40 protein-coding genes and 2 pseudogenes (2 of these 42 running past the window's edge) are annotated in these 57,671 nt (G+C 68.9%); 13 read left to right on the top strand and 29 right to left on the bottom strand.

Features of this window, described 5'->3' with window-relative positions; genetic code table 11:
- From NV348_RS32340 to eccB, 10 genes are all read right to left on the bottom strand, one after another.
- A protein-coding gene (locus NV348_RS32340) for a C2 family cysteine protease (RefSeq protein ID WP_447150273.1) crosses the window boundary here: on the bottom strand, positions 1-16,212 show its 5' portion. It extends 8,952 nt beyond the left edge of the window; 16,212 of the gene's 25,164 nt are visible here — the first part of the coding sequence; its start codon is at positions 16,210-16,212; the stop codon falls past the left edge of the window.
- Positions 16,213-17,415, bottom strand: a complete 1,203-nt coding sequence (locus NV348_RS32335) for a hypothetical protein (RefSeq protein ID WP_447150272.1) — start codon at positions 17,413-17,415, stop codon at positions 16,213-16,215.
- Positions 17,416-17,535: 120 nt separating this feature from the next.
- Positions 17,536-18,930 (bottom strand): sensor histidine kinase, encoded by a 1,395-nt coding sequence (locus tag NV348_RS32330; protein ID WP_447150271.1) that lies wholly within the window; start codon positions 18,928-18,930, stop codon positions 17,536-17,538.
- 9 nt (positions 18,931-18,939) lie between these two features.
- Complete coding sequence (locus NV348_RS32325) at positions 18,940-19,599, bottom strand: response regulator transcription factor (protein ID WP_447150270.1); 660 nt, start codon at positions 19,597-19,599, stop codon at positions 18,940-18,942.
- Between the two features lie 85 nt (positions 19,600-19,684).
- Positions 19,685-20,026 (bottom strand): hypothetical protein, encoded by a 342-nt coding sequence (locus tag NV348_RS32320; protein WP_447150269.1) that lies wholly within the window; start codon positions 20,024-20,026, stop codon positions 19,685-19,687.
- A gap of 160 nt (positions 20,027-20,186) precedes the next feature.
- The gene (locus NV348_RS32315; protein WP_447150268.1) at positions 20,187-21,716 is read right to left on the bottom strand and encodes an MFS transporter; all 1,530 of its coding nucleotides are present in this window, start codon (positions 21,714-21,716) and stop codon (positions 20,187-20,189) included.
- A 191-nt stretch (positions 21,717-21,907) separates the two neighbouring features.
- The gene (locus tag NV348_RS32310) at positions 21,908-22,264 is read right to left on the bottom strand and encodes a YbaB/EbfC family nucleoid-associated protein (protein WP_447150267.1); all 357 of its coding nucleotides are present in this window, start codon (positions 22,262-22,264) and stop codon (positions 21,908-21,910) included.
- A gap of 27 nt (positions 22,265-22,291) precedes the next feature.
- Positions 22,292-22,756, bottom strand: coding sequence for a YbaB/EbfC family DNA-binding protein (locus NV348_RS32305; protein WP_447150266.1), 465 nt, complete (start codon positions 22,754-22,756; stop codon positions 22,292-22,294).
- Complete coding sequence (locus NV348_RS32300; RefSeq protein ID WP_447150265.1) at positions 22,753-23,817, bottom strand: hypothetical protein; 1,065 nt, start codon at positions 23,815-23,817, stop codon at positions 22,753-22,755. The genes NV348_RS32305 and NV348_RS32300 overlap by 4 nt, the downstream gene beginning before the upstream one ends.
- A gap of 33 nt (positions 23,818-23,850) precedes the next feature.
- The gene (eccB, locus tag NV348_RS32295) at positions 23,851-25,254 is read right to left on the bottom strand and encodes a type VII secretion protein EccB (protein WP_447150264.1); all 1,404 of its coding nucleotides are present in this window, start codon (positions 25,252-25,254) and stop codon (positions 23,851-23,853) included.
- Positions 25,255-25,335: 81 nt separating this feature from the next.
- Here eccB and eccE point away from each other — a divergent pair, with 81 nt between their 5' ends.
- Entirely contained in the window at positions 25,336-27,072 is a 1,737-nt protein-coding gene (gene eccE, locus NV348_RS32290; protein WP_447150263.1) for a type VII secretion protein EccE, read from the top strand.
- 52 nt (positions 27,073-27,124) lie between these two features.
- On the opposite strand, the gene NV348_RS32285 is transcribed toward eccE, so the two are convergent.
- The 14 genes from NV348_RS32285 to NV348_RS32220 form a co-directional block, all read right to left on the bottom strand.
- Complete coding sequence (locus tag NV348_RS32285; protein ID WP_447150262.1) at positions 27,125-27,409, bottom strand: WXG100 family type VII secretion target; 285 nt, start codon at positions 27,407-27,409, stop codon at positions 27,125-27,127.
- Positions 27,410-27,433: 24 nt separating this feature from the next.
- Positions 27,434-27,751 carry a WXG100 family type VII secretion target gene (locus tag NV348_RS32280; protein WP_447150261.1) on the bottom strand — a complete coding sequence of 106 codons (318 nt, stop codon included), beginning with the start codon at positions 27,749-27,751 and terminating at the stop codon, positions 27,434-27,436.
- A gap of 71 nt (positions 27,752-27,822) precedes the next feature.
- The gene (locus NV348_RS32275) at positions 27,823-28,608 is read right to left on the bottom strand and encodes an ESX secretion-associated protein EspG (RefSeq protein WP_447150260.1); all 786 of its coding nucleotides are present in this window, start codon (positions 28,606-28,608) and stop codon (positions 27,823-27,825) included.
- Between the two features lie 43 nt (positions 28,609-28,651).
- Positions 28,652-29,668: a PPE domain-containing protein gene (locus NV348_RS32270; RefSeq protein WP_447150259.1), complete on the bottom strand. Its 1,017-nt coding sequence runs from the start codon at positions 29,666-29,668 to the stop codon at positions 28,652-28,654.
- A 4-nt stretch (positions 29,669-29,672) separates the two neighbouring features.
- A complete protein-coding gene (locus NV348_RS32265; RefSeq protein ID WP_447150258.1) occupies positions 29,673-29,978 on the bottom strand; it encodes a PE domain-containing protein in 306 nt (101 codons plus the stop codon).
- A 15-nt stretch (positions 29,979-29,993) separates the two neighbouring features.
- Positions 29,994-31,343, bottom strand: a complete 1,350-nt coding sequence (locus NV348_RS32260; protein ID WP_447150257.1) for a hypothetical protein — start codon at positions 31,341-31,343, stop codon at positions 29,994-29,996.
- The gene (locus tag NV348_RS32255; protein ID WP_447150256.1) at positions 31,340-31,660 is read right to left on the bottom strand and encodes a type VII secretion target; all 321 of its coding nucleotides are present in this window, start codon (positions 31,658-31,660) and stop codon (positions 31,340-31,342) included. Before NV348_RS32255 ends, NV348_RS32260 begins: the two co-directional genes overlap by 4 nt.
- Before the next feature lie 103 nt (positions 31,661-31,763).
- Positions 31,764-32,078, bottom strand: coding sequence for a YbaB/EbfC family nucleoid-associated protein (locus NV348_RS32250; RefSeq protein WP_447150255.1), 315 nt, complete (start codon positions 32,076-32,078; stop codon positions 31,764-31,766).
- Positions 32,075-32,530, bottom strand: coding sequence for a hypothetical protein (locus tag NV348_RS32245; protein ID WP_447150254.1), 456 nt, complete (start codon positions 32,528-32,530; stop codon positions 32,075-32,077). Before NV348_RS32245 ends, NV348_RS32250 begins: the two co-directional genes overlap by 4 nt.
- A complete protein-coding gene (locus NV348_RS32240) occupies positions 32,523-33,302 on the bottom strand; it encodes an ESX secretion-associated protein EspG (protein WP_447150253.1) in 780 nt (259 codons plus the stop codon). Before NV348_RS32240 ends, NV348_RS32245 begins: the two co-directional genes overlap by 8 nt.
- The gene (locus tag NV348_RS32235) at positions 33,299-34,975 is read right to left on the bottom strand and encodes a WXG100 family type VII secretion target (protein WP_447150252.1); all 1,677 of its coding nucleotides are present in this window, start codon (positions 34,973-34,975) and stop codon (positions 33,299-33,301) included. Before NV348_RS32235 ends, NV348_RS32240 begins: the two co-directional genes overlap by 4 nt.
- A 12-nt stretch (positions 34,976-34,987) precedes the next feature.
- A complete protein-coding gene (locus NV348_RS32230; RefSeq protein ID WP_447150251.1) occupies positions 34,988-35,728 on the bottom strand; it encodes a YbaB/EbfC family nucleoid-associated protein in 741 nt (246 codons plus the stop codon).
- Between the two features lie 7 nt (positions 35,729-35,735).
- Positions 35,736-36,557, bottom strand: coding sequence for an ESX secretion-associated protein EspG (locus tag NV348_RS32225; RefSeq protein WP_447150250.1), 822 nt, complete (start codon positions 36,555-36,557; stop codon positions 35,736-35,738).
- Complete coding sequence (locus NV348_RS32220; protein WP_447150249.1) at positions 36,557-38,401, bottom strand: hypothetical protein; 1,845 nt, start codon at positions 38,399-38,401, stop codon at positions 36,557-36,559. The genes NV348_RS32225 and NV348_RS32220 overlap by 1 nt, the downstream gene beginning before the upstream one ends.
- A 224-nt stretch (positions 38,402-38,625) precedes the next feature.
- Here NV348_RS32220 and NV348_RS32215 point away from each other — a divergent pair, with 224 nt between their 5' ends.
- Positions 38,626-39,072, top strand: coding sequence for a hypothetical protein (locus NV348_RS32215; protein ID WP_447150248.1), 447 nt, complete (start codon positions 38,626-38,628; stop codon positions 39,070-39,072).
- Here NV348_RS32215 and NV348_RS32210 read toward each other — a convergent pair.
- Entirely contained in the window at positions 39,042-40,229 is a 1,188-nt protein-coding gene (locus tag NV348_RS32210) for a DNA polymerase III subunit beta family protein (RefSeq protein WP_447151203.1), read from the bottom strand. The genes NV348_RS32215 and NV348_RS32210 overlap by 31 nt on opposite strands.
- Before the next feature lie 171 nt (positions 40,230-40,400).
- Between NV348_RS32210 and NV348_RS32205 the strand changes: the two genes are divergently transcribed.
- From NV348_RS32205 to NV348_RS32190, 4 genes and pseudogenes are all read left to right on the top strand, one after another.
- Positions 40,401-42,260 (top strand): hypothetical protein, encoded by a 1,860-nt coding sequence (locus NV348_RS32205; RefSeq protein ID WP_447150247.1) that lies wholly within the window; start codon positions 40,401-40,403, stop codon positions 42,258-42,260.
- Positions 42,261-42,290: 30 nt separating this feature from the next.
- A complete protein-coding gene (locus NV348_RS32200; RefSeq protein ID WP_447150246.1) occupies positions 42,291-43,367 on the top strand; it encodes a glycosyltransferase in 1,077 nt (358 codons plus the stop codon).
- A gap of 9 nt (positions 43,368-43,376) precedes the next feature.
- Positions 43,377-45,761 carry a DUF707 domain-containing protein gene (locus tag NV348_RS32195; protein ID WP_447150245.1) on the top strand — a complete coding sequence of 795 codons (2,385 nt, stop codon included), beginning with the start codon at positions 43,377-43,379 and terminating at the stop codon, positions 45,759-45,761.
- A gap of 77 nt (positions 45,762-45,838) precedes the next feature.
- Positions 45,839-45,961 (top strand): annotated as a pseudogene (locus tag NV348_RS32190) (hypothetical protein); the annotation flags it as partial.
- A gap of 15 nt (positions 45,962-45,976) precedes the next feature.
- On the opposite strand, the gene NV348_RS32185 reads toward NV348_RS32190, so the two are convergent.
- Positions 45,977-46,408 carry a DegT/DnrJ/EryC1/StrS family aminotransferase gene (locus NV348_RS32185; RefSeq protein WP_447150244.1) on the bottom strand — a complete coding sequence of 144 codons (432 nt, stop codon included), beginning with the start codon at positions 46,406-46,408 and terminating at the stop codon, positions 45,977-45,979.
- On the opposite strand from NV348_RS32185, the pseudogene NV348_RS32180 reads away from it, so the two are divergent.
- A pseudogene (locus tag NV348_RS32180) lies at positions 46,395-46,865 on the top strand (integrase core domain-containing protein); the annotation flags it as partial. The gene NV348_RS32185 and the pseudogene NV348_RS32180 overlap by 14 nt on opposite strands.
- Entirely contained in the window at positions 46,810-47,274 is a 465-nt protein-coding gene (locus tag NV348_RS32175; RefSeq protein ID WP_447150243.1) for an excisionase family DNA-binding protein, read from the top strand. The pseudogene NV348_RS32180 and the gene NV348_RS32175, both read left to right, overlap by 56 nt.
- A gap of 1,105 nt (positions 47,275-48,379) precedes the next feature.
- Here the strand turns inward: NV348_RS32175 and NV348_RS32170 are convergent.
- Positions 48,380-50,557, bottom strand: a complete 2,178-nt coding sequence (locus NV348_RS32170) for a malate synthase G (RefSeq protein ID WP_447150242.1) — start codon at positions 50,555-50,557, stop codon at positions 48,380-48,382.
- A gap of 245 nt (positions 50,558-50,802) precedes the next feature.
- Between NV348_RS32170 and NV348_RS32165 the strand changes: the two genes are divergently transcribed.
- Both NV348_RS32165 and NV348_RS32160 read left to right on the top strand, forming a co-directional pair.
- Positions 50,803-51,462 (top strand): TetR/AcrR family transcriptional regulator, encoded by a 660-nt coding sequence (locus NV348_RS32165; RefSeq protein ID WP_447150241.1) that lies wholly within the window; start codon positions 50,803-50,805, stop codon positions 51,460-51,462.
- A gap of 2 nt (positions 51,463-51,464) precedes the next feature.
- The gene (locus NV348_RS32160; RefSeq protein ID WP_447150240.1) at positions 51,465-52,754 is read left to right on the top strand and encodes an acyl-CoA dehydrogenase family protein; all 1,290 of its coding nucleotides are present in this window, start codon (positions 51,465-51,467) and stop codon (positions 52,752-52,754) included.
- Positions 52,755-52,783: 29 nt separating this feature from the next.
- Here NV348_RS32160 and NV348_RS32155 read toward each other — a convergent pair whose 3' ends face one another.
- The gene (locus tag NV348_RS32155) at positions 52,784-53,482 is read right to left on the bottom strand and encodes a DUF4232 domain-containing protein (RefSeq protein WP_447150239.1); all 699 of its coding nucleotides are present in this window, start codon (positions 53,480-53,482) and stop codon (positions 52,784-52,786) included.
- A 381-nt stretch (positions 53,483-53,863) separates the two neighbouring features.
- Here NV348_RS32155 and NV348_RS32150 point away from each other — a divergent pair, with 381 nt between their 5' ends.
- The 3 genes from NV348_RS32150 to NV348_RS32140 all read left to right on the top strand — a co-directional run bounded on the left by NV348_RS32150 (position 53,864) and on the right by NV348_RS32140 (position 56,437).
- Entirely contained in the window at positions 53,864-54,406 is a 543-nt protein-coding gene (locus NV348_RS32150; RefSeq protein WP_447150238.1) for an HNH endonuclease, read from the top strand.
- On the top strand, positions 54,403-54,657 hold the full coding sequence (locus NV348_RS32145) for a WhiB family transcriptional regulator (RefSeq protein ID WP_189034276.1): 255 nt from the start codon (positions 54,403-54,405) through the stop codon (positions 54,655-54,657). The genes NV348_RS32150 and NV348_RS32145 overlap by 4 nt, the downstream gene beginning before the upstream one ends.
- A 112-nt stretch (positions 54,658-54,769) precedes the next feature.
- On the top strand, positions 54,770-56,437 hold the full coding sequence (locus NV348_RS32140) for a VWA domain-containing protein (protein WP_447150237.1): 1,668 nt from the start codon (positions 54,770-54,772) through the stop codon (positions 56,435-56,437).
- 419 nt (positions 56,438-56,856) lie between these two features.
- Here the strand turns inward: NV348_RS32140 and NV348_RS32135 are convergent, their stop codons facing one another.
- Positions 56,857-57,671: the 3' portion of a Vgb family protein gene (locus NV348_RS32135; protein ID WP_447150236.1), read on the bottom strand. 34 nt of this gene lie beyond the right edge of the window; 815 of the gene's 849 nt are visible here — the last part of the coding sequence; the start codon falls outside the window, past its right edge; it ends in the stop codon at positions 56,857-56,859.

Genomic DNA, 57,671 nt, shown 5'->3' with positions numbered 1-57,671 from the left:
CGCGAAATCGGTCGTGGCGGTGTCGAATCCGAGGATTTCGGCGAATCGTGTTCTGTCGTAGGCCTTCTGAAGGAGATATGGCCACACCGGGCGCCCGTCCTCGACCACGGGCCGACCATCCGCATCCGGATGCAGCAGGCGGTCCACTTCCACCAGCACCGGACCGGCGCTGTCGGCGATCATGATGCGGTAGCGGCTCGCCGTGGCGCGGTCCTCGGCGTCGGCCATCACGAACATTTCGACGATCGCGCCCGGATCCCGCCGTGCCAGCTCGCGCAGCTGCTCGGTGAACTCCTTGTCGCCCAGCGACTCCGGGACATCCTCCGGGGCCGGACCTTCCGGCCCCCACAATTCGCCGTCGATCGGCTGCGCCGGGTACAGCCCGAACGTCGCGGCCTGGTCGGCCGACATCAGCCACGCGTCACCACCGCTGACGGGTTTGACCTCCACCAGCGCCGGATCACTGGACTGACGCACCGCATACCGCTGCCCGTCCTCCAGACCCCGGCCCTGATCGAGGAGCACCCCGTCCTCCGGCACCCGCACGCGCGGCGGTGTCGGCACGGCCACCAGGGTCTCGCGGTCGATCACCGCGTCCACCGGTGCGACGAACGCGGGCACGACCCACTCGTCGATCAACCCGGTGAACGACACCACCCGCCCGGTCACCTCGTGCTGCGAGGCCATCTCGATGCGGCCCACCAGGAATTCGGTCAGCTGGTGGTCGCTGATCAGCCCGCCGATGCCACGCTCGTCCAGCGCGACCGGCCTGCCCTGGAAATCCAGCGCCTCGATCCGGCCGGCCCGGCCGCGATGCAGCACGAACAGCTGCTGGGTCGGGGTGCCGAGCAGCAGGATGTCGGCCGGGTTCTCCGGCCGCCAGTCGGCGACCGGACCGGACGGCGCGGTCCACGCACCGTCGAACCACTGCTCCACCTCGACAGCCCATTCCGGCGCGGCCGGGGCGGGTTCGAGCACCTCACTCGTCGGCCGGGCCGCGGCGCTGACACTCTGATCGGGCAGTCCGCCGGAGGCGAACAGGGTGCCCGCACCGGTCGAACTCAGCGTGCGGAACAGGTTCAGTTCGTTGAGCGGAATCCGGAGGGCCACGCCGGGGCGGTGCGGATCGACCACGTCGACGTAGGTCTCCGCGCCGGACCGCTGGACGCCGCGCACCGAGTAGCCGTGGCCCGGAATGACCGGGGCTGTCGGGTGATAGGTGCGCGCGATGGTCGACCTGGTGCCGAGGGTGACCGTGTCACCCCGCGACAGCAGGAACTCGATGCGCGCGGCCAGCCACCGCGCCACGGTGGTGTCGGCGAGCTTGGTGTTCGCGAACCACGCGGACAGGTGCTGTTCGATGTTGCCGCTCGCGGACCGCCACTGCTTGCCGAGGCGTTTGACGAAGCCGGCCCGATTGTCGTCGTTGGTCCAGGCCTCCAGTGCCTCCAGCACCGCGTCGATCGTGCCGTTGTCGCCCAGCTGCGCGATCAGGTCCGCACGGGCGATCTCCGACAGCGGCACCGATGCCAGCTCGGGGCTGTCCAGCGCCGCGCGGACACGCTTCAGCTCAGCGTTCACTTCTTTCAGCGCCAGGGTCTTGAACGCGCCGCCGAGATCGTCCTGCGCGAGCCGCGCGGTGCGGAATTCGCGCTCCCAGTCCTGCATCATGCGCACGAATCCCGCACTGCCCGCGATGTCGATCATGGTGTCGTAGTCGACGAGGAACGGCAGCCGGGTCATGCTGAGCCGTTCACTCGCGGAGGGCTGGCTGCGGCCCGCGGTCCCCGGCAGCACCGGTGGACGCAGCGTCGCCATGGCGGCAGCCGAATTGCCACCGTGGATGCCCTGGTAGCCGGCCGCGCCGCCGCGCAGGATCGCGAAGGCCTTTTCGATCAGCGCGGGCCAGAACGGCTGATCCGGGTTCTGCACCGCGTAGATCATCGTGCCGTCGGTACCGCGATGGTAGAAGGTGTCGTCGACCCGGACCCACACCCAGGCGTGCGTCTGTTCGTCGTAGAAGCGCACGTCGTACATGCCGTCGAGGTGGTCGACCGGCTTGATCATGTCGGTGATCAGGCCGGGGTGGTCGGTGGCCATCCCGATCAGCGGCGCGATCAGATAGCAGTCACCGAGGCGGCCCTGCTTGGCGTCGCCCGGCTGGGGCAGCCCCGTCGGGCCGTACAGCGGCCCGCGCGCGCGTTCGGCCTTCACGTCGAGTCGCGCGGGTTCCACCGCGTACCAACCGAATTCGGAACCCGCGTGCAACGCCATCGAGTAGCGGGGCTCGCCGGAGTGCGGCCGTACCCGGAATGCCTTGCCGGGCAACTCGACAACGGCGCCCGCGGCATCGACGACCCAGCCCGGACTGTGCGGGGTCGGTGGGATGCGGGGCCTGAGCAGCTCCTGACCATCGGCCCGATTGAGCCTGCGGCCGGGCACGAACGCGGCGGCGACCATCTCGGGTGTCAGGACGGCGCTGCGGCCGTCCGGAAGCTGTACGCGCACATGGCCGTCCGCTTCCCGCGCGAGCACGGGCAGCGACCTGGCCGTCCGGATGGCGACCAGACGTTGCTTGTTGTCGCTGACCAGCAGCGTGCCCGGCTGGGCCGGAAGGTGTGCCGTGGTGACCGGCATCGGCCACTCCATGCCTGCGGGTGCGATGACCGCCGAGCCGTCCGGCATCGGGATCGCCGCCCGCTCGAACGCCGCGCTTTCCACCTCCGGGGTGTCGAACAGCGCGGCGAGTTCCCCCTCGTCCAGCAGATCGGCGACCGGATTCGGCGTGCTGTCCACCGCGACCGGACCACTCACGGGCAGCGCGGTGTCGAGCAGGAGCGTGCCGGCGCCAGGCAGATCCTCGACGTCGGCGATCGTCTCCGTAACGGGCGGTGCCAGTTCATCATCGAGCCCTGCGGCGACATCGTCCTCATCGGCGCGTTCGATGTCCTCGGCGAGCAGGCCGTGGTTGACCAGCGCCGCGGCCCGATTACCGAGCCGCTGCGAAACCATGAGGTCGTCGATCGCCGCCGCGTCATCGATGGTCCTGGCCGCCAGGTGCGCCGCGAGCAGGGCGTACGGCCAGATCGGGGTGGTGGCGAGGTCGGTCACCGCGGGATCTGCCGGGACGACGGTCGAGCGGTCCACCCGGACCCACCGCGGTTCACCGGCCACCAGCACGGCCACATCGACGTGGGTCAGGTTCCCGTCGCGGTCGCGGACAGGGCGCAGCATCGACGTGATCGCCGCCGGGTCGGCGACGAGCTCGTGCAGCTGCCGAACGGCAGCCCACTCCGGCAGTCCCGCAAGGTCTTCGGCAACCGGTCCGTGTGCACCGTAGAGGTCGCCGCCGAGCTGCTGTGGCAGGTGGATTCCGATCCGGTTCGCCTCGGCCGTCGCGAGCGAATACGTCCGATCGCCGACACGCACCGACAGGTGATCGGGCAGCCGCGGGTGCGGTTCGGCGACCACGGTCTGATGCTCGAACAGCACCACGTCGCCCGCGTCCAGCGTCTGGACGGTCACCGCGCGCGCATACCACCCGTTCGCCGCGTCCCAGCGATATCCCTTGGCGGCCAGTTCGGCCAGGGAGACGCGCAGGGTGCCGTTCGGTCCGGACAGCGAGACGAACCCGGTCCGCTCGTCCACGGTTCCGGCGACCAACAGGATCCCGCCCTCGAACGACGGCCACACCCGCTGACCAGCACCGGAAAAGTGGAACAGCGGTGGAAATTCGACGGCGAGCCGGGATCCGGGCGAGGTCAGTACCCGCCCCGCGGCCTGCGGACCGTTCGACGGCCGCGGCAGCGCCATCTCGATGTCCGCGGCGAACCGCGCCGGCGGGAACCGCGGCTCCTGCGCGGTCACCGGCGGGGCGGGATTCCCCAGCGCCGGTGCGTCATCGAACGGTGCGTGGAAGGCCTGCGTCAGCAGGGTGGGCGCCGCGCGCGGGGCGGTGTGGACCGGTACCCCGATCCCCGTTTCGTAGGCTCGCACCGCGCCGACCGCTTCCAGGAACAGCAACGGCCACGACGGCGTGGCGTCCGACATCATCGCCTGGATCACCGTGGCTCGGTCCACCCGCACATAGCGCGGTTGCCCGGCCACGGTCAGCAGCACATCGATGCCGATCACGTTGCTGTTGCTGACGATCACCCCGCCACCCCGGCTGAGCACGTTGCCGTGCTTGTCGACGTGGTTCGGGAAGAGCGCGGTGTGGACCGCGTCGACCGTCCTGATCGCGCCGCCGTCGACGACGACGTAGCGGACCATGTTCAGGATGTTCACCGGAGTCGCCGCGCGCGCACGCAACTCCTGGACCTCGGGCCAGTCCGGCAGACCAGCGAGGTCGGCGATCGTCGGCCCGCGTTCGCCGAAGATCGGCCGGTCCAGCCGTCGCGCCCGCCGCAGTCCGGCCGCCGCCGCCTGGTCCTCGGCGACCCACAGCGGCTCACCCTCGTTGAGCAGCCGGATCTGGCCCGGCCGGGTCTGCGGGGTCGGGTCGACCACGACCGGGAGCTGCGAGATCATCCCCTGCGCGCCGGACGGCAGTGTCAGCGCACCGGAGACCTGCGTGCCACGGGGCCGGATGAGCCCGAACCGCGCGGCCACCTGCTCGTCGATCCAGTGGCGCCGTTCGCCGACGTGCAGCAGCACATGGCCGGGGAACGGCCGCGGATCGACGACCACCCGCTGATGCTCGAACACCAACTCCCCGTTGGGTAGTGGGATCGATCTGGCCAGCCACTCGTGCACCGGATCCCAGTGGTAGCCGTGCGCGCCGAGCATCGCCATCGGCAGCTCGACGGTCCCGCTCAGACCGGTGACCCGTGCCATGTCGGTGCCGTCGGCGCTCAGGAACCGCGCCTGCAACGACAGGATGCCGCCGTCGAACGGTTCGACCACCGAGCCATCCGCCAGCAGCAGTGGCGCGTACCCGTACACGACCCTGGTCCCCAGCCCGATCGGGGCGAGCACCGGACCGGCCATCATGCCGTTGTGCGGACCGAACGGGTTCGACGCGGCAGCCGCCGCGTGCAGCACACCGAGTCCGGCCACCTCGTCGATGACGAAAGTGGGCGGCGTGATCTGCTCGTCCGCGATCGGGAAGGGCGCGAACAGTTCCTGGTCATCGTGCTCGATCACGTCGGTGTCCTCGTGATCGCTGTCGTCCCGCGTGGCCTCGTAGGCTTCGAGCACGAAGGCGGGCCAGGTCGGATGACCGGCCCAGGTCCCGTCCCGCGCGGGCCCCGGCAGCGCCGTCACCCCGGTGACCCGCACCCACTGCGGCGTGCCCTGCATCAGCAGGTGGACCGTGGCCGTCGTGCCGTCGCCGTCGACGCGGACCATGTCGCGCAGGCGGTTCGGGTCCTCGGCGGCCAGCTGCCGCAACTGGTGCACCGCAGGCGAATCCGGCAGGTGCGCCAGGTGATCGGCCAGCGGACCGACCGCGTCGGGCCATGGCGCACCACGGAGCTGGCTGAAGGCGGGCAGCCCGAGGTCGGCCAGCTCGTCGCGGTCGACAGTCACCAGGTCACCGTCGGCATCGAGGCGTTCCAGCTGGACGACACCGTTGCCGATCGGTGTCGGCAGGACCCGTTCATATCCGAACACGACATTCGAGCCGGTGACACCGGGTCGCCGGATGGGATAGCTGCGGACATACTCTACCGGGGCGTCCGATGTCCTCGTCCCCGCCGGGACCAGCGGAATCGGTCCGGCATCATCGGTTTCGACGGTTTCGGTGAAGTCGAAACGCATGACCGCCTGCCAGGAGGCGTCCTGGTTCTCGAGCACGCGGGCGGCGGCCAGCGCCTCGAGGAACATCGCACCCCAGACCGGCGCATCGGCGGGCCCCGTCCGCGGGAGCGCCGTGGAGCGCTGCACCCGGATCCAGGTCGGTGTCCCCGACACGGGCAGCAGCACATCCAATCCGGTGACGCGGGTATCGGATTCGGATCTCTCGACGACGGGGCGCAGCAGGCGCTCGAGCGCCGCCGGGTCGGCGGCCAGGTTCCGCAGCTGCCGTACCACCGGCCACTGCGGCAGGTGCCGCAGGTCATCGGCGAGCGGACGCCCGCCCGGACCGAACAGCGGACCGTCGAGGTCACGCGCGGCGAGCAGACCGAGCGGAGTCGCCGCTACCTCGGCGATCGGCGCCTGGTCGAGATCATCGAAGTCCCCGGCGGGCACGACGATCTGCGACCCGTACCGGTCGACGATGGCCGCCACCAATTCGTGCGGCACCGGGAAGCCGAATTCGTCGAGGTACTGGTCCAGCGGCGCGAGTTCCTGGTACTCCGGCGGAGCGAGGTCATCGGCCGGGTACTGCGGCGGCGCGGGGGCGGCCGCGCGCAGGGGCCGGTCGGCCTGGTCATCGACGGCGAACACCACGAACTGGTTGAAAAAGCGTGCGGGGACAGTAGTTTCGCGCCCGGCGTCGTCGGTCAGCAGTACCGCGGTGACCCGGTCGGTGTCGTCGACGAAGACGTTCGACACCTCATACCGGTAGTCGCCGAGCAGTCCGGTGCCGGTGGGGCCGGTGGCCCAGGTCGGCCGGGTGCGGACGAACAGCGCACCGCTGTGCTCGAACAGCCCGCGCAGTCGCGATCCGGCCGAGTCCAGCAGGGGGGACGCGCCGACCGGCGCATCCGATTCCCAGTCCGCGACAGCGTCGACGAGGCGCCGCCACGCCGCGTCGTACCCGGCCTGCTGCTCGGCGCCGACGAATTGCTCGTCCAGGAACGCGCGCAAACCCGTGGTGGTCGAGACATCGTTGGTACGAACCCAGTTCGCGAACTCCGCCTCGGTCATATTCGCCGTCAGCGCGTCGAACAGGGCAGGCCAGCGTTCCGACACCGCCGCACCGGCGGCGAGCAGGTGGGTGCGCAGCTCCCGCAGTGACCGTCGCAGCTGCGGCTGGTCTCCCGTCGATATGCGCAGCTCGGCTTCGAACCGATGGTCGTCGGCGATGACCTCACCCTGTTGCAGCCACGCGAGGACGACGTCGACCGTCTGCACCGGGGTGCGCGCGGCGGCCCGCGCGGCCCGCACGGCCTCCAGGACGGGCAGCGCCCGCGCCACCATCCGCCTGCTCGACCAGTCGTCGCGCAGGCCCGCGATCACGGCGGCCGCGCCGGCATCGCCGAGCACGGTCGCGAGCTCGGGCGCGCTGAAGGTCATCGGGTGCTCGTCGATCCGGTATTCGGTGCCCCTGCCCGCCGACGCCCATTCACCTGTAGGACGCAGCGCGGCAGCCACATCCACGGCCCCGGCACCGTAGGCACCCTCCAGGGTCTGCCACGCCTTCTCGATCACCAGCGGCCACAGCGGCCGATCCGGTCGGTGCGCGCCGTAGGCCATCGCGCCGTCGTAGGCGGGGAACAGGCGGTCGACGGCGACGCGGATCGCGCGGCCGTCCTGCCCGGTGAACCGCACCTCGTACGCGCCGTCGAGGCGCTCGCGGACCATGCGGCGCACCCAGCCGGGACGTTCGCGGGCCAGCTCACGCAGCAGGTCCGACAGGCGCTGGTCGCCGGCATGCCGACGATCGTTGTCCCGCAGCACATCCCGCTCGCCGGGAACACCGGTGAACAGGCGGCGCGTGACCGGCATCGAGACCAGTACGGGCACGGCGAGGCCGGGGTCCGCCGCCGGGAGCCCGTGCAGTGCGCGGTTGACCGGTTGGTCGATGCGGCGGGTTGGCCGGTCGTGGATCTCGCCCGGATTCGTGCGCCACCGATGGTCGTGGACTTCGAGCGTGTGCGGCGGCGGGGCAGCGCCGGCGCGCACGAGCACGGTCCTGACGCCGTGGAATCGCGACACCGCCGACGCCAGCCGCTGTTTGCCGTCCGCTGCGGTGTCCTTCGCCCAATTCAGGGCGGAGGCAGTCGATTCGGGCCCGAACGCCCCGTCGTAGGCCATCCAGACGACGACCGCGGTACTCGCGGCGAGACTGTCGTGTTCGGCGGCGGTGTACAGGTCCATGCCGGTCCGCAGACCCCGCCACTGCTGTGGCCGCCCGGCCGTCCGCTCGCCGGGCACATGCCACGCCACCGTGTCGGCACGGTCGGCGTCGCCGTAGCTGAGGACCATCGAGCCCGCACCGTCGAACGCCTGCGGCCGGAAGCTCAGCAGGTACACCGGTGGCGCGGCGATACCGGACAGCTCGGCGCCGCGGCGCGCGTAGTCCTCGGCCTGGGCCAGTCCCCGGCTCGCCTGCGACACGAACAGGTGCAGCGTGCGCTCACCGGCGGTGAATTGACGCTCGCTCTGGACACGAGCGAGCCGGTCCAGTTCCGCGGTGAGGTAGGCGCGGTTCATCTGGTCGCGGACGGCGGCCGGGATGCCTGCCAGGTCGCGCAGCTTGTGATGCTTGGTGGTGAGGCGGTATTGCGCGTCCTGCGGCAGTTCGGCGAAACGCAGGTCGTTCCACCATCTTTCGCCGTGCGCGGTCCACCAGTCGATGGTCTTCTCGGCGCGCTGGACCGAACTCGGCAGGAGGCCGAATCCGGGCAGTGCGGGCGGGGCGGTGAACCGCGCGGTCTCCCCCGCCGCCGGCCTGCGCCGGAACGGGTTGGACACACCGAGCAGATCCCCCGCTGGTGCCGGCGCGGCCACCGTGGACGACGACGCGGCGGTGACGTTGGGGGCGCCGAAGGCGAACAGCGTGCCTGCGCCCGCGGCGCTGATCGTGGTGAACTGGTTGAGTTCGTCGAGCGGGACGCCGATTTCGCGGTCGTATCGCGGGTCGCGGATCACCACGCGCGTCGCCACGCCGGATCGGTCGACCCGGACCACCGAGTAGGCGTGTTTGGCGGTCAGGACGCTGCTCGGACGGTAGGTGGCGCTGTCGAAGGCGGCCTTGGTGCCCAGGCTGACGGTGTCGCCACGCCGGACCAGATGGTCGATGCGGTCGGCCATCCACTGCGCGACGGTGGTGTCGGACAGCTTGGTGTCCGATTTCCACGCGTCGAGATGCTGTTCGAGCGCCCGCCGCGGGCCCTGCCACTGCTCGGAGAGGAACGTACTGAATCGGTGGTGGCCCAACGTATCGTCGTCGGCGTCCCAGTCGGCCAGCACCTCGAGCACCGCGTCGGCCAGCCCGTCGCCGCCGAGGATCTCCGCGACCGCGGCGCGGTCCATATCGGCCAGCTCCGACGGACGGACCTGCGCCCGGCGCAGCCGGTCGCCCGCGCGGGTCGCGGCGGTCTTGACCTCCTTGTCGAGGAACACCAGGAACTTGTCCCTGGTCTGGGCCACCGTGCCGCGGCCGAGCGCGGCGAACCTGGACTCGGCGTCGAGGACCATCCGCGCGAACCCGGACCGGCCGAGCAGGTCGGCGAGGGTGTCGCGGTCGAGCTGGAACGGATCGGCGAACATCGGCTCGTCGACCGCACGGGTCGGCTGGGCGCGTCCGGTCGCGGGTCCCGGCAGCGTCGGCGGCCGCAGCATCGCGGCGGTCTTTCCCGGCATCCCGAGGTCGAGGCCGTGGTAGCCGTGGTCGCCACCGTGGAACACCGCCCACGCCTTCTCGATCACCGCCGCCCACAGCGGCTGATCGGCGCCGTGCACCGCGTAGGTCATCGTCCCGTCGGCGTTGACATAGAAGGTGTCGTCGACGGTCACCCACACCCAGTCCGTGGTGTCCGGGTCGTAGAACCGGACCCGGTACACCGGCTGGCCGTCGACGACGGCCGGGGCGATCATGTCGGTGATCAGGCTCGGCGTGTTCGAGGCCATGCCGAGCAGGTTCGCGAACAGATAGCAGTCCGCGGCCGAGCCCTGCAACACATCGGCGGGCCGGGGCACCTCCACATCGCTCGGGTAGAGCGGGCCATGCGCGCGGCGCGACCGCACGCTGCTGCGGTCGGCGTCGACCCGCAGCCAGCCCACCGACGGTCCACCGAAAACCTCCATGCGGGAACGGCTTTCGTCGGCGTCGTGATAGGGCCGGACGAACATCGGCGCGCCCGGCAGTACCTGCGCGTGACTGTCGGCGTCGAAGGCGACGACGCCCGACACCTTCGGCACGAGCTGCCACGACCCGGCGGCCGAACGGACCTGGTCGAACGCCGTCGCGATCAGCGCGTTCGGCAGCAGCACCCGGCCCGCGCCCGGCACCTCGACCTCGCGGAACGAGGCATCGACATTGTCGTCGACGGCCAGGCGCGCACCCGGCGCCACCGGCACCAGATGACCGGTGACATCGCTGATCAGCAACCCCGGATTGTCGATCTCGGCGACGGTGACCGGCATGACCGGCTTGGTCGCCGCGGGCGGCTCGGGCCGGGTGTCACCGGGACCGTGCACGGCCGCATCGAATTCCGGCTGCGCGGACCAGTGGTCGTCGTGCTCGGCCGGAAGCTCGTCGCCGCTGCGGACGGGAGCGTGGATCGCCGGGCTGGTGACAGCCGGATCGATCAGGGTCCGGTCCTGCGAGCTGGTCGACATCGGGAGCCGGACGCTGTCCGCCAGCTGCTTGGCGGCATTGCGCGCCTGCAGGTCCGGCACCGCGTCGTGCAGGACGTTCTCCGCCGCGTCCCGCTCGAGCAGGGCCGCAGTGCGAGCGCGGGCCGCCGCCTCCTCGGCCGCTTCGGCCGCTGTTCGCGCGGCCTGCGTCTCGCGCACCGCCTCGGCGGCATCGCGGGCGACCCCGGCCGCGGCGCGGGCGGCCGCGTCGGCCGCGTCGGCGGCCGCCGCGGCGGCATCGCGGGCCTCGCGCGCCGCGTCGCGCGCGGCTTCGGCGGCGGCGACACCGGCGCGGGTGTGCCCGCCCGCCCGCTCGGCGGGTGGGGCGCGGTCGGCGGAGTCGGCGACGGCGAGGGCGGCACGGGCGGCCTCGTAGTCCGCGTTCGCGGCGTCGCGCCGGGCCGTGGCGGTCGTCGACTCGGTGACGAGATGCCGGTGGTCGGTGTCGGCGGTGTCGCGGGCGGCCACGGCCGCGTCGTGCGCGGCGACGGCGGCATCGAGGTCAGCGGCCGACCTGGTGTGGGTGGCCACGGCCGCGTTGTGGTCGGCGACCGCGTCGCGGTACTGGATCACCGAGATCTGGTGGTCGGGCGAGTGCGCGAACAGCTCGTCGTCGGCGGCCATGTAGTACCGGGCGCTGCCCTGCTGACCGTTGCGCGCGGCGCGGCTCTCGGCCTGGATGTCGATATCCCGCAGATCCGACTTGCTGGTCACCAGCACGTGCAGACCGCCTGCCTTGTCGATCAGCTCGTCGATGAAGATGTCGACGCCACGACCACCCTGCCGGTTGATCAGCAACACCGACCCGGATTCGCCCGCGACTTCGAGCAGCTTCAGCAGATTGCCCTCGGCATGCTCACCCCACGCGAGGAACTGCTCGGCGTCGACTCGCGTGTGTTTCACGGTGGGCCCCAACAGGTCCGACACCGCGGCGACCTCGCTGTTGCGGTTGGCGATCATCAGAATCGGCCGGGGTGTCGGGTCGTCGCGATGGGCGCCGATGATCTCGTCGGCGATCATGCGATGTTTGGTCGGCTGATCCACCGCCGTCACCGGGTCCAGAATCGTCAACCGCGATTCCTTGTTCCGCGGAATCGACACGATGTCGGGCGCGCCGAGCTGAGCCAGCACCGCCGCCGCACCGTCCGGTGTGCCCGACGCACCGGTCACCTTGTCGTAGTACTGCGCGAAGAACTCCTTCGCGGTCATGCTCTGCGCCGAACCGGTGTCGCTGCGGATCGGCAGACCGTGCTTGGCTTCGATCGCCTGCGCCAGCCCACCGTTCCACCGGCTCTCGGTCGAGGTCTTCGCATCGGCCATCACCTTGTGGCTGATCTTGTCGATGATCACCACCCGCTGGTTCTTCTCATCGATGACATAGGAGTCCTTCTCGGGGTACTCCCAGCGCGCGGTCGCGGCCATCTCCACCGCCTGCAGCTGCTCGGCGAGCTCCTGCGGATCAAGCGCTTTCGACCCGCGAGGCCGCAACAACTGCTCGACGACCTTGACGCCCTCGGGGGTCAATTTCGCCGGACCCACCCGCTCATCGGTCTTGCCGAAATGCTCGAGGGTCAGCGTCCCGTCCGCCAGATGCTTCGACAGGAACTTCTGCGCGGCATTGACCGTCGTCGCCACGTGCTCGGACGCGACACCGCCGCGGTCGGCGAGAATGAACGAGCTCGAACCGCCGAGCGCCTCATCGATCTCGTCGATCAACGCGCGCTTGCCCGGCACCTCGATCCCCCGCATCCGGCCGAACACGCCGTCGCTGACGGTGCCGATGTAGATGGTCGGCTTCGGCGGCGCGGCCGGGTCGAGATCGGGAGTGAGACCGTCGGGCAGACTGTCCGACCGCAACCGGCCGATCTCGAAACCGTACTTCTTCAACGTCTTCGAGAAGTCGGCGAACGCCTTGTCCGCCAACGTATCCCGCGTGGTGTAGACGTGCACCGGACCGTCGCCCGAGGACGCCATCAGCATGGCTGTCGCCATGAACACCAGTGACTTGCCCTCGCCCGCGGCCATCCGGATCGGCCCGGTGTGCATGGCCATCGTGCCCATCACCTGGGTCTCATAGGCATGCTTGCCGTCCTCGCGCAGGATCAGCTCCACCGCGGCGCCCACCGCCTTGCGGTAGTCCTCGGCCCTGGCCGGATCGTCGTGCGTGGCCGCACCCTTCAGCAGCTCGGTGAGGTCGTCGGTCGTCAGCTTGGACCAGTCGCCGACCTGTCTGCGGTGCTGGTCGAGGATCTCGCGGGCCTGGTCCTCGAAGTGCTTGGCCGTTGCCGCCGGATCCTTCGGCGGTACGGGCGCCGAATCCTGTTCCGGCGACCCGCCTTCGCGCGGTGGCACAGTGAGCAGATCACGGTCGCCGCCCTCGCCCGATCCGTCCCGGCGTCCCGCCGCACCCAGCGCGTCGTCGCCGTCGCCGTGGTCGGGTCGCGAGGTCTTCTTCACCACGATGTCGGTGTCGGCGGGCACCGCGAATTCGGTCAACCGCGGATCGGACAGGACATCGGTGATGTCGCCGGTGAAATCCTTTTCGACCACACCGTCGCCGTCGTCCGACAGCCGCCGCCACCGGCTGTTCTCGGTGGAGGTCCCGTCCCCGGCGGCCCGCCAGATGTAGTGCGCGGTCGTCTTGTCGCCGAGCACGGCGACCGTGACATTCGTGATGTCGGCGTCGGCCCAGTCGGCCTTCGACAGCGTCTTCGGCTCATCGCCCAGGTCGGCGATGTCGTCCCACTTCACCCCACCCTGGAGTGGCCCCTCGGTGTCGTGCTCCTTGTCGGCGCTCCCGGCGTTCTCCGCATTCTCGGCCGGTGATTTGACCGACGGAATCGGTTCCGCCGCATACCAATTCGCCTTGTCCTCGGCCGAATACTTCCGGCCACCACGGTCGAAGTGTTCGACGGTCTCGTAGAGGCCGAGATCGGTCAGCACCTTGCGCGTGCGCGCCGGGGCGATCTCGTAGGCGCCCGCCCAGTCCAGGACCGCGGTCAGCTTGCCCCGGACGAACTGCGCCTGGAACGCCGCGTAGACACCGGCATTGTGGAACGACTCGTGCTCCGCGTTGCTGATGTACCAGTTCCCGTCGTGGTCGACGACCACCGTGCGCATCGTCGGCGCCTCGTTCTCGCCCCACCGCTTCAGCAGCGGACCGTAGCGCGGCATCGTCTTCGTGATGTCGCTGTCGTCCCCGACCATGTTCTTGACCGGCGTCACCTCAGGCGGCGTCTTGCCTGCCTTACCCTTCGGCTCCTCCGCCGAATCACCCGATGTCGTCGACGCGGCGGGCTTCTTCCCGACCGGCGGTTCACCGTCGCCGTCGCCTGCCTTCTTCCAGGTCAGGTCGTCGCCCAGGGTGAAACGGTGCTGTGCCCGTTCCTTCTCCGTGTACCAGTGCACATTCCGCGACAGCAGATTCGGCTTGCCCGCCACCGGCCTCCCGTCGGCGTCACCGTCCTTCGCACCCGAGGGCTCCCACCCGTAGTGGTCACGCACGGACAGATCGTTGCCCTGATGCGCCCGGTACGGCTCGTGCGGCACGGCCGAGGACGGCCGGTTGCTCAGCCAATCCCGGAACTCCGTCAACGGCATGATCTGGTGGATGAACCCGCGCAGACCGGGCCAGACCGGCGAGGTCAGGCTCGAATCGACCATCCGCCAGCGCTCTTCGGTCAGCGCCCGCCACAGCGCCGAGCCTTCCTGCCCCTTTGCCGGTTCGGTCACCTTGTCCCCGGCGACCGAACCGGCGTCGGTCTTCTCGGGGACCGGCACCGTCTCCGACGTGGCGGCCGTCGCGGTCGACCGGCCGGTGGCATCGGACTTGAAGCTCTCCGCCGTCCGGTAGCTGCGCGCCGTCTGCTCACTGCGCACGGACTCCGCGATCGACTTCGGGCGTTCCGGTGTCTTCGGCGCTTCTGGTGTCTTCGGCGTCTCCGGCGTATTCGCCACCGGTCGCGTGACCTGCGATCCGTTGTCGGCGGACGATTTGGTCGGCACCGGGGCGGTGTTCGTCTTGGTCTGCACCACCGAGCCGTCGGTACTACCGGAGAAGGCGGACGCGGTCGACCGCGCGACCGGCGCCGACGGGGACGGGGACGGGGACGGCTGCGCATGACTGCCGCCCGATATCGGAGAGCTGCTCGACGACGGCGACGAAGACGACAGATTGGCCACCGTCGACGGCTTCGCGACCGGTGCACCAGCCTGCTGCCCGGTGTTGGACAGACCCACGTCCGAGCGACCGGCGGCGGTGGACTGCGATGCGGAATGCGTCGCCGCCGACGCGCCGGGGGCGACATCGGACACCTGCGAAAGTTTCGGCGAGTTCCCATTCTCGGCGGTCAGCGACGCACCGGAACCCTCCATCGGCGTCGCGACATGCAGATTCCCCGTCTTGTCACCGTAATTCGACCCGGTGTCGAGCATCTGCAGGCCGTCGGAGGTCGAGGTCGAGCTGTACAGCGACGTCGTGTCCCGGTTGCCGTTCGCGCCGAGGTCGTGGCTCGTCGACGTCGACGCCGAATCACCCTCGCCGACATCATGACCCAGCGCCGACGACTGCTGATCGTGCTGGACCGAGCCAGCGCCGTCGCCGGAGGAATGCACCGAGGCGTTCGACCCGGCACCGTCGCCGGTGGAGTGCACCGACGCGTTCGACCCGGCACCGTCACCCGTGCGCCCGATCGACGACCCGTCCACCGACGGGGAGCTCACCTTCGAGTGCGGACTCTCCGGCGCCAACCCGGCGTGACTACCGCCGGGCGCCAGCGAGGGCGGCCCAGCACCCAGCGACCCGGCGGACAGCTTCGGGTTCACATCGATGTGCACGGAGACCTTCGGCGCGCGCACACCCCGCGCGCCACCACTCAACCCGGCGCCGAAACCCGAGGCGAACATGCGCGGGTCCAGTTCGAACGGCTGGCCGTAGATGATCTGATTGGACAGGCCACCACCGATCATGCCGCCGATACCACCGACGCCACCGGCGACGAACCCGGTCGCGATCCGCTGCCACATCTTGTCGAACGCCGTGCCGGTGAACTGCTTGCCCAGCTGCTTGAACAGATCCCCGCCGATCTTGCCGAACAGCCCACCGAACGCACCGCCCATGAATCCGCCGAGCGCGTACGCGCCGAAGGACTGGGTGTCGAAATTCTCGCGGTGGCCCGCCGCCATCTGCCCCGCCTGCAGCAGCGAGTTCAGCACCATCTGGATCAGCATGGCGCTGATCGCGGCCTTGAGCATCTCCATCAGCAGGACCTTGAGCCACTGGAAGATCAGTTTGTACAGCGCGATCTTCACCGGCGCCAAACCGGCCGTGACCGGATTCGACAGCGCCCAGGCGATCTCGATCACCAGTTGCAGCAAGCCGATGATGATCATCCACTTGTTTTCCTCGATCGCGCAGCCGACCTTGTCGCACGATTTCGAGATCTGCGTCATCGCCTCGGCGATCTTCTGCAGCGACACGTCCTCCGACTCGTCGGTCAGGCTCTTCAAGGTCCGCGCCAGCGTCGAATTGTCGCTCTGCGACGAGTACGCCCCCAGGATGTCCTTGACGACCTCCTCGACATCGGCGACCACACCGGCCAGCCCCGTGCCCGCCTCCTCCCACGCGTCGGCCAGCGCGAACATCCCGTTCTCGCTGCCCTTGGGCCAGGCGCCACCGGCCACCCACGAGAGGAACTGGATTTCCTCGGGCAGCTTCAGATCCGATGCCGATACGCCGGACATCTACTGCCGCTCGCTGTTTCGCCATCCGGCGCGGGTCCACGGACCGCCGCCGGTGCTGTCGATGTCGACTTCCTCCGCCGCCGGCGTGTCCTTGCGCCGTTCGCGCCGCTTGTCCTTGGGGTCGCCGGTCGACGCGCCGCCCGGCGCGCCGGATCCACTGCCCGGCATGCCCGGCATCATCGGGGTGCCCGCGACGCCCGCACGGCCCTGGTTCGCGCCCTGGCCGGACTTGCCTGCCAGCTTCTCCCCGTCGAACGCACCGGTCGGCCGCGACAGCGGGTTACCCAGCGGCGCACCGCCTTTGCCCGGCGTACCGCCGATCGGCAGCCCGGACTTGTCCAGCGGCTTGCCTGTCACCGGGTCGATCGCCTTGCTGTCGTAGGGGCTCAGACCCGGCCCGTACGTGCCGGGGCCGAACAGGGAGGTGGGGTCCGCCGATGGGTCGACGGCCTTGTTCGAGGTGCCGTCCAGCTCGGCGGTGAGCGGCGAGTTCGGGGTGCTGCCGGACAGATTCGACAGCGGCGGCGTGTCGGTCGAGCTGGACTCGGGTCCACCCAGCCCTGCCTTCATGCTGCCGAGGTCGGGGGCCGCCCCGCTTCCGCCGAGGCCGCTGTTGCCGAGGTCGGGGCCGCTGCCGCCCTTCGAGTCGAGCTGCGGGCCACCGCCACCGCCACCGTTGTTCCCGTTGCCGGAGTTCCCGCTGCCGTCCTTGTCCTGATTCCCGCCGGGCGGGGGAACCTGATTCTTCTTGTTGCTCGGATGGTTCGGGTCGGAGCTGAGCGGACCGGTATACTGTCCGGGGTCGCCCTTGGCGTCCTCGTTGACGTAGTTCTTCAGAATCCAGTTGGCGAACAGGTCCTCACCGGCGGAGAACCGCTTGCCCGCTTCCTCGAGACTGCGGCCGTAGTTGATCAGCAGCTGCCCGTAGATCGGTACCGCGCCCTGGGCATCGGGCCCGGTGCTGGCGTTGCCGAGCAGCCCTTCCTTCGCGGTCAGGTAGCCGTCCTTGCCGTCGGCGAACTGGTCACCCAGTTCGTCGTCGCCCCACGGTGTGCCGAGGCGGGCGAGGTCGCCGCTGAGTTTGTTCATGATGTCGAACAGCCCGCCGCTCGCGCTCGGCAGGTCGGCGAGCTGTTTGCCCTTGGCGATCAGCACCTCGGCGTCGACTTCAACCTTGCGGTTGTTCGACTGCGATTCGCCCATCACCATCCCTCGCTCACTGTCCCTGCGGACCCGAAAGCCCGTGCCGCACGCCGCATATCGTCACGCGTGAGCGCGCGGGCCGAGCGCCGGGAGGGCAGAGTTCACCGCCCGTTCAGCAGTTCACCGAGATGTCATGTCGGCGGGCTCGACGATCGCGGGCAGGGTCACCGTCACCACCAGCCCGTGCGGGTCGGCCGATTCGACGAACATCAGTCCGTCGTACTGCGCCGCCAGCGTGGCCGCGATCGGCAAGCCGAGCCCCGACCCGCCCGCCGCGGCCCGCGCGCCGCGGAAGAATCGCGTGGTGATCAGGTCGAGCTCGTCGGCCGACACCCCGACACCGGTGTCGGCCACCGCGATCACCACCGACTCCGACTCCCGGTCCACGGTCACCGTCGTGCGGCTGCCCGCCCCGGCGTACCGGGCCGAATTGCTCAGCGCCACATCGAGAATCTGGGCGAGCACACTGGCAGGCACACTCGTGTGCGCGGTGTCGACGAGCGGCTCGCAGGTCAGGACGATGTCCGCGCGCAGGTAGGCGTCGCGCCAGAACCCGACGCGCTCGACCGCCGCGGCGACCGCGTCGAATCCGGTGGCGGCCGCGACCTGCTGCTTGCGTTCGGCACCGACCGCGGAGGACAGCAGACCATCGAGCAGCTCGGTCAGCCGGTCCACCTCACCCACCACGCTGACGAAGGTCGCCGCGACCAGGTCGGCGGCCAGCATCGGCTGCAACGCCTGCAACCGAACCGCCAGCGCCGCAAGCGGATTGCGCAGCGAATGCGCGGTGTCGATGACGTGCTGCCGCTCGGAGGCGGCCAGCGCGGCCACCGCACGGGTCACCGATTCGACACCGGCCGCCAGCAGGAGGATCTCGGGTGGGCCCTCGCTCATCGCCGCGGGCCGCCGCGGTGGCACGCTGTGCGCGGGCAAGGTCGACGACAGCGCGTCGACATCGCGCAACAGCCCCGTCACCGGGCGCAGAATCCAGCCCGCCACCAGCAGCGCCAGCCCGGAGAAGATCAGCAGCGCGGTCGCGGTGACGCAGGCCAGCTGCACCCACCTGACCACGATGTCGGCGCGGGTCACCGCGGTGGACACGGCGATCACCACCACACCACCCGCCTGCGGCGCGATGCCGATGGGCTGGGCGACGAACACCTCCTCGGTGTTCCACGGATACAGCGGTCGCGGCATCTCGAGCAGGTGCCGGTCGCGGGTCGCGGCGAGCACCCGCGCGTCGGTGCGGTCGATGCCGAGCGCGCACAGCACCGAACCGTCAGCGGCGAGGACGAGGATGCCGTTGTTGGTGCTGTCGCGGTAGGCCTGGGCGGCGTCGGTCAGGCTCGCCGGGGCGGTCGCCGCGAGCACGCCGAACCGGTTCGCGTCGTGCGCGCGTTCCACCACCAGTCCCCTGGTACGGCTCGCGGCGAGTTCGCCGGCGATGACGGTGCCGAAGCAGACCATGCAGATCGCCGCCAGCACGGTGAACGCGGTGACCAATCGAGCGCGCACTGCGTCTGCTCAGCGCGACCAGCGATAGCCGAAGCCATGGATCGTGGTGATCAATCCCGGCCGGTTCAGCTTCGCGCGCAGCGCGCCCATGTGCACATCGAGCGAACGGGAGATCGATGGCGTCTTCGCGCCCCATACCTCGACCATGATGGTTTCCCTGCCCACCGCGACACCGACCCGCTCGGCCAGTACACGGGCGACGGCGAATTCCTTCTGCGTCAGCGCGATCGGCGCGTTCGCCACGGCGACGGTGCGCGCCATCAGGTCGACCTGGACGTCGCCGGAGACGATGACCGTCGGGGCGGTCTCGGCGGCGCGGCTGCGCCGCACGACGGTTTCCAGGCGCGCGGCCAGCTCCCCGACGCGCGGGGGTTTGACCACGTAGTCGTCCGCGCCGGCGCGCAGGCAGGAGACGACGGCGACTTCGTCGTCCTGGGCGGTGAGGACGATGACCGGGACCGCGCTGACCTTGCGTAACTGGCGCAGCACGAGATAGCCGTTGAGGTCGGGCAGGCCGAGGTCGAGGACCACCGCGTCGTACTCGGAGTGTGAGGTCAGCAGATCGAGACCGAGGGACAGGTGCTCCACCGTGCCGAAACCGTGGGCACGCAAACCGTCGACAACGGCCCGCGCCATCCCGGCATCGTCCTCCACCACCACCACACGCATCACCCCGGTCCTTTCCGCAGCCCATGGAGCAATCCGACCGACGGGTGAGGTTACCCCAAGCGCGGGAACAACACTGGTGTGCAGGTCACGCGGTGGCCTTGGTCACAGCGGGGACGTGCACGCCGACGGGCGATGCCCCGACGACGACCGGCGGGTATCCGGCCAGCCGCGGGGCGGGCGGCAGGCTGGGGAACCGCTTGCGCAGGCAGCCCAGCTGACGGTAGATCCCGCGTAGCTCATCGTGGAGCAGGCCCAGTTCCTCGTGCACCCGCTCGGCCTCTTCGATGAGACAGGCGCGAAACACCTTGCCCTGTTCGAGTTGCGCCCGCTCGGCGCGCGAGCGCGCCAGCACTTCCTCGGCCGACGTGCGGGACGCGGCGGCCCGGCGCCGCGCGCCGCCACGGGAGCTGGGTTCGACAGTGCTCATGGTATTTCCCGCCTTCCGATTAATTCTGCAGACAATTTATTCGCCGCGTTCAGAATTCGTCAATGCGGGCGCCGAAATATTGCAGCTAATCTGATTTCAGATGGAATCGGAAAGGAATCTTTGGAACCTCTTGAGAAGTTGTCACTTTCTTGGGAAACAGTTACTGGAGTGATCCGGTCCTGGACTTGCGGTTCAGCGCGACCCCGACGAGCATCACCACCATCACCACGGCGACCACGCCGATCGTGGCGAGCAGCCCGCCCCGGTATCCGGCGACGAACGCGTTGCGCAGTGCGATGGCCAGCGGAACGCCGAGCCGATCGTCGGCCATGCTCACCGCGCGCACCCCGTCACCCACGGGGTCGTGGCCGACATCGACGCCGCCAACGGCCAGCACCGCGGCGGGGACGACGAAGTTCGCCGCGTACCCCTGCGCGACGAGCCCGTTGACGATCGCGACGCCCCACAGGCCGCACAGCTGCACGAGCACCAGTTTCGCCGCCCAGCGCACGCCGGTGCGCCGCGTCGGGTTCGCGGCACTGAGCACCTCCAGCGCGATCCCGAGCACCAGCGCGCAGCCCAGGCTCGTCACGGTCGCCATGGCGACGAGCGGGGCCAGGTCACCCGGTTCGCCCGCGGTCAGCCCGATGGCGAGCCCGTCCATGATCGCGGTGGATCCGATGATCACCGCGGCGACCGCGCAGCCCCCGCGGTAGAAGGCCGCACCGATTTTCGCGCCGACGGCGGTGGCGAGGCAGGTGGGCAGAAACAGCGCGAGGCCGGCGACCACGGGGACCTCGCCGCCGAGCACCTGCAGATACTGGATGACCAGGAACACCATGCCGAACATCGACAGCACGGCGGATCCGAGCGCGAGCATCACCAGCCGCACCCGTGGCGCGGCACTGACCAGCCAGTCGTGCGGCAGCGACCCACCGCGCCGGATGCGCGCCGCCACCACCGCGAGCGCCCCGCCGAGCACCATCGACGCGAGGAACAACGGCGAGGTGAAGCCGACGGTGACGGCTCGATGCAGGCCGAGCGTCAGCAACCCGGCCGAGCCGACCATGGTGAGGATCGCAGGCCAATCGATCGGGCTCGCCGGGTCGACCGCGACGGCGGGGACCACGGTGACGACCCCGGCCAGCACGATCAGATTCGCGACCATCATCGCGACAAGCACATTCGGCCACCACACCTGGTTCAGGATCACCGCGGTGACGAGCATCGCCACCATCACCCCCGCGGTGGAACAGCCGGCCCACGCCGTCACGGCGCGCGCCCGGCGGCTGCCCTCGCCGTAGACGAGCACCACCATCGCCAGCGATGCGGGCAGAATGGCCGCGGCGCCGACGCCCGTGGTGGTACGCGCGACGAGCAGCGCGAGCGGGATGCTCGGGAAGCACACATGCATCGCGACGCCGACCAGATAGATCAGATAGCCGCCGACCATCACCCGTTTGGCACCGAGCCGGTCGGCGAGCGCACCGCCGACGAGCAGCGGCGCCACATAGGCCACCACGTGCGCTGTGGGGAGCCACAGCGATATCGTCAGGTCGGGTCGATGTCCCAGCTGCCGCAGCAGCGTCTGCACGGCGATGCTCTGCATCGCGGTGTCCTCGGTGATCATGAACGCGGCGGCGCACAACGTCAGCAGGACGAGGCGGCGGCGCCAGACGCCGAGGGGCATCGGCTCGGCGCACGCTCCCGTCTCGGCTGCGTGTACGCGGGTGTTCTCCAGTACCATCGGCTGCCTCTCCGGTCCGGCTCGGATCGTCTCGGCTCGGCCGCGCCGTGGCCCGGTGTGTCAGAAGCCGTCGACAATCCCAGAATTGTACGGATTGGGCAGTTCGCCCGGTAACCGAGCGCGACCCTGGCAGTTCAGCGCAGCAAGTCGCGCAGCGAGCCGACCAGGTCGCGCAGGTCGTCGAGCTGTGGCGGCGGCCCGGTGTCGACCGCGACGGCGCCCATGAGTTCGCTGGTTCGCGCGGCGATCTCACGCACGGCCTGCCCCGATGCCTCGGTGACGGCCTCGGCGATCTCGTCATAGCTCAGTTGCTCGATCCCGGCGCCGAACTTGATCTCGATCGCGATCCCCTCGGCGTTCACCGTCACCCGCACCCGGCGCCGCTGCGCCCAGCCGGTGGCGACCAGCTGCGCGCATTCGGCCTGCACCCGCGTCAATTCGGCGACGGTGGCCTGGAATTCGTTGACGGCGCCGGCGAAATTGTCATCCATCGGTGTTCCCTTCGGTACGGACGGTGCTCAGCGATCCAGGATCCGGCTCTGACCGGGACGGGTCTCCCCGGCCGCGCGCTCAGCCGGTGGCGTGAGCGGCGCCCGCGCCGGTTCGGGGAGCTGGGCGCGCAGGGCGGCCAGGTCGGGCGGCAGATCGATCGGCGCCGGCATCCGGGCGCGCATCGCCTCGAGCGGCGCGAGCAGCGCGGTGTGCTTGCGTGCCACCTTCGCCGCCGCCGCCTGGGCGGCCGCCACGGTGGCGCGTGCGATCTGTCCGTAGCTGAGTTCGTCGATCCCCTCGGCGTACACGGTTTCGATGATGGCGCCGGTGGCGTCGACCACCACCGTGATCCGCCCGTGTTCGACCGTCGCCGACGCCGTCAGCGCCGCCTGCGTGGACCGCGTGTCTGCCATCTGGTCGAGCAGGCCGGACACCGCGCCGATCAGTTCGGTGGCCTCCCCCGCCAGACGCTGGTTCTCGGGCCGGGTCATGACCGTGCCGCCGCGGCCAGCGCTGCTTCGAGCCCGTCGGATTCCACCTGCAACCCCGCGTATCTCGCGAGATAGTCGCGGACCTCGGTCGCCTCGGACCGGCCGTCGACATCGGGCAGCAGCACCAGGAACCGCGCCGGATTCGGATCGTCCTCGCCGACCAGCGCGATCAGCTGGCCGCCGCGCATGCGCAGCACCAGCAGCGCGTTGTCGTCGTCGGGGGCGATCTCGAAGTCGGCCTTGACCGCCCACTCCAGATCGGAGATCACGATGTCGACCCAGCCGACCGGCACGCTCGACCCCATCGACGGCCAGGTGCGTGGATCCACCGGGACGAGCGCGGGATCCGGCCACGGCCTGCGCCGGTCGAGTTCGGCGACGAGCCTGCCGAGGAAGTCCAGGATCTGCTCCTCGGTGAACTTGTTGGCCGACTCGAGCGCGGGCGCGGGTATCGATCGCGCCGACACCGCCTGTGCCAGTGCGGGATAGAACTCCGCCACCGTCGCGAGGTAGCTGATCCGGTCGATCAAGTCCGTCGCCGCGTCGGCGACGATCTCCTCGCCTGCCAGTTCCTCGACGTAGCCCATCGACGCGCACAGCTGCCCGATAAGCGTCGGATCGGCATCGGAATCCGCTGTCGCACCGTCGGTTTCCGGATCGGCGAGGAACCCGCCCAGCGAGAACGGACGGTCCACCGCCGCCAGTGCGGCGCCGGGATAGCCGTCGCCGGTGTCGGGCCGGTACCGCAGGTACAGCTCGACCTCGGCCGGGCTGAGCCCCGGCCGCCGCGCATCGCCCGGCACGCCATCGACATAGCCGACCTCCCACGCCAGCACCGCGGCGATCTGGTCGGCCGAGAGCAGTCCGGTCGGCAGCGGCGGGTCGGCGGCAGCGAAACCGGCCAGCGCCGCCGCGGTACTCACCAGATCGACCGCCAGGTCCGCGGGCGCTGTCGCACAGCGCCCGGTCTCGTCGACCGTGTCGGGACCGATGACCACACAGGCCCCGCCGACCGCGACGACCACCGAGTCGTCGGTGTATCCGCCCACTATCCGCGGCATCCGTTGTCCTCCTTCGTATTCCGCATGGCCGTGCTACTGGCCGGTGGTGACGATGTCCCTGGCGATCAGGGCCGATGACCGGTCGAGCATCGGCCCGCCGGGCAGCTGGCTGACGATCTGCCACGGCGCCGGTTTCGGTTGCGCCAAGCCGAGCACGGCGGCTGTCGCGAGATCGGGGATGCCGAACCGCACCCCGGTGTCGGTGACGTAGAACAGCGCGTCGCGCCGGGTGCTGTCCGGCTCGATGCCGGTCGCCTGGATGAACTCACCGGTCGACGCGGGCAGATACGCCGCGCCCGCCCCCTGGCTCGCCACCAGCGGCATCGGTGCGGCGCCCGCCGCCATCGGCAGTGCGCTGCCGAGCAGCACCTGCAGGCGGGCGGCCTGCTCACCGTTGCTCCGCGTCCACGCGGCGCACGCGATGGGGTCGGTCTCGGTGGAGACGATGGCCAGATCGTCGGCGGGGAAATGCTGGACCGGCAGCGTGTCGACGATCGGGATGCCGCGGATCGCATCGGGCGAGAACAACGGAATGCTGGTGTGGCCGAGAGAATTCGACGTGCGCAGCACCTGCGCGGTGAACGACGAGATCCGCTGCAGGCCCTCGGCGAGCACCACATAGGAGCTCTGGCCGCCGACGTCGTGGACGCGGATCACCGTGCCGATGGCGATCTCGCCGCCGCGAATCACGCTCGGCTGACCCACCTTCGGGATCTCCGGGACCGCGAGATCAGGGACGGCCACCGTCGCATTGAGCAGGCCGGCGCCGATCGGGCGCGGCCGGATGGCGCGCAGCTGCGGCAGCGCCGACACGATCGCCTCGTTGCCCATGTCGACGCGCGCGTGCTTGCCGCCGTACACCAGGTACGGGATGCCGTCCCACGCGGCGAGCACCGCCTCGTCGCGGCCGGCGACCCGTGTCCGCGGGCCGAGCCGGGCCGGGCCGGCCAGCACGGTGCTGCGCAGTCCGGCGCCCACCTCCTCGCACAGCGTCCAGTCCGACCGGCCGCTATCGGCCGCGCCGGGCAGCGCCGACGGTGCGCCGGGAATGCCGAGCAGCGGCCCGCGCGGCATCGACGACAGCTTCGCGTCTTTCACCGACGTGGGCGATTCACCGCTGCCGGTGATCAGCCGCGCCGAAGCGAGATTCAGCACCGGATGCAATCGTCCGTCCACGACCGCGTACAGGGCGCCACTCCCGGAACCCATCACGATCTTGGCGTCACCCACCTGTCCCTGCGGACGCAGAAAGGACAAGATCGCGCAGCCCGCGACAACCAATACCGCGAGCACGATTCCGGTGATCATCGAACGGAATTGAATACGCATCGGATCGTGCAACATTCGCACATCCCGGCGCACCATCGCGTGCGTGTAACGCTGCAGGAGAAATCGATATCCGTTCACCTGCGCGCGGGTAGTCAACTGAGCAGGCACCACAACTCCTTACGCAATTTCGGCTGGCGTGTGAGACGCTAGCGCACTGCGGGGGATTCATGCTGAACGGAAGCAGGCCGAGTGAATAGCGAACAAATTCCAGGAAATACGGCGACCGCGGCTGCGACGATTCCGGCACCGAGTTCGGGCAGGCGCACGCCCTTCGATGTGCTGCCGCTGCGCATCGTGTTGCCGTGTGCCGCCGCCGGCGCGGTGGCGGCCACCTCGACGATCGCGCTCGACGGGCCGCTGTGGGCGGCGGTGAGCGCGGGCGCCGCGGTGTCCGCACTCGGCGCCGCCCGAGCGCGAAAGACGAACATCTGGCGAATCATCGGGCTGCGGACCGCACTGTGGTGGCGTAATCGCGAGGCGAATGCTAGGCCGTCGCATCCCGAACCGTTCGACGTGCCGCTGCCGGAATCCGATGGCCGCCGCTGCGGCATGCGCTGGGACGGCACGCACCTGATCACGATGCTCGCGCTCGAACCCACCGCGGTGCTGCCGACCCTGCTCGGCGCCACCGAGGTCACCACCCGCTCCACGGTGTCGCTGGCCGATGTGGCGCGCTGCCTTGCCCAGTTCGACATCCGCCTCGCCGCCGTCGACGTCGTGTCCCTCGGCGCCCGCACCAGCGGCCCGGACGCTGTCGTCGGGCTGTACACCAAGCTGCTCGGCCCGCTGCCTGCGGCGGCCGCCCGCACGGTGTGGCTGGTGCTGCGGTTCGATCCGCTCGACAATCCGGGCGCCATCGACAACCGTGGCGGTGGCCAGGAAGGCATGATCCGCACCGCCCTCGTCGCCACCCGCCGGGTCGCGAGCAGGCTCACCTCACGCAGCGTCAGGGCGACGGTGCTCACCGCCGCCGAGCTGGCCGCGGCGCACTCGGCCACGCTGCACGACACCGAGGCCGCGCAGTGGACCGAGGAGTGGCGCGCGGTGCGCGGCGCCGACATCGCGCTGCACGGCTACGTCGTCCCCCCGGCGCGCCTGGACTCCGGCGTGCTGTCCAGTATCTGGACGCTGCCGGGACGTTCCGTCCTCACCACGCTGCGGCTCACCCCGGCGCCGGAGTCCACCTCCCCCGGTCATCGCGGTACCGAGGTATCGCTGACCGCTCTGGTCCGCCACGACACCGCCGCCACCGAGACCGAACCGGGTTCCGCGCCCACCGATCTCGGCCTGCGCCCGGTGCGCGGCGACCAGCGGCGGCTGCTGCTCGACGGCGGACATCTCGACCCATCGGCCGCGCTGAGCGGCCCACCGGCGGCGATGGCGGCGTTCACGGTGCCGGTGGGGGCGTGCGGCCAGGTGATCGGCGCGACCGCGGACGGCGCGGGCGTGACGGTTCCCCTGTTCGGCCCCTCGGTCCGGCGGGTGGAGATCGTCGGATCGCTGCGGCTGACCCAGCTGATGGTGCTGCGGGCGATCGCCGTCGGCGCCACGGTGTTCGTGCACAGCGCCCGGCCCGAGCAGTGGCAGCGCCTGGTCGACAAGGTCGACGACCCGGCGACGATGGCCGTGGCCTCCGCGGCGGGCGCCCAGCACGCCGCGACCGCCACGATGATCATCTACGACGGCGTGACCTCGGCCGGACAGGTCTCGGAGGCCACGGCGGTCCACGTCCGCGCGCCGGAGGAGATCGGGGCGCAGGTGCTCGACGCGGATGTCGTGCTGATCGACTCCCCCGACGCTCCCGGCTCGGTGGTGCTGCGCACCGAGGGCGAGGCCCTCACCGTCCGGTTGGTGTCGATTCCCGAGGAATTCGACGTCCTCGGCGCCACCGAGCGGGAAGGTCGCGAGCTGGTGCCGACGGCATGAGAAAAGGGACCCGTCGCCGGGTGGCGACGGGTCCCTGTCCGCTGTCGGTGAGCTACCAGACGAAGTCGTCGGCGACGTGCTTGTCGGTGGACTGCGCCGTGGCCAGGGCCGACTTCACGTTCTCGATGCCCTTCCCGAGGATCGTGAGCAGGTCGTCCATATCGGTCATCAGGGTGTTGTGCTTCTGCTCGAAAGCCAGCGCCGCGTCACCCTGCCAGCCGACCTTCAACAGACTCTGCTTCGCGGTCTCGGCATTGTCGCGTTCGGCCTGGATTGCGCTCTTGTAGGTGGTCAGATCGCCGATCAGGGCATTGACCTTCGCGTCATCGTACAACATGGTGGGACAGTCCTTTTCTTGTTCTTAGACGTAGTTGAAGTTCAGTGTCGTGAATCCGCCCACGCTCTGGTCTTCGGCGGAGGCGACCTTCTTCTCACCGCTGTCGAGCGCCTGGGAAACAATGCCCAGATCCTTGTTCACCGCCAGGATCTCCGCCTGCAGCTCATCGGCGAACCGCTTGAAGGCATCTTTGGCAGCGCCCTCCCAGCCGGACTTCGCCTCTTCCACCGCCGCATTCAGTTTGTCGACGGTCTTGTCGATCGGGGGAATGGTCGCGGCGTAATCGTTCGCGCATTGCTGGAATTTCGGAAAATCGAGGTGGAGTTGTGGTGTTCCGGCCATGGGAGGTCCTCTCGGGAATGCGTGGATCGGTGAAACTGCCGGAGTGGTCACCCCGGACGATCAGGGGGTGGTCACGGCATCCAGCGGCCCTGGGGCAGGGCCTCGATCTGGGCGGCGACCACCTGGGCCAGCCTGCGGTCGCTGCCGGGGGCCAGGGTGGTCCAGGCCCGGCCGTCGGCGGCGATGCTGCCGCCGGCGATGATGCGGCCCGCCGGGGTGTCGTACACCGCGGCGGTGGCAGGGGAACGGACGGCGATGCCGTCGGTGTGGGCGTAGCAGACCAGCTCGGCGAGCGAAGTCCATTGCCGCAGCGCGAGTCCCAGCGTGACAGCGGGCGACTCCGGCATGCCGAGCTGGTAGACCGCGGTCGCCGGGCTGGTGTCGGGGTCGTCGAGCCGCGCACGCAACTCCGCGGTGGGAGCGCGGAAGGTCGCGATATCGGCGGGTTGCGCCTGGCCGAGCACGTCGAGCAGTGGCCGGGCAAGGAGGTCGGGATCCTCGTCGCCCCACACCGGGCGGATCTCGAGTTCGTCGCCGCGCCGGATCGCGATGGCGTGGTCGAATCCGCGCCGGACCAGGCACACCCGATCCAGCGCGGTCCCACGCCGAATCCGCAGTACCAGTTCACGTTCCGGTCGGGCGAGGGTGCACAGCGCGGCCGCCAGCTCGTCGTCGCTGACATCACCCGCGGCGTCGAGCACACCCCGTTCGCTCAGCTGCGCCAGCACCGCCGACCGCGCCGCGGCGGCGGCCGTGCGATCGACGTGCGCCGACCGCAGCGCGAGCACGGCGGGCAGAGTCTGCGCGCCGAGCGCTTCGGCGACGACGAGCGTGCCGTCGGTGCTCATGACCGTCATCGCGGTCTCCTTTCCGGTCTCGCAGGCCGGGTGCCGACCGTCCTCATGGCAGCGCCTGCGGTGCTGCGGCTTCCGCACGGTCACGCGACACCCCACCCAATACCGCTGGCGCGGTGGAGAATCCGGCATCGACGACGATCTGCTCGCCGATGTCGCCGGTCTCGGCGGCAGCGGTGCGCGCACCCGATTGCGGTGCGGCGGTGGCGGTCTGCGGCGCGGCGGGCGTCGCGACCGGCGGTGGTGCGGTGACCGTGGTCGCGGTCGTCGGCACCGCCGCCGTCACCGTGGCCGCGACGGGCGCCACGGTGGGAAGCGGGGTGAGCAGCAGCGACTCACCGCCGACCACCACCGTCGGGGTCGGCGTGAAGTCGAGCCGGGACAGATCGACCGTCGGCACGGACCCGCGCAGTACCTCGGTGGGCACCTGCTCCGTCGTGGCCGGGCCGGCGACATCGTGCGTACCGCCGTGACCGCGAGCCTGTTCGGCGAGCAGGTTGGCGCCCGCGGACACCGCGGGCGCCAATTCCTGCTCCCACGGAACGGCCAGCTTCTCCCCGGCCGCCTCGTAGGTGCGCATCACCTGCGCCGCCTGGTGGTGCAGCGCGTCGACCTGCTGTTCGGCCAGGTCGAGCAGCCCGGCCATCGGTGCGCCGAGCAGCGCGCCGCGCAGCATCGTCTCCGCCGACCGCAGGGCCTGCTCGACCTCGCCGACCGGCGGCATGGCGACCTTGGCCAGCTCAAAGGACACCGCCTGCTGGGTGGCCGTCGCGGCATTGCCGGTCGCCGCGGCGGTGATGGTGTCGAACCAGCTCGACAGCCCGGCCAATTGCGCCAGGCCGTCTTCGCTGGAATCGGATCCCCAGGCACTGCCGACGACCGCCAGGATGGCCCGGAACTCGGTCCCCGCCGCGCCGAGCGCGGCGGCGAGCTCGGTGTAGGCCAGCCCGGCCTCGGCCATCGGGCCCGCACCGGGGCCCGTCGTCAGCTCCCGCGCCAAGGTCTCGGCGGGCACGGCATCCCATATCGCACCGGTGAATCCGGCCTGCGGCTGCTCGACCATGGCGTTACATCAGCGAGGTGAAGGAATCGACGGCGTCGTCGTCGGAGCCGTCGGCGAGCGCGGCGTGCGCACGCAGGTTGGCCGCGATCTGCCGCAGTTCACCGACGCCGCTCGCGTAGGACTCCTGGAACGATCCACCGACCGCGCCCAGGCTCAGCGCGGTCGCCCGCGATACCGGATCCAGTGCTGCCGCAACAGGATCGAGCGCGTCACCGCGCCGGTGCATGGTGGCGACCAAGCTGTCGGCGAGACTGTCGAGGCGGCCTGCGGCCAGCCGGGCGATCTCACCGTCGTAGGAAATCTGACTCATCGAAATCTGCTCCTTCTACAAGCTGTACGGGTTTCCTGATCGACCGGGCTGCGTGTCGCCGATGACCGGGGCCGAGGTTTCGGCCCCGCTGTCGACCAGGTCATCGATGTGGCTCGCGTCGACGAGCGCGACGCCGTCGGCCGCCCGCGACCGCGACGGCGCGGTGATCGGCGCGCCGGCGCCGGGCAGCAGCGGCGGCGTGACCTCGGCGGCGTAGCGCGCGGACGAGGCGGCGGCGACGGGGGCCGAAGCACCCGGCGACACCGCGACCGTCTCGGCCTGCCAGCCGCCCAGCGGCGCGGCCGCGCTGCTGACCGGCGCACCGGCGGTCACCGGTGCGATCGGCGTGGCGGGCACCGGTGCCTGCGCCGGCCGATTCACCACCGGCGCGGCGGCTTCCGGCGCCGACGTGGTCGGGAGCGCCGCGACGACCTGCTTACCCACCTGGTTCGCCGCGGTGATCAGCGGTTGCACCAGCTGCACCACCTGCTGCAAGATCTGCTGGCCGGAACCCGCCGAACTGGTCGCCGCAGTCGACACCGACTTCGACGACACTCCCGCGGTCGGCGCGACACCGGGGGTCTGCGCGACCATGCTCGCCCCGGATGTCGCGCTCGTCGACAGCGGTTGCGACACCGTGCTCAGGCCGCTCAGCTTCGGGGTGACCGGCTTACGCACCGGCACCGGCGTGCCCGCTTCGGTCATCTGGCCGGACTGCACCGCGAGTTGCGCTTTGGTCTGCGCGGTGATGGTGGTCGCCTCGGCGCCCGCTTCGATCGCGGTGGCCAGCAGCGCCGCCTGCCCCGGCGGGGTCACCAGGGTGGGTCCGAGCGCGGCGGTGGTCATCGCGAATCGGGCTGCCACCGCGGCCATCTGGAGGTAGCCGGTGGCCACCGTGCCCGCCGCGCCCGCGGTGACGCCGTTCATGGTGGTCGCCTGCCCGGCGATCGCGGTCGAGGTGGTCGCGGTGTCCATCGCGGCCGAGGTGGCCGCCTGGCTGCCCGCGCTCTGCATGGATTGCAGCAGCTGCAGGCCGGTGGTCGCCAGTTGCAGTGCGGTACTGATCGATTCGGTAACGCTCTGGAACACGGCCTGGGGGTCGAGTCCGCCATTGGCGCTCAGGTTGCCGTTGCCGAAGCCACTGAACAGGTCGGTGACCGGCTTCATCAGCGCCATCGGGTCGATCGGCGGCAACGCGGGCAAACCGGGCAGGGGCGGCAGGCCGGGCAGCTGCGGCAGCTGCGGGATCCCGATCTGCGCCAGGATCTCCTCGGTCGGCCGGTTCAGCAACGGCGCGACCGGGGTGTCCCGGATCGCGTCGAGCACGCTGGGCGCCAGCGGCGCGACGAGAGGTTGAACGGTCATCGCGGTGTGCCGGTGGGCGGGGCGAACGATGCCGCGCTGGTCTGGTCGGCCAGCTCGTAGGACTGTGCGGCGGCGCGCGCGGTGGCGGCTGTTCCGGCGTAGTTGGTCACCAGCTCGCCCAGCGCGGCGAAGTGATTGGCCTGTGCGTAGGCGAAGCTCAGCAGGAATTCCTGCCCGATCAGGCCGAAGACCGGGACGGCGGCGGACACGATGGCGGCCTGATCCACGCCGGCGACCGTGGCCACCGTCGCGGCCATTCCGTCGGAGACGGCGGCATAGTCGCGGAATGTCTGCGGCTGCACGTTGAGAACACTCATCTCGACACCCTCCTGGGGCTCATCTGCGCATGCGATACCTGGTGGTTCGCCCGGAAATCTAACGAGCGCCCCGCTTTTCGCAATCTCTGCGGAGTCGCGGGCACTACTGTTCACCTTGCTGTTGCTTGTTCACCGAAGCGTTGAAGTCGGCGACCAGCTCGCCCCGCCGCGCCATCGCCCGCGCCACGGCGGCGGCCGCGGCGGTGACGACGGCCGTATCGAATTCGGCGGGCGAGAGCCGGGCGACCTGCTCGGTCAGCCGCAGATCGCGCAGGCGGCCCGCACCGTCGACTCCGACGGTGATCGCCCCGTCATCGGTGCGGTGTTCGACGCGGATCGTCTCGATGTCCGCGGCGAGGCGACGCATCCGTTCCCACTGCGCGGTGGCGGCCGCTTCCAGGGCGGCGAATCCGGTCACCAGCTGCTCCCGCCCTGATCCAGCCAGCTGCGCGGCTCATAGTCGTGGTCGGCCTCGTCGGCGAGTTCGGACTGCGCGAGCAGCTCCGCGGTGGGCAGGCCGAGCAGGTCGAGCGCCTGCTCGCCGAGCCCGAGCGTGGTGAGGTATTCGCGGCGCGCCACACCGGCCCGGTCGGTGGCGAGCCCGCACAGCCGCAGGATCTCACCGGCGAGCGCGTCGGGGTCGCGCCGCAGCTGCTCCGGGGTGACGACGATCTTGGTCGGCAGCCCGGAATCCGTCGCGGTAACGACGATCTCGCCGCCACGCAGCGACGCCACACCGGTGGTGAAGGTTTCGAACACGGGCCCGTCCGGACGCTCGGGGACGGCTTCCGGTGTGGGATCGGCGCCCTCGTAGACCGGATTGTCGTGGATCGCCTCGGGGTAGGGGGCGGTTCGGGATGGGTCAGGCACGGCGCTCGTCCTCCAGGGTCTGTAGCACGGTGGTGATGTGGGTGGTGATCATGGCGGCGAGCCGGGGACGGTCGACGGCGGTCGCGACGGGGGGCGCGCCCGCGGTGACGGCGTAGCGGCCGTCGTCCACCAGATCGCGCCAGGTGATGCGGTACCGGGTGATCCCCCGTGGCCCGAAAATCGAACTGCCCAACCATATTTCGATGGCGCCCGTGGATTCGGCCGGCAGATCGAGCCACTCGGCGCTGCGCCGGTCGAGATCGGTGTAGCTCTCCTGCACCTGGGACCGGCCGTAGTAGTGGTCGGCGTCGTCACCGCCCGGCACGGTCACCAGTGGCGTATCGGGCAGACGTCCGGCGCCACGGTCGGGCAGGGCACCGACCACCGCACCGGCAAGCCGATCCGCGTGCCCGGAGGTGATCACGTAACCGCCGCTGTGCCAGTGACTTTCGCCCGGCCGCTGGCTGATCAGGGTGGCCACCGCGCCCTGTCGCGCGCCGATCACCCGGATCAGGCCGTCCGGGCTGCCGGGGCGGCGCGGGTCGAGGCCGTGCGCCGAGACAAGCGCGTCGGCGTGCGCGACCCGTGCGAGCGCGTCGCGCAGATCGCCGTCGTCGGCGCGCGCCGCCCTTGCCTCGGCCCGCAGCCGCGCCCATCCCTCGGCGTTCTCGCCGCGATACAGCGCGAACAGCGGCGCGGGCAGCCGATCGTGGAACAGGGTGTCCCACAGGTCGATCAGCGCCACATCGGTGAGTTCCCAGCGACGGCTCACCGATCGAGTACCGGCCGGATGCCGCGCCCGTGCTCGCCGAGCGCCTCGTCGAGGTGCTCGACCGAGTTCAGGTACTCCACCCGCCGCCGCTCGCGCTCCTCGTCCGACATCGACCGGCCAGGGGCGCCGCCGAACGGCATCCCGCCTGGCCCGCCGACCGGGCCTGCCCTGGTGATCACGCGCGGTTCCACCGGCGCGGTGGCGCGGGGGAACAACTTGGCTTCCTGGGTGCCCAGCGGTGCGGCGAACACCGATCCCCGGCCACCGACCACACCCTTGCTGCCGATCCCGCCGACCGTATTGCTCAGTGGCGCAACCGAGGTGGGAATACCCGCGACGATCCCCGGCGTTTCCGAGGTCTCGGTGGACTGGTTCTGCGCCAGGTTGTCGAGCAGGGACAGATCCTCGCCGGTGATGCCCTCCGGCGTCGTCGCGTTCCATTCCGGGTCGGGCGAGGATTCGGTCGGATCCTGGCCGTTACCACCACCGGTGTGGTCGTCCCCGCCACCACCGCCACCGCTGTGGTCGCCGCCGCCGCCGTCGGAATCACCGCCGTCGTGGTCGCCACCGTCGTGGTCGCCGCCGTCGTTGTCGCCGGTGGAATCCTCGTTGCCGGAATCGGTGTCGGGTCCGTCACCGGTGTGCTCCTCGTCCACCGTGGCCGGCTCGCCGAGCGGAACGCCCTCGGACTCGGGCTCGACGGCCCGCAGGGCGGGCACGGTCACCGGATCGGGCGTGGGCAGCGTGACGATCCGGGTGGAGGTGTGGGTGTAGCTGGTCGTGAAATAGGTCTGGTAGTTCTGCTGGAAACGCAGCAGGTCGTTGGCGTTGGCCGTCTGCTGTTCCTCGGTGGTCGCCACGGGCGGCGTCGGTGTCGGCGGCAGTGCGTTCTGCCGGGTCTGCTGCAGCCAGCCCGAGGTGTAGAGCAGGGTGTTGCCCAGCACCCGCATGTCGCTGGTGAGCTGCTTCGATGTCTCGGTGTACTGGGTGGTCGAGCCGATCGCGGCCTCCGCGCCCGCCCCCTTCCACCAGTTCCCGGCCGCCGAGATCGTCGTGCGCAGGGTGGTGAAACTGGTGTCGAGGCTGGTGGAGATCCACTGCCAGACACCGGCCGTGTCGGCGACCGCCTGCGGGTTGATCAGGTTGCAGTACTCGTAGAGCTGTTCCCAGGACAGTTGGGCGCCCAGTTCCGGAACGAGAAGATCATTGGGCACGTCGTACTTGGTCACCGCATCGGGTTTGGGCGGATTCTGCGGGATGGTGCCCTTCGGTGGCCCGCCCTGCGGCAGGGTGCCGTCCGGGTGGAAGTTGATGTCCTCGAAGCTGTACGTCGAGTTGTCCTCGGTGCGCTTGTATTTCTTCCCGGCGGCGATGAAGGTGTCGCCCATGTCGACCAAGATCGCGCGGTGCCGGTCGAGGCGCGTGCGCAGTTCCGAGGCGAACTTGTGGCCGAAGACGAGCGCCAGATTGGCGCCCGACGGCGAACCGGAGATATAGGGGCTGCCGGCGACCCCGTTGTACATCATCCATTTCTGCATGCCGACCACGTCGTCGAGCATGTCCTCGACGTGACGAGCGCAGTCCTCGGCCGTGCCCGGTTCCAGCTCGAGGTACCCCTCGTTCGCCAGGCCGTGCAGACTCGCCCAGATCGTGCTGTCCGGGTCAGACGCCATATTCTTCTCCGATCACCGCAGTTGGTCGCGCAAGCGTTCGAGACCGGCCAGCAGGATGTCCGGTCCGGGGAAGGCGGGCCGATCGTCGGCGACGGTCGGCGCGTAGAGTTCGGCGACCTTGCGCGCCACCGACGCCACCGCGACCCGCGCGGCGCCGGTGATCGCCGCGGCTATCTCGTCGTAGTCGAGATCGCCGATGGCGCCGGAGAATTGGATATCGATGAGCACACCGTCGGCGTTCACCGAGGCCGTCACCCGGCGCCCTTCGGCAGTGGCGGTCGCGAACAGCTCGGCACGCCGTTGCTGCCGATCGACAGGCGTGTCGCCGATCGGTTCACGCTCCGACGGCGGTGTCAGCAGGGCGGGCGGTGGCGGCGGGAGTTCGGGCTCCGGAGTGCCGGGCAGCCAGTCGACCAGATCCGGCAGCGTCGGCAACCGCGCCCGATCCGACCGCTGCGGTGCGAGAATGTCGTCGGCCTTGCCCCTGGCCTCGTCGGCCGCGCGCTGCGCCGCCCGCACGACACCACGCGCGATGCGGTGGTAGTTGAGTTCGTCGATGTAGTCACCGAACTCGACCTCCCTGACCGCGCCGGACACATCCGTGACCACGGTGATCTGTCCCCGCTCCACGGTGGCGGTGGCCGTGACCGCGTCATGGACCGCCTTCGCCGCGACGAGGCGGGAGATGAGTCCATGCACGTCGTCGACCATCTGGGCCACTTCGGTTCTCAGTCGTTCGTTCGTATCGCGCATGATGCCCTCAGCTGTCGAAGACGCTGGCGCGCGCGACACCGCGACGCGATTCGTCCTGCCGGACCAGGAGCAACTCGTCACAGTGACGGTCGATCTGCGCCCGGAGACCGGCGGCGTCGGCCGCGACAGCGACGACGGGTTGCTCCATCCCGATCACATACCGGCCGTCACCCGGATGGTCTTCCCAGACAAGCCATTTCGTCAGCTGACCACGGGGACCGAAGTTCGACTTGCCCTGGGTGATCTCGATCCGCCCGACGGTCGACTTCCGCGCCGCCTGCCACTGTCTGCTCCAGCTGTCGACGTCGCCGCCGTCCTCGTCGTACAGCGTGCTGCGCGCGTGCCAGTGATCGGTTTCGGAGTCGGCGCCGGAGTTCAGCAGTTCCACACGGGGACGGCTGCCCGCGTTCATCGGCGGCAGCCGGTCCACGATCAGCCGGGTCAGCGATGCCGCGTCGCACTCGGTGATCTCCACCGTGTCGTGCCGTTCCGGCGTGGTGTCGGAGAAGCCCTGGATCAGGACAGCCCGATCACCGAACCGCTTACCCGCCAGCGCAATACGCTTGCCGAGCCACTGTTCGGCCGAATAGTCCAGGGCGGTGACGACCATCCGGAGGTCGGCGCCGAGCGACTTGACCAGGACATCGGCCAGCGCCGGATCCCAGGCGGCCTGCAATTCACCCCAGACTCGCGCCTTGGCGTATTGGAAGTCGTAGTAGCCGCCGGGGAGGTCGGATTTGTACATGATCGGCCAGTTGTTGCGCCGGCCGACCAACCGATCCCGCAGGATCAGGTATTCGAAGCCGGTCAGCCGCCAGGTGCGTTCCACTATCGGTTCTCCTCCACTGTCTCGCCTGCCTGCTCGGGCGCCACCGGCACGCCGGGGACTTCGGTGCTCGACCGCGCCATGGTGAAGTCCTGGAACACCTGCGGCTCGGCGCTGCCCGCCCGGCCGGGGAAGTCGATCCGCAGCTCGGGTCCGCCGCCGGGAAACAGGGCGAACGACACATCGACGGGTCCGGTCGCGCCCGGCGGGAACAGCTTCTCCTCGACCTCGTCCACCTGGTGTTCGAGCCGTTCGGAGGCCTCGGTCAGCGCCTGCTTCACCGTCATCGAGCCGTTCTCCACGGCCTTCGCCAGTGCTTGCAGTCCCGGCCCGAACTGGGCGGCGAGCTGGTTGCCCAGCTGCACCAGGGCGGTGATGCCCGACGAAACGAGTTGCAGGACTTCGGAGAACAGGCTGAGCATGTCCGAGCTCGACATCCCGCCGCCGCCGGTCGCGCCACCGGTGCCGCCGGTGCCGTTCGAGCCACCGGGGTTGTTTCCCCCTGCGCCGCCGGTCGCGCCCTTGTTTCCGCCTGAGCCTTCACCGCCCTTCGAGCCGCCCGAGTCGCCGCCGGTGCCACCGCCGGCCTTCTTGTCGTTGGGGTTCGCTCCGCCACCGCCGGCTCCGGACTTCTTGTCGCCACCGCCACCGCCACCGCTTCCGCCGCCGGATTGCTTGTCGCCGTTGTTCTTGTTGTTGTTGTCGTTCCCACCACCACCACCGGTCCCGCCACCACCGTTGCTCGGGGTGACAGGAGGCGCGGCCGTCAACGCGATCGGGTCGGCGAATGTCGGGACCCACCCCATGATTTGGGACATGCCGTCGCGGTAGCCGAGCCTGCCGGTCCCGTCGTAACCGGTGTCCCAGAAATCCCGGATCACGTTGATATGACTCGACGCGTTATGTGTGCCGACCTTGGTGGGGACCCCATTGTCGTCGACTTCGATCTCGGAGTAGAACGGCAGATTGTTGTGCACATACGACATGAAGTTGGCGGTGTTACCGATCACGTTCGACATCGACATCAAACTGTTTTCCATCGATTTCGCGGTATCCAAATATTTGGTGAGGAACGCCACCGCCTGCTCGGCACCCTCACCCTGCCAATGACCCGCGGTGAACACCGGCGACAACGCTGTCTTGAAACTCAACACCGAGTGCCGCCAGATATCGGCGAACGCCCGCCACTCACCCGCGATCCACGGCACGTTGCCCGCGTTCTTCTCGATGATCAACCGGATGTTGGCGAAGTCATACAGCCCGAACTGGTAGCCGTGCTCGATGAACCCTTCCAAATCCTTCTTCACGTTCGGGTCGAACGGTGCCCCCGACCCGGCGGTGGTGGACTCGCCGGGCCCGTCCTTCCAGCTCTTGTTCGGCACGGAATGTTCTTTCCAAATCCGCGGCCAGTGATCGGTTCCGGTAGCCGGGGTGTTGAAGGTGGTGGCGTTGGCGTCATCGGTGTTCTTGTAGGAGCTGTGCGCACGACTGAACGTGTCGGCCATGGTGGTGATCAAGGTTTGATGGTCTTTCAACGCCTCGACCAGATCGGTCAACCGTTTCCGCTCATACCGTTCGAACAGCAGTCGCATCGATTCCAGCGTTGTGTCCTCGAACGTGGGAGTGCCGCCCTCTTCCAGCTTTTCGGCTTTGTTGTCGATCGTCCACACTGTCGGTGGGAAGTTCTGGCCGGTCGCGGTACTCAACCCGATGATGTCGGCGACGAACACTTCACACGCGGTGATCAGTTTCTTGAACTCGGCCAAATCGACGTTCAACAGTTTCAGCTTGCCGTTCTGCGCACCCTTCAACAACCCGGACCACACGGTCTGATCGGACTCAGGCACTGCGCACTCCTACCGTCGAACACCACTGCATCGCCCCGAGTTCTAGCACCGCCGACGCACCGGGTCGCGCTACCCGGCGACCCGCGCTCGGGCTGTACACCCCCTGTTAACCCGGCTGCGGCGCTCGGCCCGAGTGGGTGCAGTCAGAGCTGGCACCGTCGAGCCGTTCATACCGGCCACGGCGGGGGCAGCCGAGCATGCGCGTTGGCTTCGTGAACAGTTCGGTGCCGTACCTGACGCTGCTGTCCTGGGTCCGGCTGGTCGGTGACGTGTGGCTGGTCGGCACGCATCCCGACTGGCCGGAGTCGTCCTCAGCTGATCCCTTGGTGATCCAGGCCGAGGGTTCACACTATCCCGATTCGTCGATACGCGGATACTTCACCGACCAGCTCGCCGAGTGGACCGAGTGGAACGACGACCACCCCGGCACGCGGTTCGTCCTGCCCCTCACGCCGGACAGGTACCACAAGGAGACGGTCAGTGGTGGTGAGCCGTACGGGATTGCCCTTCCGGACGGATGTGTCGATGGGCTCTTCATCGGCGAGACGACCATGCCGTTCGTGTCGTACCTGAACTGGGTGTTCGACAATGGCGGTTTCCCCTGGCCTTCCGGCTCGGACGCCCAGTGGCGGGTGCGTCATCACCTCCGCGCGGACATGCTGCCCTTGTGATCCTCCGACGCGGCCCCGGTGTGCGAACCGCGGATCGCGGTGTCTCGGTTCTCGACAGCCACCGTCACCTCGTCGATGGCCCTTTGTCGTGTTGCGGTTCGGTGGGGTTTTGTCGGCATCGCGAGGGTGGTGAGATCGCCGTGGTCGGCCGAGCGGATGGTGGCCGGCTGGGCGTGGCCTCGGAGGTCGAGCAGCACGTCCGCGCCGATCGCGGTGCTGATCGCGGGATAGAGCGTGGTCATCTCGAACCAGATGTCGGTCGCGGGGCCACTCACACGAGCGGGCAGGTGCGCACCCCTGTCCGGTTCGCCGTTGATCCCGTGCACTGTGACAGCGTCCTCGCTGACGTGCAGCCGGATCAGGTCGGTCGAGCGCTGCTCGAGAGCTTGCAGGAGCAGGGTTTTCGAGGTCTCGATGCGGGTCGTCACCGCGGGTAGCGCCAGGAGCATCGACCGGTAGTCGGGGAACGGCTCGGGCACCAGCCGACAATGCCGGTCACCTCGACCCGGCAGCCGGATCCAGATCCCGTGTTCGGTGGCATCGATCCGGGCGACCGGGGTGCGCCGCAGGTCAGCGAGACAATCGCGCAGATCGTCGCCGTTCACCGTGATCGCCGATATCGCGGCAGCCGGATCGGTGGTCACGAGGGTGCGCGTGGACAGCCGGTAGCGGTCGGTGGCGGTCACGGTTACCACACCGGCTTCGGTCTCGAAGTGCACACCACCGAGCACGGCGATGCTCGGTTCGTCGGTGGTGGCGGTCAGCACCTGCTCGATCGCCGCTGCCAGCACCGGCCCGCTCAGCTCTTCGATCAGGGCCACGGGCTTCGGGATCAACGCGGCCTTGATCGTCGCGGCCTGCTGCCGCGCGGTCGTTGCGCTACCGACCACCGCGGCGACGTGCTCGTCGACCAGGCGGATCGCCTCCTCACGTCCCGCACCGAGGACCGATTTCGTTATGGCGAGCGGCATGCCGATCTCGCGTAGTTGCCGGAGCAGAACGGCCCTGTCGACCTGGTCGTCCGTGTAGTACCGGTAGCTGGCTGGGTCGACCTCCCTGGGGAGCAAGAGTCCCGCGTCGGCGTAGAAGCGCAACGCGCTCGCCGTCAGCCCGCTGCGTCGCGCGAACGATCCGATCGGCATCAGCTCGAAATCCATCACGCCGACATCATTGGGCTTCGACCTACCTGAAGGTCAACCGGTGGGTGTGCCGCACTGGGTTAACCACAGGTGACCGACCGGTGGTGGAGGTCGCGACCAGACGGAGGAACGGGGGCGGCCGTGGTTAGGTGTCGGCGCAGTGGTGGTGTTCGACGGTAGGAGTGCGCAGTGCCTGAGTCCGATCAGACCGTGTGGTCCGGGTTGTTGAAGGGTGCGCAGAACGGCAAGCTGAAACTGTTGAACGTCGATTTGGCCGAGTTCAAGAAACTGATCACCGCGTGTGAAGTGTTCGTCGCCGACATCATCGGGTTGAGTACCGCGACCGGCCAGAACTTCCCACCGACAGTGTGGACGATCGACAACAAAGCCGAAAAGCTGGAAGAGGGCGGCACTCCCACGTTCGAGGACACAACGCTGGAATCGATGCGACTGCTGTTCGAACGGTATGAGCGGAAACGGTTGACCGATCTGGTCGAGGCGTTGAAAGACCATCAAACCTTGATCACCACCATGGCCGACACGTTCAGTCGTGCGCACAGCTCCTACAAGAACACCGATGACGCCAACGCCACCACCTTCAACACCCCGGCTACCGGAACCGATCACTGGCCGCGGATTTGGAAAGAACATTCCGTGCCGAACAAGAGCTGGAAGGACGGGCCCGGCGAGTCCACCACCGCCGGGTCGGGGGCACCGTTCGACCCGAACGTGAAGAAGGATTTGGAAGGGTTCATCGAGCACGGCTACCAGTTCGGGCTGTATGACTTCGCCAACATCCGGTTGATCATCGAGAAGAACGCGGGCAACGTGCCGTGGATCGCGGGTGAGTGGCGGGCGTTCGCCGATATCTGGCGGCACTCGGTGTTGAGTTTCAAGACAGCGTTGTCGCCGGTGTTCACCGCGGGTCATTGGCAGGGTGAGGGTGCCGAGCAGGCGGTGGCGTTCCTCACCAAATATTTGGATACCGCGAAATCGATGGAAAACAGTTTGATGTCGATGTCGAACGTGATCGGTAACACCGCCAACTTCATGTCGTATGTGCACAACAATCTGCCGTTCTACTCCGAGATCGAAGTCGACGACAATGGGGTCCCCACCAAGGTCGGCACACATAACGCGTCGAGTCATATCAACGTGATCCGGGATTTCTGGGACACCGGTTACGACGGGACCGGCAGGCTCGGCTACCGCGACGGCATGTCCCAAATCATGGGGTGGGTCCCGACATTCGCCGACCCGATCGCGTTGACGGCCGCGCCTCCTGTCACCCCGAGCAACGGTGGTGGCGGGACCGGTGGTGGTGGTGGGAACGACAACAACAACAAGAACAACGGCGACAAGCAATCCGGCGGCGGAAGCGGTGGCGGTGGCGGTGGCGACAAGAAGTCCGGAGCCGGCGGTGGCGGAGCGAACCCCAACGACAAGAAGGCCGGCGGTGGCACCGGCAGCGGCACCGGCGGGAAGGGCAGCAACCTCGACCCCTCCGCCTTCAAGCCCTCCTCCTCCAAATCATCCACTGAGGGACCCAGCGGCGCCACCGGCCCGGAAGCCCTGTCCTCCCTGTCGAAAGCCTTGCAGGAGTTGACCTCCGGTCTGTCCGGCGCCACCGGCTCACCACTGACCACCGCACCCCTGGGCGCCACCGGCCCCCAGGGCGCGACCGGCGCGGTCCCGTTCGGCTTCGACCTCGAACCAGCCGGGCTCCGCGGCGGCGGCGGTGGTGGCGGTTCCGCGGGCGGCGGCTCGTCGTCACCGACCGCGAAAGCGGCGGAGGACAAGCTCTTCCCGCGCGCGACCACAGCGGGGAAGACCGCCGAGGCGCTGGAAACCCGTGCCGGGATGGCCCAGTCGGCGGCGATTCCCTACGGCAGCGGCTACCCGATGGGTGGCGGCGGCATGGGCGGCGGCGCCCAGGGCGGCCAGCAACAACAGCAGCGCAAACGCGCGGCCTACCTCGACGGCACCGAGCACCTGGAGGAAGCCGTCGGCGAGGATCCGCTGTCGGTCCGGCCGATCATCGACCGCTGAGCCCCTTCGAACCCGAACGTGAGTCCCGCCATGCGTTTTCATGTCGTCAACTTCCCCAACACCGAGACCACCAAGCACTACCAGCCCTGTGCCTACACCCAGAAGATCCGGCGTTTCGCCATCATGATGACGGAGCTGGGGCACGAGGTGATCCTCTACGGCGGCGAGGAGAACGACGCCGCCTGCACCGAATTCGTCACCATCGTGACCAAGGCGGAGCAGGCCGAATGGTTCGGCAACACCGACCTCTACACCGAACCGAACAACCTCACCTGGAAGGCTTTCGCGCCGCACTGGACCACCACCAACGAGCGCGCCATCACCGAGATCGCCAAACGCAAGCGGGATCGCGACTTCATCTGCCTGCTCGGCGGGATCTATCAGCAGCCGATCGCCGACCTGTTTCCCGAACTCATGACCGTCGAATTCGGGATCGGTTACAGCGGGGTGTTCGCGAAATACCGGGTGTTCGAAAGTTATGCCTGGATGCACTCGATCTACGGCGCACGCAGCCCGGCCGACGTCATGAACACCCGCGGCCAGTTCTACGACACGGTGATCCCGAATTACTATGAGGTAGAAGACTTTCCGTTCTCCGACACCAAAGACGACTACTTCCTCTTCATCGGCCGCGTCGTCGAAGCGAAGGGCATCCAGATCGCCCTCGAAACCTGCCGCCGACTCGGCGTGAAACTCGTTGTCGCCGGTCCAGGTGCGGCGCCACCGCCCGAGCTCGCCGACTATGTCGGTGTGGTCGACCATGTGCGCCGCGGTGAACTGATGAGCCGGGCCCGCGCGGTGTTCGTGCCGTCGCTGTATCTGGAACCGTTCGGCGGCGTCCACGCCGAAGCGATGCTGTGCGGCACACCGGTGATCACCACCGACTGGGGTGTGTTCACCGAAACCGTCCAGCAGGGTGTGCACGGCTTCCGCTGCCGCACGCTGCGCGAGTTCTGCGACGCCGCCGACGCCGTCGACAAGCTCGACTACCAGCGGATCCGCGACGACGCCGTCGCGCGATTCTCCCTCGATGCCGTCGCACCCCAGTACGAGGCGTACTTCGAACGCCTCACCACGCTGTGGGCCGATGGCTGGTACACCGCCTAGGAGGCCACGATGACAGCATGGAGGCAGCAGCGCCGCAACCTGGTCGTCCTGCGCGCGGGCGAGGGGTCGCTGCACGAACAATGGCTCGACGGATCGCAGCCGCGCACCTGGGATCTCGTCGTCAGCTATTTCGGCGACGACCCCGACCGGTTCCGCACCGACGACGTCCTGCGGCTGGACCGCAAAGGCACGAAATGGACGGCGCTGCATCATGTGCTGACCGTTGACCTGGCGGAGGTGATCGACGACTACGACTACATCTGGCTCCCCGACGACGACCTCGCCGCCGACACCGACACCATCAACGACATCTTCGAATACACCGCGCGGTACCAGCTTTCCCTGTCGCAACCCGCGCTCACCGAGGACAGCTACTTCACCCACGAGATCACGCTCGTCGACCGCCGCTACGAACTGCGGTACACGAATTTCGTGGAAATCATGGCGCCGTGCTTCCATCGCGACTTCCTGCTGAAATGCCTGCCGACGTTCGCCGTCACCCAGACCGGCTGGGGTCTGGATTTCCACTGGCCGAAGCTCGTGCCCGACACCTATTCGATCGCCATTCTCGACGCGGCGACGGTGCGGCACACGCGCCCGGTCGGCGGCCCGAACCTCACGGCGGCGCGGGCGACGGGTATCGACCCGTGGAAGGAGTACGCCGAGTATCTCGTTCAGCACGAGATCTACGACCTCACCACCCGTGTGCACCAGGGTGTCGGGGTCGGCAGGCCGCGGGCGACCGAGGAGCCGATCGCCATCTGCGCCACCATCGACCGGTATCGGCCTGGACTGCCTACCTGGCTCAATCATCATGGCGCCCATGCGAATCTGCTCATCGTCTACTCCGATGATCCGACCGTCCGCACGCTCATCGACAACTCCGAGTTCCCGATCATGCTGTGCGACAACACTGTCGACGCGGCCGATCCCGACGAGCGCGAGGTCGCCAATATCGGTGCCGCGATCGCCGCCGCCCGCACCGCGGGCATGGAGTGGCTACTCCCCCTCGGCCCGCACGAGCTGTTCCACGACGACGGGAGCAGGCACTGGCAGATCTCGGGCGCCGATCAGGTGGTCTTCCTCGCGCACGAGGCCGTGCCCATGCCGCACCCGGTGTCCGACCCGTTCCGCGAGTGCACCGTGTTCCGGATGCACGGACGCGCACCGTTCCTCGACGCCCCAGCCACCCGCAGCGCCGTCCGGCTCAGCGCCGCCGACATCGCCCCGGCGGACAAACACGGGTTCACTGGATTCGCGGGTGCGAGCGGAACAGTCTCCGCGCCGGTGATTTTGCACTATCCGTACCCGAGCTTCGAAAGCTGGCTCACCCGTGCGGAACGGGTGGGCAACCTCGGCGGCGTCGCGGCCCGCGACTTCGCCGACTACTCCCGCAACCTGCTGCACGTGGCGGTCGCGCACGGCACCCTCGAGGGCGCCCGCGCCTGCTTCCAGGCCGACATCCCCCGCGACGGCATGGTCGACCAGATGGTGCGGACCGGCGAACTGACCCGCATCCACCCCGACCTCTTCGCACCGCGCACGCCACGGATGACCCGGCGCCCACCGGCGAACTCGTCCTACCCGGACATGGCCATCATCTACTGGTTCTACAAGGAACCGGAGGTGACCCTCGACCACCTGCGACTGCTCCGCCAACACAACCCCGACCGCCCGATCTTCGGCCTGTTCGGCGGCCAGATCCACGAAGCCGCCGCCTACCGCGACCTCCTCGGCGACCTGCTCGACGACTTCTGGTGCTACGAAGGCACGTACGGCAACGACCCCTACACCAAATGGATGCACGGCGACCTGCTGATCCTGGACTGGTACGACAAACGCGGCCGCTTCCTGGCCTGGGAACTCGTCACCATCGTGCAGTGGGACATGCTGGTCTTCGCCGACCTCACCACCCTGTTCCCCGACATCAAGCCGGACCAGGCCTACTTCTCCGGCTACCAGGAACTCGACGACGACATCGAATGGCGCTGGCCGTGGACGTCCCCCGACGGCGGCCACCGAGACGACTACCTCGCCTTCACCCAAGCCATCACCACCCAATACGGCTACACCGGCCCCAAGAAGTGCTGCTTCTACATCCTCGAGATCCTCCCGAAACGCTTCTTCGACGGCCATCTGGGCCTGGCCGACAAGCACCTGGGCATGCTCGAATACAAAAACCCCACCCTCGCAGCGGTTTTCGACATCGACATCCACCACCGCGACATCGGCGTCCGCTGGTCGGAAAAACACCAGTCCATCACCCAGGCCCCGATCAACCCCATGAAAATGGAGATCACCACCAACTACATCGACACCGAACTCGCCGACCCAACCGGTTGGCGCCTGTTCCATCCGTACAGCACCGTATGGACGGGGTCGACACATTCCTGACAGGCGGTCGCCAGACCGTGAACGGCGCCTCCTTCGGATCCATCTCGCCAGACCGGGTGTAATACCGGACGGGTGAAGTGCCGATCGCCTCCGGCCGGTGGCAGACTCGAGCGCATCGTCTCGGCCGATCATGGAAGGTGGCAGCGTTGCGGGTTGCGATCGCAGGTGGCGGCACCGGAGGGCATGTGTTCCCCGCGCTCGCAGTAGCGCGCGAACTACGAGGTGACGGCGGTGCGGCGCGGGTGGTCGATATCGACGTCGATGAGTTGCACCCTGTCCAGAGCCACGAGCATGCGGGCATATGTGCGCCACAAGGTGATTCGCAGTTCCACGACATGACCGAAGTGCGCCAGCTGAACTCGGCCGATGGGGGCATGCACAGCGGACAAGTGATACGGCAAGCCAAATCCGTCGACGCGGTAGTCGGTAGTGCGAGCGCGGGTCAGCTGGTTGGTGCGAATGCCCAGTGCGCGGATGGTGCGCAGGCGTTCGGCTTCGCGGCGGTTGCGGGCCACAATCGCCCATCCCTCGAGGCAGGTGATGTTCTTGATCGGGCCGAACGAGAAGCAGGTGAGCTGACCGGTCGCTCCGACGCGTCGACCATCGCGGTGGCGGGAACCGAAGGCGTGGGCGGCGTCTTCGACCACGGCGATTTCCCGGTCGGCGAGTCGGAGTTCGGTCAGCTCGACGGCGCGACCAGCGGTCGCGTTGCGGGCCCGCGAAGGCCATCCGATCGGTGGAGCGATACATCATTCCGATGCGGTATCTCAATACACAGCAGTGAAACTTGGTTAGACACTGGCGCTTTCGGATCTACGCCCGTCGATCGGGTCCGTCGGCGACGCCTACGATAATGCACTGGCCGAGACGACGATCGGGCTCTGCAAGGCCGAGGCGATTCGCGGTGATTCCCCGTTCCGGCGCGGCCCGCTGATCCGGATCGCCGACGTCGAGCTCGTCACCGCGGACTGGGTCGGTTGGTACAACCAGTCCCGGATCATGCACCGACTCGGTCGGCGACCACCGGCCGAACACGAAGCCGACTACCATGCACTCCACGCCGAGCAACTGGCCGGAGACAGATACCGGCCATCGCGATCGCCGAGACGCACTGCCGTGCCCCACTCAGCACAGTCGCCAGCCGTGGTCATACTGGTCGGTGGGAGCCCTCCACGACGGGCTGGCTCATGCATCCAACATCAGGGGATCAGGACCGCAGCCCTCGACGGCTACGACGAGATCATCGGCCGCGAGCAGTACCACAGACAGTGCTTGGCCCACGAGACTCCCAGCCATCAACTCGGGTCAACCCACGATGTCACGGCGTAGCCCGAAGCGCACTCCGAACCCAAGCCGCTATGTATCCATAAAGTTCGCTGCCGAACGAGCTGGGGTCAGTACCGACACCATCCGAAGGATGGTCGCGGACGGCACGCTTCCCGCTTACAGGTTCCGCGGCCAGATCCGGATCGCGCTCGAAGACATCGACGCAGCGATGCGACCGATCAACTGACGTCGCATCGCTATGCCCAATCCTCGGACATCAGCCGAACCATGACGATCTGTGCCACAAATCACGAGCCAGTGAGGCATGCACGGGCTCACCGGGCAGTACGGAGCGACGCTTCAGAACCCCGTTGGAGAGCTCCTATTGCACGTATATTGCACGAAAAAGCAGGCCATCGCCTTTGGGGCTCTGACCTGCTGTTTTGTGGTGGTCCCAGCTGGTTTCGAACCAGCAGACCTCGACCGATGGGACATAGTGGTGGCTTCCCATACCCCACCTTCGAGAGACCTCGGACAGGGCGTCTCGCCTCAGCCGATTGCTCACCGAGGCGAGACCTTCCCCTGCGTTCCTACACCGCCGCCACGGCGCAGGCGCGATCCAGCTCAGGCATCGCAAGATCGTGGATGTGGAAGCCTCGCCCAGCCATGCTCGAGCACGAACCCATGTCGTCTGAACCAGTGCCACAGCCGACTGCAGTCACTGTCTGTAGCGAGATGGCCGGCTTCGCCTAGGCGCGAACACCGGCGTGCATATTCGTGCCGTTCACACCAGCCGGTACCGCCGACGATGCACACACCTGCGGTCGTTCGCGTGCCAACTCGACTACAGTCGACCACCTTGAGGTGAGCTCCTAGGAGCACAGCGTCGACATACTGGACGCCTGATCAGAATCGAAACTGTTGAGTTTCTGTGTAGTTTGGCCAAACCACGTCAAATCTCCGGGTACGAGAAAAACCCCCTCCGACCGAGGTCAGAGGGGGTTTTGCCTGTCGGGCTGACAGGATTTGAACCTGCGACCACCTGGCGACGGTTCACGTCGCCCCGAAGCTACCTAACGGCACTCAAAAATGCTGGTGGATAAGAACTTTGACGAACACCTCGTCCTGGTCGCTTCCCGTCATTTCCCGCTGATTCCGGTCATTTCTGTGTGATTAATTTTGGGGACGGCATCCGAGTGCCCCGCTGTGACCGTTTTGGTGACCGTTTTGAGGGTGATTAGCCGGTATCTGCGGTGATCTCCGGTGACGACAGCGGCCCCGCCTCGGAATTCTCCGAAGCGGGGCCGCAAACGAAAAGCGCTGCTAAAAGCTACTTTTCACAGTCGACAGCATCACTTCTGCGCGGCCTTGAACTCGCGGCGACGCCGGTGCAGGATCGGCTCGGTGTAGCCGTTGGGCTGCTTGGTGCCCTCGAGGACCAGTTCCTTGGCGGCCTGGAACGCGATGCTGGCGTCGAAGTCCGGCGCCATCGGGCGGTAGGCCTTGTCACCGGCGTTCTGCCGGTCGACGACGGGGGCCATCCGCTCGAGGCTGGCGATCACGTCGGCCTCGGAGACGATGCCGTGGCGCAGCCAGTTGGCGACCAGCTGGCTCGAGATGCGCAGGGTGGCACGGTCTTCCATCAGGCCGATGTCGTTGATGTCGGGCACCTTCGAGCAGCCGACACCGTGATCGATCCAGCGGACCACGTAGCCCAGGATGCCCTGGGAGTTGTTGTCGAGCTCCTGGCGCTTCTCCTCGTCGGACCAGTCGGTGGACTGGGCCAGCGGGATCTCCAGGATCTGGTCGACGGTCGCGCGGGGGCCGCCCTTGGCGATCTCGGACTGCCGCTTGAACACGTCCACCTGGTGGTAGTGGGTGGCGTGCAGGGTGGCGGCGGTCGGCGAGGGCACCCACGCGGTGTTGGCGCCGGCCTTCGGGTGGCCGATCTTCTGCTCGAGCATGCCGGCCATCAGGTCGGGCATGGCCCACATGCCCTTGCCGATCTGGGCCTTGCCGGGCAGGCCCTTGGCCAGGCCGGTGTCGACGTTCCAGTCCTCGTAGGAGGTGATCCAGGTCTGGGTCTTCATCTCGGCCTTGCGGACCATCGGCCCGGCCTCCATGGAGGTGTGGATCTCGTCGCCGGTGCGGTCGAGGAAGCCGGTGTTGATGAACACCACGCGGTCCTTGGCGGCCTCGATCGAGCCCGCGAGGTTGACCGTGGTGCGGCGCTCCTCGTCCATGATGCCGACCTTGAGGGTGTTGCGGGTCAGGCCGAGGACGTCCTCGATCCGGCCGAACAGCTCGTTGGTGAAGGCGGCCTCGTCGGGACCGTGCATCTTCGGCTTCACGATGTAGACCGAACCGGTGCGCGAGTTGAGGCGCTGGTTGTCACCGTTGAGCGAGTGCACGGCGATCAGCGAGGTGATCAGGCCGTCCATGATGCCCTCGGGCACCTCGTTGCCCTGCGCGTCGATGATCGCGTCGGAGGTCATCAGGTGGCCCACGTTGCGCACGAACAGCAGCGAACGGCCGTGCAGCACCAGCTCGGAACCGTCGAGCGCGGTGAACACGCGGTCGGGGTTCATGGTGCGGGTGAAGGTCTTGCCGCCCTTGGTGACCTCTTCGGCCAGGTCGCCCTTCATCAGGCCGAGCCAGTTGCGGTAACAGACGACCTTGTCGTCGGCGTCGACCGCGGCGACCGAGTCCTCGAAGTCCATGATCGTGGTCAGCGCGGACTCGAGCACGATGTCCTTGACACCGGCGGTGTCGGTCGAGCCGATCGGCGAGTTCGCGTCGATCTGGATCTCGATGTGCAGGCCGTTGTGCTTGAGCAGCACCGAGGTCGGGGCCTCGGGATCGCCCAGGTAGCCGACGAGCTGCGACGGGTCGGCCAGGCCGATGTCGGTGCCGTCTTCCAGTCCGACCTCGAGCTCGCCGTCGACGATCTTGTAGTACGACGAACCGATGTGCGAGCCGGTGATCAGGGTGACGGAGTCGTCGAGGAAGTTACGGCCCCACTCGATGACCTTGTCGCCGCGCACACGGTTGTAGCCGGTGCCCTTCTCGGCGCCGTTGGCCTCGGAGATGGCGTCGGTGCCGTAGAGCGCGTCGTAGAGCGAGCCCCACCGCGCGTTGGCGGCGTTGATCGCGAAACGCGCGTTCATCACCGGCACCACGAGCTGCGGGCCCGCGGTGGTGGCGATCTCGGCGTCGACGTTGCCGGTGCCGATCTGGAACGGGGCGGGCTCGGGGCGCAGGTAGCCGATCTCGGTCAGGAACTGCTTGTAGGCGCCCTTGTCGTAGCCGGCGCCCGGGCTCTCCTGGTGCCAGGCGTCGAGCTTGCCCTGGATCTCGTCGCGTTCGGCCAGCAGGGCGCGGTTGCGCGGGGCGAGGTCGTTGATGACCTGCTCGGCTCCGGCCCAGAACGCGGCGGAATCTACGCCGGTACCGGGGAGCGCCTCGTTCTCGATGAAATCGTGGAGAACGCTGGCCACCTGGAGCCCGCCGACCTGAATCCGCTCTGTCATCTACTGCCTCACTTTTGAGAAAGCCGGGTGGGAAAAGTCGATGTCATGTTACCCGTGGGTAGTGGTGACACCTCGTGTGGGTTCGAACGTCGTGGAACTGCCGTCCATTCCGCCACGCCGAGACGCCGAGGTCAGCGCGTGGGCGTGGCGGCCCACCTCTTGATTGTAGGCACCCGGCAAATTAATGTACTGACCGGAACATTTCTCGGCGGCTCGCCCAGGCCGCCCGGCGGAGTGGAGGCACGGTGAGCGTCGCGCGAGCCAGCGAACCCGTCGCTCCGGTCCGCCGTCGTGGCCGCCCGCCCGCCACCGATCGCGGCGCGGCCGACACCCGCGAGCGCATCCGAGCCGCCGCGCTGGACCTGTTCGCCGAACGCGGCTTCCGCGGCACCGGCGTCGCCGACATCGGCGCCAGGGCCGACGTCCAGCGCGGCGCGCTGTACTACCACATCGGCTCCAAGGAGGAGCTGCTGTGGGAAATCCTCGCCGACTACACCCGCCTGCTGCTCGCCGACGCCGAACGCCTCGCCGCCGCAGGCACCGATCCGGTCGAGACGCTGCGCCTGCTCATCCGCAGTCACGTGGCGCACATCGTCACCCATCGCCGCGCCGTCGCCGTGCACCTGCGCGACGCGGACGCGCTCACCGGCGAACGCGCCGTCGAACTGCAGCGGCTGCGCGACCGCCTCCAGCACCGCTGGCAGGACGTCATCGACGCCGGCCACGCGGCGGGGCAGCTGCGCACCGCCGATCACGTCGTCACCAACGGCCTGCTCGGCATGCTGAACTCGCTCGGCTTCTGGTATCGCGAACGCGGTGCGCACTCCCCCGCCGAGATCGCCGACATCCTCACCGACACCGTGCTGTCCGGGCTCAGCGCCACGGACACCGACCCGAAAGGCTGACCATGGCTTGGGATTTCGAGACCGATCCGGAGTACCAGCGCAAGCTCGACTGGGTCGCGGAGTTCGTCCGCACCGAGGTCGAGCCCCTGGATCTGCTCTACCCCAACCCCTATGACCGCACCAACCCCGAGATCCGCGCGCTGATGCGGCCGCTGCAGCAGCAGGTGAAGGACCAGGGACTGTGGGCCTGCCACCTCGGCCCCGAATTGGGTGGGCCCGGTTACGGTCAGCTGAAGCTCGCCCTGCTCAACGAGGTGCTCGGCACGTCGATGTGGGCGCCGCTCGTCTTCGGTTGTCAGGCACCGGATTCCGGCAATGCCGAGATCCTCGCGCATTTCGGCACCGCCGAGCAGAAGGAGAAATACCTGCAGCCACTGCTCGACGGTGAGATCGGCTCCTGCTACGTGATGACCGAGCCCACCGGCGGCTCGGATCCGACGTCGTTCCGCACCACCGCGGTCCGCGACGGCGACGAGTGGGTCATCAACGGCGAGAAGTGGTTCAACTCCTGCGCCGAGTTCGCCACCTTCCACATCGTGATGGTGGTGACCGATCCGGCCGCCGAACCGCATCTGCGGTTGTCGATGTTCATCGTCCCGGCTGATGCTCCCGGCCTCGAACTCGTGCGCAATTTCACCGTGCCCGGCTTCAGCGAGCACGAAGGGCACCTGCGATTCACCGACGTGCGGGTCCCCGCTGATCATCTGCTGGGCGCGGCGGGCGCCGGTTTCGTCGTCGCGCAGACCCGGCTGGGCGGCGGCCGCGTGCACCACGCGATGCGCACGGTCGCGTTGGTACGCAAGGCGTTCGACATGATGTGCGAGCGCGCGGTGTCGCGCCCGGCCCGCAAGGGCGTGCTCGGCGGCTTCCAGATGACCCAGGAACGCATCGCCGACAGCTGGATCCAGATGGAGCAGTTCCGCCTGCTCGTGCTGCGTACGGCCTGGCGCATCGACCAGGCCCAGGATTATCGCGCCGTCCGCAAGGACATCGCCGCCATCAAGGTGGCCATGCCGACGGTCATGAACGACATCGCCCGCCGCGCCCTGCATCTGCACGGCGCACTGGGTGTCAGCACCGATCTCCCGTTCCTCGACATGACCACCTACGCCGAGGTCATGGCCATCGCCGACGGCCCCACCGAGGTCCACAAGATCACCCTCGCCAAGGAAGTCCTGAAGCAATACGCCCCCGCGGACCCGGTGTACCCCACCGGCTTCCGCCCCACCCTCCGTGAGGAGGCCCGCGACCTCGTCGCCCGCCGGCTCGAACGCGAGGTCGGCAACCTCTGATCGGGTGGTCACCGCCGCGGCCCCGCCGGTCAGCTCATCGGCGTGACCGGATGGACCGAGAGATCGCACAGCGACAGCGACTCGGCGACCGGGACGGTGTCGGTGGTGTTGGGCGGGGTGACCCGCAATCCGGTGTAGGCCGGGCAGCCATTGCCCGAGGCGTCGGTGGTCGTGCCCTCAACGACAGCTTCCGCACCGTGGTCCTGGGTGAGGATCACGGTCGCCGGCTCGCTCCGACTGGGCGGCAGTCCGCCCAGATAGCCGCGCAAGGTGCGGGTGGCGTGGGCGGTGGTGTCGCCGATCGCGTCCACGCCCGGATAGCCGGTGAGCGAACAGGGCGCGCTGGCACCGACCAGCCGGAACCGCAGGGCCAACCCCTGGTGGCCTGCGGCCACGGTGACCGGTCCGCCGCCGACGAGCACCTGGCCGTCGGCGCACGCGGGAGCGGTGTCGGGCAGCGGAACGCTGGGCGGGCTGGTGGGACCGCCGGTGGCCGCGGGTGCCGAGGTCACCGCCGGACCCCGCGACGGGGCAGGCAGGGCGGCCGGTGGCACCAGCGTCGCGGGGCCCGCCGCGCTCGTCTTGACCGAGAAAGCCGGGCCGGGGGCGGGCAGGGGCGGACTCGGCCGATCGGTGGGCGCGCTGGTACCGCCCGAATCGCTGCCGCAGCCGGAAAGGAGCAGGATCGCCGCGCAGGCCACGGCGGCCGGCATCAGCGCTGTCCGCATGAGCACCACTCCTCGCGATCGGTGCGCCCGACCTCACCCCGAAAATGTATCGCGACCTGCCGGTTGTGGGTTTCCGTCGGTATCGGAGCGTTACCGGAAATAAATCAGCCGACATCCGGCGCGCCGTATGCCACCATGAATTCCACGCTGGTCATTCGCACCAGGCGAGACCGACGAGACACCCCGAGAGGAGGAGACGGCCATGAAACCCTATGCGCCACTGCGACAGTCCGAGAAGACATATCGCCGCGCCGGTTCGGCCCACATCGCGTCGAGCGCCCACCCCGATGCCATGGCCCGTCTCCGGTTCGCGCACTGACGCGGTAACCCCACTCGACTTCGACCGTCGTTCGCATTCTCTCTCGAAACATGGTGATTCCCATGACGATCCGTCATGCCGTCGACCCGATGGCGCCCACGTCCGACACCTGGATACGCACCAGGGTGCTTGTCCTCAACGCCAGCTACGAAGCCCTCGACGAGATCACCGCGGACCGGGCCGTGACACTGCTGATCAGTGGCGCCGCGGAAACCGTCATCGAACGGGCGCCGCGGTTCCCGATCCGGTCCCAGCACCTGGTCATCGGGCTGCCGGAGACGATCCGGCTGCTGCGCTACGTCTACCTGGGCCACGTCGCCCCGGTGGGCGAGGACAGCCGCGCCACCCTGGCCGGAGTCCTGCGCCGCGACAAGCACCGCTGCGGCTACTGCGACGACTGGGCGCAGACCGTCGATCACATCCGCCCGCGCAGCAGGGGCGGACCGAACACCTGGGGCAACCTGATCGCCTGCTGCGGCCCCTGCAATACGAGCAAGGCCGACCGCACCCCGGAAGAGGCGGGGATGCGGCTGCTGTGGGAGCCCAAGGCTCCCGACCCGCTGGCTCGCACCCAGCGCCGGATCTGGAAGGAGTACGCGCCGTGACCACCACCGACCTCGCACTGACCGAACTGCTGACTCTGTCCGATTCCGGACAGTGGCACCGAGCCGCCTGCCGCGGTGACCCGAACCACGAGGCGTGGTTCCCGTACCCGTCGCAGGACTTCGACTACGCCCGCCGGATCTGCGCCGGTTGCCCGTTGCTCGCGGGGTGCACCGAGTACGCGGCGCAGACCGGCCAGTCGGGGGTCTGGGGCGGCCGTGAATACGACCGCGGCCGCGTGATCCGCGAGTGACCGGCCGGGGCCGGGTGTCCGTCGCGACACCCGGCCCAACGTCGTGACCAGCGGCGACGCGCACCGGTATGCACCGTGCGGCGGCCGAGTCACGACTCCTTAAACTTGCCACGTGGGTACTCATCGCAGCGGGACCAGATCTCGAAGTATCAGCAAAGGTCCGGTTATCGCGGCATCGGTACTCGTGCTGGTGATCGTGGCCGTGTTCGCCTGGTTCCAGCTCAGCGATCGCGCCGCGAGCACCGACGTCGCGGCGGCCGCCGAATGTGTCGAGGGACCGGCGACGCTGGACGTGACCGTCGATCCGGCGATCGCGGGCCCGGTGCGCGCCGCCGCCGATCGCTACAACGCGACCAAGCCGCGGGTGCGCGATCACTGCGCCCAGGTGAAGGTGTCGGCCCGGCCGTCGGCCGCCCTGGTCGCGGGGCTGGCCGATCCCGGCACGTGGGACCCGGCGCTGGGCCCCGAGCCGGGACTGTGGATCGCCGATTCGACCCGGTCGATCGAGCTGGTGCGGGTGCCCGGCTTGATCGAGGGCACGCCCGCCTCCATCGCCACCAGCCCGATCGTGCTCGCCGTGCCCGACGCGCTGCGCCAAGCCCTCGAACAGCATCAGATCGCCTGGTCCGATCTGCCGCGCCTGCAGCAGGGCTCGCTCGACGAGCTCGGCCTGACCGGCTGGGGTGGCCTGCGAATGGCGCTACCCGCGGGCGATGCCACCACCGCGGCGGCCGCTTCGATCGGGGCCGCGGTCTCGGGAACCGAGCCGCTGACCGCGCAGGCCGCCGCTTCCGGCCAGGTCGTCGCCGCGATCTCCGGACTGGCCGCGAGCGCCCAGACCCCCGCCGACCTGATGACCGCGATGGCCGCGATCACCGCCGACCCCACCGCCGACGAGGTGCACGCCGTCGCCGCGACCGCCCAGCAGCTCGGCACCGGCGGCCTGACCGCGTTCCGGCCCGTCGGCACCGCGCCGCTCGCGGACTACCCCGCCGCGCTGCTGTCTGGCCCGTGGGTCGACAAGACCCAGAACCTCATCGCCTCCCGCTTCATCGACTTCCTGCGCGCCCCGGAGCAGGCGGCCGCGCTGGCCACCGACGGCTTCGGCCCGGCCATCGGATCCGCACCGCCGAACCCGGACAAGGCGGCGCTGCAGAAGGTGCAGAACACCCTGGCCAACCCGGTGCTCGGGGTGAACGCGACGGTGCTGCTCGACGTGTCGTCGTCGATGGGCACCACCGACGGATCGAGGACCCGCCTCGCGAACGCGGGCGCGGCGCTCGCCTCGACGCTGACGGTGATGCCGCCGGACTTCGGCCTCGGGCTGTGGACCTTCGGCAAGAACCTCGACGGCACCACCCCGTACCAGGTGCAGGTCCCCACCGGCCTGCTGACCGACACCCAGCGCACTGCTGTCGGGTCGGCGGTCACCAGCACCAAGGCGACCCAGAGCACGACCGATCAGGCCTACCCGAGCCTGCTCGCCGCCTACCGTGCCGCGGTCGCCGCCTACTCCCCCGGCCGCACCAACTCGATTCTGGTCATCACCGACGGACCCGACGACGACTCGACGCTCACCGGTACGGCCCTGGTCAACGAGATCACCGCCGCGACGACCGCGGGCAAGCCCGTCCGGATCGACGTCGTAGTGGTCGGCGGCCAGGGCACCCAGACCCTGCAGACCCTCGCGCAGCAGACCGGCGGTACCTACACCCGGGTGCCGACGAGCAACGACCTCGGCTTCGGCACCGCCGTCGTGAAGGCGCTCACCACGCCCTGACCCTCCGCAAACGGCCGCGCGGACAACAGCATTCGTTCGCGCGGGCGGGGATCGGTGGTGTGAACCCACGCACCACCGGGTACCCGCAACCCACTGCGTTCGGCCGATCCGCGGCGGGGAGACGATCGGCGCCAGCCCGCTGACCATCTCGCAGATCTCCATCGATCACCTCGCCGAGGTCCTGCTCGACCTCCGCGCCGCCGACCCGGCCCGGCCGACCACCCGGGTCTACGCGCAGACCGAGCACACCGGAACCGGCGTCGCCCGCCTGCTGGCGGCGTTCGGTTTCGCCGACACCGGGGTGGTGACCGGTGACGGCTATCTGCTGCGGATGCTGGAGATACCGCTGGGCGCGATCGATGCGGCGGCGGCACCGACCGCGCCCCGGGCTGCGCGCGCTGCTCGCGCGGTTGCGGTCCTCAGCCGGGTGAGACCTCCACCAGCGCACCGGATTCCATCGCGATCCAGAGGTGGCCGCGCGCGTCGGCGGTGAGCCCGTGCGGTTCGGCCCCGGGCAAGGTCAGGTGGTCGATCTCGCCCTCGGTGCTGATCCGGCCGAGCTTTCCGCTCGCCCATTCGGTGAACCACAGCGCGCCGTCACGTCCGGCGACGATCGCGTGCGGGCGCGCCGCCGGGTCGGGCAGCGCGAATTCGGTGATCGTCCCATCGGTCCCGATGCGCCCGATGGCGCCCGCCCCGATCTCGGTGAACCACAGCGCGTCGTCGGGTCCGGCGGTGATCCCTACCGGGGCGGCGCCGGGCGTCGGCAGCGGGAACCGGGTGAGGGTGAGGTCACGGTCGACCCGGCCGATCGCATTGCCCTGGTTCACCGTGAACCACAGCGCGCCATCGGGTCCCGCGGTGATCATCGACGGCATCCCGTCGACGTCGACGTGCTCGACGGTGCCGTCGGCGCCGAGCCGCCCCACCCGGCCGGCCTGCAACGCGGTGAACCAGAGTGCCCCGTCGGGTCCGGCGCACACGCCGTAGGGTCCGTCCAGCGCGATGCTCGTGACGGCGCCGTCGAGGGTGCGGCGACCGAGCCAGCCGCCCTGGAATTCGGTGAACCACAACGCCGCATCCGGTCCGGTCACGATCACCGTCGGTTGCCCGTCGGCCGGATCGAGCGGAAAGATCCGTATGTCGCCCTCGGCGTAGCGGCCGATAGCGCCGTGGGCGACGAGCGTGAACCACAGCGCGTCGTCGGGCCCGACCGTCACCCCGTACGGCGCGC

It is taken from the genome of Nocardia fodinahabitans (genome assembly GCF_052983615.1).
Note: the sequence above shows the minus strand (reverse complement) of the source record. Positions and strands in the feature narration are given on the sequence as shown.

Excerpts from the sequence above, each read along its gene's own strand:
- NV348_RS32335 (WP_447150272.1), bottom strand. The coding sequence starts at position 17,415 with ATGGGCGAATCGCAGTCGAACAACCGCAAGGTTGAAGTCGACGCCGAG.
- NV348_RS32325 (WP_447150270.1), bottom strand. The coding sequence starts at position 19,599 with ATGCGTGTGGTGGTGGTGGAGGACGATGCCGGGATGGCGCGGGCCGTT.
- NV348_RS32320 (WP_447150269.1), bottom strand. The coding sequence starts at position 20,026 with ATGAGCACTGTCGAACCCAGCTCCCGTGGCGGCGCGCGGCGCCGGGCC.
- NV348_RS32315 (WP_447150268.1), bottom strand. The coding sequence starts at position 21,716 with ATGCCCCTCGGCGTCTGGCGCCGCCGCCTCGTCCTGCTGACGTTGTGC.
- NV348_RS32310 (WP_447150267.1), bottom strand. The coding sequence starts at position 22,264 with ATGGATGACAATTTCGCCGGCGCCGTCAACGAATTCCAGGCCACCGTC.
- NV348_RS32305 (WP_447150266.1), bottom strand. The coding sequence starts at position 22,756 with ATGACCCGGCCCGAGAACCAGCGTCTGGCGGGGGAGGCCACCGAACTG.
- NV348_RS32300 (WP_447150265.1), bottom strand. The coding sequence starts at position 23,817 with ATGCCGCGGATAGTGGGCGGATACACCGACGACTCGGTGGTCGTCGCG.
- NV348_RS32285 (WP_447150262.1), bottom strand. The coding sequence starts at position 27,409 with ATGTTGTACGATGACGCGAAGGTCAATGCCCTGATCGGCGATCTGACC.
- NV348_RS32280 (WP_447150261.1), bottom strand. The coding sequence starts at position 27,751 with ATGGCCGGAACACCACAACTCCACCTCGATTTTCCGAAATTCCAGCAA.
- NV348_RS32275 (WP_447150260.1), bottom strand. The coding sequence starts at position 28,608 with ATGACGGTCATGAGCACCGACGGCACGCTCGTCGTCGCCGAAGCGCTC.
- NV348_RS32270 (WP_447150259.1), bottom strand. The coding sequence starts at position 29,668 with ATGGTCGAGCAGCCGCAGGCCGGATTCACCGGTGCGATATGGGATGCC.
- NV348_RS32265 (WP_447150258.1), bottom strand. The coding sequence starts at position 29,978 with ATGAGTCAGATTTCCTACGACGGTGAGATCGCCCGGCTGGCCGCAGGC.
- NV348_RS32260 (WP_447150257.1), bottom strand. The coding sequence starts at position 31,343 with ATGACCGTTCAACCTCTCGTCGCGCCGCTGGCGCCCAGCGTGCTCGAC.
- NV348_RS32255 (WP_447150256.1), bottom strand. The coding sequence starts at position 31,660 with ATGAGTGTTCTCAACGTGCAGCCGCAGACATTCCGCGACTATGCCGCC.
- NV348_RS32235 (WP_447150252.1), bottom strand. The coding sequence starts at position 34,975 with ATGGCGTCTGACCCGGACAGCACGATCTGGGCGAGTCTGCACGGCCTG.
- NV348_RS32230 (WP_447150251.1), bottom strand. The coding sequence starts at position 35,728 with ATGCGCGATACGAACGAACGACTGAGAACCGAAGTGGCCCAGATGGTC.
- NV348_RS32210 (WP_447151203.1), bottom strand. The coding sequence starts at position 40,229 with ATGGATTTCGAGCTGATGCCGATCGGATCGTTCGCGCGACGCAGCGGG.
- NV348_RS32200 (WP_447150246.1), top strand. The coding sequence starts at position 42,291 with ATGCGTTTTCATGTCGTCAACTTCCCCAACACCGAGACCACCAAGCAC.
- NV348_RS32195 (WP_447150245.1), top strand. The coding sequence starts at position 43,377 with ATGACAGCATGGAGGCAGCAGCGCCGCAACCTGGTCGTCCTGCGCGCG.
- NV348_RS32175 (WP_447150243.1), top strand. The coding sequence starts at position 46,810 with ATGCACTCCACGCCGAGCAACTGGCCGGAGACAGATACCGGCCATCGC.
- NV348_RS32170 (WP_447150242.1), bottom strand. The coding sequence starts at position 50,557 with ATGACAGAGCGGATTCAGGTCGGCGGGCTCCAGGTGGCCAGCGTTCTC.
- NV348_RS32160 (WP_447150240.1), top strand. The coding sequence starts at position 51,465 with ATGGCTTGGGATTTCGAGACCGATCCGGAGTACCAGCGCAAGCTCGAC.
- NV348_RS32155 (WP_447150239.1), bottom strand. The coding sequence starts at position 53,482 with ATGCGGACAGCGCTGATGCCGGCCGCCGTGGCCTGCGCGGCGATCCTG.
- NV348_RS32150 (WP_447150238.1), top strand. The coding sequence starts at position 53,864 with ATGACGATCCGTCATGCCGTCGACCCGATGGCGCCCACGTCCGACACC.